This window comes from Spirillospora albida (genome assembly GCF_000718255.1).
In the GTDB taxonomy this organism is placed as follows: domain Bacteria; phylum Actinomycetota; class Actinomycetes; order Streptosporangiales; family Streptosporangiaceae; genus Spirillospora; species Spirillospora albida.
The window spans coordinates 1-56,765 of record NZ_JOFJ01000009.1 but is presented as its reverse complement, the minus strand read 5'-3'; the positions used below and the strand labels follow the sequence as shown (position 1 = coordinate 56,765).

Below are 56,765 nucleotides of genomic sequence, written 5' to 3'. Positions count from 1 at the left end.
TGCGCACCTACGTCGTCCCCGGCATAGCCGGACCGTGACACCGGCCGCGTCCGCGAGGCGGTAGCTTCGTGATCTGACGGGCGTGGTGGAAGGGGCCGGGCGATGGGGGCGGTGCACAAGAGCCGGAGGGCCGAGGTCCGGCCGAGCCCGGTGTTCCTCGCGTTCCTGGCCGTGGCCGTGCTGTGCGGCCTGATCGCCTGGCGCTACGGGACGATCCTCGACAAGCCGGCTCGGGCGGCGCTGTTCGGCTTCGTCCTCGCCGCGTGGATCGTGTCCCTGTCGGTGCACGAGTTCGGCCACGCGTACTTCGCCTACCGTTCGGGTGACCACAGTGTGGCGACGCGGGGATACCTCACGCTGAACCCGCTGAAGTACTCCGACGTCACGCTGAGCTTCCTGATCCCGGTGCTGTTCATCCTGCTGGGCGGCATCGGCCTGCCCGGCGGCGCCGTGTGGATCGACCGGCACGCGATCCGGGGGCGGCTGAAGCACAGCCTGATCTCCGCCGCCGGCCCGCTGGCCAACGCCGCATTCGCGATCATGCTGGCGGTCATCTTCGAGAACTTCGCCGACCGGGAGCACGCGCTGTTCTGGTCGGGCGTCGCGTTCCTGGCGTTCTTGCAGGTGACGGCCGCCGTGCTGAACCTGCTCCCGATCCCCGGCCTGGACGGCTTCGGCATCATCGAGCCGTACCTGCCGCGCCGGTGGGCCGACCGCGCGAACGCCTACGGCGGGTACGTGTTCCTCGTCCTGATCGCGCTGCTGTGGCTGCGTCCGGTCAACACCGCGTTCTTCGACGCCGTCTACAACATCACCGACGCGCTGGGTCTCGACGCGTTCACGTTCCCGACGGTCCTGAACACGGCGTACGAGCACGCTCCCATCCAGCTCGGGTTCGACCTGTTCCGCTTCTGGAACGACTGACGCGCGATCCTTCCGCGGCGAAAACGGCCGCGTTCGGGGAGGTGGAGCCGCGACACACCGGCATAAGGTGATTTACTAGCGCGTACCATCGTGCAAGTGATCACTTATCAGGCTTCTCCCGGGAGGTCCGCATGTCCGTTGCGACGGAGAGCACCGAGACGTTCGCATCCCTGAACCCGGCCACCGGCGAGGTCGTCGCCGAGCACGCCGTCCACGACGAGAAGGACGTGGCGGCGGCCGTCGAACGCGCCCGGGAGGCCGCCGCGTGGTGGCGGGCCCTCGGCTGGAAGGAGCGCCGCCTCCGCCTCCTCAACGTCAAGGGCTCGCTGACCCGCAACCTGAACCGGATGGCGGAGGTCATCCACCAGGAGACGGGCAAGCCGATCCAGGACGCCCAGCTCGAGACCATCATGGCGATCTCGCACCTCGACTGGGCCGCCAGGAACGCGCACAAGGTCCTCGGGCCGCGCAACGTGTACCCGGGCGTCATGGCGATCAACCAGAAGTGCGTGCTGGAGTACCAGGCGCTCGGCGTCGTCGGCGTCATCGGCCCCTGGAACTACCCGATCTTCACGCCGATGGGCTCGATCGGGTACGCGCTCGCCGCCGGCAACGCGGTCGTGTTCAAGCCGTCCGAGTTCACGCCCGGCGTCGGGGTACTGCTCGCCGAACTGTTCGCGGGCGTCATCCCCGAGCACCCCGTGCTGCAGACGATCACCGGGCTCGGCGCGACCGGCGCCGCGCTCGCGTCGTCGCCGCACATCGACAAGGTGGCGTTCACCGGGTCCGGGCGCACCGCCAAGCGCGTCATGGCGGCCTGCGCCGAGAACCTCACCCCGCTCGTCGCCGAGTGCGGCGGCAAGGACGCCTGCATCGTCGACGCCGGCGCGGACCTCGACGCCGCCGCCGACGCCGCGCTGTGGGGCGCGATGTCGAACGCGGGCCAGACCTGCATCGGCGTGGAGCGCATCTACGTCGTGGACGACGCGTACGACGCGTTCCTGTCCAAGCTCACGGAGAAGGCCAAGGACCTGCGTCCCGGCTTCGACCGCGAGGCCGCCTACGGCCCCATCACCATGCCGTCCCAGCTCGAGATCATCGAGCGGCACATCAAGGACGCCATCGACCGGGGCGGCAAGGCCGTCGTCGGCGGGCCGGAGTCGGTGCGCAAGCCGTACGTGGAGCCGGTCATCCTGACCGATGTGCCGGACGACTCGGCCGCCGTCTGCGAGGAGACGTTCGGCCCGACGATCACCGTCCACCGCGTCCGCGACCTGGACGAGGCGGTCGAGAAGACCAACCGGACGAACTACGGCCTCGCCGGGACGATCTTCTCCGGGTCCAAGTCGCGGGCCATGGACGCCGCGCGCCGGATGCGGTCCGGCATGACGTCCATCAACGCGTTCGCCGCGTTCGCGTCGGTCGCCGCGCTGCCGTTCGGCGGGGTCGGCGAGTCCGGGTTCGGGCGGATCCACGGCGCCGACGGCCTGCGGGAGTTCACCCGCCCGAAGGCCATCACGCGGCAGCGGTTCGCGACGATGAACCTCACCTCCTTCGCGCGGAGCGAGAAGGAGATGCAGCGCGTCCTCGGCATGATCAACATGATCCACGGCCGCCGCTACAAGCGCTGACCCGGTGGGGGCGGGGCCTTCGGGTCCCGTCCCCGGCGCGCGTCCCGCGCTGGAAGGTCGTGATGGACATCCCGGTCACGGGCCTCGCGCCCGTGCGCAGCCGGCTGGAGCTGAGGCTGCGCCCCGTTCCGCCGCCGCCCTCCGGCTACCGTCCCTTCGACCCCGGCGACGCGCCCGCACTGGGCGCGCTGATGTGGGACGCCTACCGCGGCACCCCCGACGAGCAGGACGCGCGCACGCCCGAGGAGGCCGCCCGCGAGATCCGGCGCACGCTGGACGGCGCGTACGGCGCGTTCCTCCCGGCGGCCTCCTACATCGCGGTGGAAGAAGAGCGCCCGGTGGCGGCCGCCCTGGTGACCCTCTACTGGAAGCTGCCGCTCCTGGCGTTCCTGTTCACGTCCCCCTCCCATATGGGGCGAGGGCATGGACGCGGGCTCATCGCGGCCGTCGGCCACGCCCTGCTGGTTCAGGGCCACGACACCCTCGCCCTGGCCGTGACCCGTAGGAACCGCCGCGCCCGGCACCTCTACCACCGCCTCGGATTCGTCGAGGTGAGCTGACGTAAGCGCGGCTTAGGCCGCCTAAGACGGCGCCTGGGCGAGAGATAGGGATTCGTCCCGATGCCGGGGGCGGGGCCTTAGGACGAACCTTGAGGATGTCGGGCCAGGGAGGCCCGGCGGACCTCGAGGAGGAACCATGATCAGGCCGGAGTTCTCGAAGGCGCTGGTGGAGGACCGGGTACAGAAGCTGCGGGCCGAGGCGAAGAACGCGCGCCGCGCGCGGATCGCCAAGGCGCTGAAGCGGTGAGCACGCGTCCGTCCCCACAGCAGGGAACGCCCCCGTCATGACGACGGGGGCGTTCCTCGTTCTCCAGGCTCAGTGCCTCAGGCGGGGACGTCCGCCGGCCGCTGCGGCGCGCGGCCCCGGATGAGGTCGGCGGCGCGTTCGGCGATGGCGATGGTCGGCGCGTTCGTGTTGCCCCTCGGCACGGACGGCATGACCGACGCGTCCACGACCCGGAGGCCCTCGACGCCCCGCACCCGCAGTTCGGGGTCGCAGACGGAGTCGTCGGACGCCCCCATCGCGCACGTGCTGGTCGGGTGGAACAGCGTCGCGCACTCGCGCCGGACGAACCGGGCGATGTCCTCGTCGCTCTCCGCCTGCTCGCCGGGGGCGAACTCGCCGCCGACCAGGGACGCGAGCGGGCCCGTCGCGGCGATCTCGCGGGCCTGCCGCACTCCGGCGACGAGGATGTCGAGATCCGCCTTGTCCGCGAGGTAGGCGGGGTCGATGAGGGGCTTGGCGTAGGGGCTCGCGGAGCGGAGGGTGAGCGCGCCCCTGCTGGCGATCGCGACCGCCGTGACCATGACGGACAGGAGCCGCTGCGACGGTTCCACCAGTCCCTGGTCGATGAACGGGGTCGCGAGGACGTGGTACTGGAGGTCGGGCGCGGGCAGCCCCTCGACCGTCCGGACGAATCCGCCCGCCTCCGCGACGTTCGAGGCGTAGGGTCCCCTCGCGAGGGCCTGGTACATCGCGAACGCGCCCGTGTTGGCCAGCTCCCACAGGCCCTTGGTGCGCGGTGTCGCGAACATGACGTTCACGAACGGGTGGTCCTGCAGGTTCCGCCCGACCGGGGAGTCGACGAGGACGTCGATCCCGTGCGAGCGGAGCTGGTCGGCCGGCCCGACGCCGGAGAGCATGAGCAGCTGCGGGGAGTTGACCGCGCCACCGGACAGGACGACCTCACCCTCCGCGCGCGCCTCGACGACCTCGCCGCGGACCTCGTAGCGGACGCCCACGGCCCGTCCGTTCTCGATGCGGACCTTGGCGGCGAGCGCGTCGGTGACGACGGTCAGGTTCGGGCGGTGCTCGGCCGGGTGCAGGTAGCCGACAGCCGTCGACCAGCGGCGCCCGCGCTTGTGGGTGACCTGGTAGAAGCCCACGCCGTCCTGGTCGGCGCCGTTGAAGTCGCCGTTGGCGGCGAGGCCGAACGCCTTGGCGGACTGCACCCACGCCTTGGTGAGCGGGTGCTTGTACCGCAGGTCCTCGACGCGGAGGGGGCCGCCGACGCCGTGGTACGGCGTCTCGCCGCGCTGCTGGTCCTCGGCGCGGCGGAAGTACGGCAGCAGGTCGGCGTAGCCCCAGCCGTCGCAGCCGTACGAGTCGCGCCAGGTGTCGTAGTCGTACCGGTGGCCCCGGATGTAGATCATCGCGTTCGTGGACGAGCTGCCGCCGAGGACGCGGCCCCGGGGCCAGTAGATGCTGCGCCCGGCGGCGTGGTCCTGGGGCGTGGTCGTGTAGTCCCAGTCGTACGGGCCCTTGATCAGGGACGCGACGGCGGCGGGGATGTGGATCTCGGGGGCGTCGTCCGGCGGGCCGGCCTCCAGCAGCAGCACCTTCGTGCCGGGGTCCTCGCTCAGCCTGGCGGCGAGAACGCAGCCGGCGCTCCCGGCACCCACGATGATGTAGTCGTACACGGCGGCCTCCGCAGTCGTCCGGGCCATACGAGGTAGGACGAACACTACCGAACGACTTTCGGAAAGCGGTCGCGTTAAGGTGGCCGACATGGCGAAGAACAGGGAGAACCCGGTCGTCCTCTCCCGGATCTACACCCGGACGGGCGACGACGGCACGACCGCGCTGGGCGACGCGTCCCGCACCCGCAAGACCGATCCGCGGCTCGCCGCCTACGCCGACGTCGAGGAGGCCAACGCCGCGATCGGCGCCGCCCTCGCGCTCGGCGCCCTGCCCGCCGACGTCGCGACGCTGCTGCTCCGCGTCCAGAACGACCTCTTCGACGTCGGCGCCGACCTGTGCGCGCCGGTCGTGCCCGACCCGCGGTACCCGCCGCTGCGCGTCGACGCGTCCTATGTCGACCGACTGGAGGCGGCCTGCGACGAGCACAACGCCGCGCTGCCGACCCTCCGCAGCTTCATCCTGCCCGGCGGCACGCCCGGCGCGGCGCTCCTGCACGTCGCGCGGACGGTCTCGCGGCGCGCCGAGCGGTCCGCGTGGGCGGCGGTCGAGGCGCACGGCGCGGCGGCCCCGGGCGATCCGGACGCGCCCGCGGGCGGCGTCAACCCGTTGACCGCCCGGTACCTGAACCGGCTCTCCGACCTGCTGTTCATCCTCTGCCGGGTCGCGAACGCCGAGCGGGGCGACGTCCTGTGGAAGCCCGGCGGTGAGCGCTGAGGGTGGGGTTAGCCCCACCCCGAAGACACTGGCCCTCCTCCTGGCGGCCCCCTGCGTCCCGGAGCAGGCTGATACCTGCACGGGTGCGAGGACGAGAGGCGAGACGTGAAGACGATCATGACGGGCTTGGCGGCGCTGTGCGCCGCGGCGCTGCTCGCCGGCTGCGGCAACGTGAGCGTCGGGGCGCACACCGAGAACCGGTCCTACGAGGCGCCGGGAACGACCGCGCTCAAGGTGCGCTCGCCCGGCGGCCGCGTCGAGATCGTCGCGTCCGACTCCGGCGTCGTCAGGGTCCGCGAGCGGCTGAGCTGGACGAACGACCGCAACAAGCCGAAGGCGCGGCACAGTATCGAGGGCGGGACGCTGTCGCTGTCGGCCACGTGCGCCCCGGCCATGTTCGGCACCGCCTGCGGCATCTCCTACCGGGTCGAGGTGCCGCGCTCCCTGGCGATCGCGGTCGACAACCGCGACGGCTCCATCCGGCTGTCCGGGCACTACAAGACGGTCTCCCTGACGTCCGGGAGCGGCTCCATCGACGCGTCGGACATGACCGCGACGTCCCTGGCCGTCTCCGCGCACGACGGCTCCATCCGCGTCTCCGGCCGCGTCGGGACCGCCGACCTCCGCACCGGCAGCGGCTCGGTCACCACGGACGGCCTCACCGCCGACCGGCTGAGCGTCCGCACCCACGACGGCGGCATCACCGTCGACGGCCGCGCGTCCACGGCGGAGCTGCGGACCGGCAGCGGCTCGATCACGGCGGAGACCTTCACCGCGTCCCGCCTCACCGCTCGCACCGGCGACGGCCACATCCATCTCGCGCTGACCGACCCGCCGAACGACGTGCGGGCCACCAGCGGCAGCGGCTCCGTGCGGCTCTCCGTTCCGGGCGGCGCGGGCTACGCCATCACCCTCAGCACCGACAGCGGCTCCAGGAACATCGACCCCGGCGTCCACCAGGATTCGCGGTCGAGCCGCCGCATCACGCTCACCAGCGGGGACGGCAGCGTCAGCGTCGACGCGTCCTGACCGGCGGCGCGGTGGCCACCGGACGGTGGTCACCGCGCAGTGGCGAGACGCTGCAGGACGGCCGCCATCGCGTCGGCGTTCGAGTCGAGCAGGGCGCGGTCGACGTTCTCCACACGGTCGCACGGCACGTGGTAGCAGGAGTCGAAGGGCTCGCCGGCCGTCCCGCCGAACGCCTTCGCCTCCGCCTTCGACTTGGAACCGTCCGTGCCTGTGGTGAGGCCGCCCACCGGAATGCCGGCCTCGATGAACGGCCCGTAGTCGGACCGCCCGTCGAAGGGCTGCTCGGCGGCCGGCAGGTGCCGTGATGCGAAATGCTCCCGGAACAGCCTCTCGATCGCGGCGGACCCCTCGGGCGCGGGCGTCCCGACCCCGAGCGAGCGGTCGCCGTCGTACACCCCGCGAACGCCGTTGGGCGAGCCCAGCATGTCGAAGTTCAGGCTCAGCGCGATCGTCCTGCGCGCCTGCGCACCGAGTTCCGCGACATGGTGCCGGGATCCCCGCAGCCCCACCTCCTCGGCGCCCCACCAGGCGAAACGCACCGTGCGGCGCAGCGGGCCGACCGCCGTGAGCCGCTGCGCGACCGCGAGCAGCGCCGCCGCGCCCGAAGCGTTGTCGTTGACGCCGGGGCTCCCCGGGGCGCTGTCCAGATGGGCGCCCGCGAGGATCACCGGACCGGACCCGCCCTGCCTCTCCGCAAGGACGTTGGCGCCCGACCGGGTCCCGCTGACGGCCTTCACCCGCACCCGGACCCGCACCGGGCTCCGCCGCGCCGCCTCGGCCAGCGCCACCCCCACCTCGCGCGCCGCGCCGATGACCGGGATGGGGAGCGGGCGGCCGACCGTCCCCCGCACCGGCCCCTCCCGGCCCGGCCCGTTGAACACGACGACGGCGGACGCGCCGGCCCGCCGCGCCCGCACCGCCTTGGCCCGGAACAGGCACCCGCCGCGTTGCAGCAGCGCGACCGCGCCCACGGCGAACCCCGTGAAGTCCCTCATCTGGCAGCCGCTGGAACCACCGCCCTCGGCGGGGACGTCCACCGCCTCCACCTCGGCGGTCACATCACCCGACCCCGAGTACCCGAGCGTGGCGTAGTCGGTGCCGCGCGCATAGCGGCGCTCGGGCTCCAGCCCCAGGAACGCGGACGCCTTCTCCCGCCAGTACGGGAACCGGAACCGCTCCACGCGCGGCGTGTATCCGGCGGCCAGCAGCCGCCGCTCGACATAGACCGCCGACACCTCGAAGCCCGGCGTCCCCGCCGCGCGGCTCCCACCATGCCGTTCGGCGATGTCCTGGAACGCGATGAGATGCCGCCGCACGTCGTCGGCCGTCACCAGCCCCGCGAGCTCCGGCCGGGGCGACCCCGCCGAGGCCGACCCCCCGAGCACGACCAGTGCGACTGCGGCGACGGCGACGAGTTTGCGCACGGGCACTCCAGCGGACGGAACGGAGCCGACCCGCCCATCCTCGTCCGCGCCGCCCGCGCCCCCAAGCGAAACCGGCGACGGCAGAACCTATGCATACCGCGCCCTTACCGCCCCGTGCACGACCCCGGGAACGGGGCGGTCACTCCGCCGAGGGAAGATCCACGGGGAAACCCGGCGGCGCCGCCTCCAGCCAGGCCAGGAACCCCGTCAGCGCCGCCGCGCCCATCGCCAGCTCCACGGTGAGGCCGCCGTCCCGCACCTCGATGATGGAGACGCCGGGAAGCAGGCCCTCCGCCTCGGCGGACTCGGGCGTCCGCCGGTTGGACACGACGAGGCCCCGGCGGTGGATCACCTGCCGGGGCCGTCTGCGAAGACCGAACACGCGGTGCCAGTGCAGCTGGTCGCCCTTGTAGCGTCCGATGCCGAGGCGCCAGGGACCGGGCGCCGCACCCTCCGGAAGCACCCGCAGGCTGCACTCGACCGTGCCGCCGCCGCGCGTGAACAGCCACCGGCGGACGGCCAGGGCCCCGCCGAGCAGCACCACCGCCGCAACGATCGCGGCCAGCACCCCGCCGGCATCGGTCGCCAGGTGCCCGCCCATTTCAGCGTCCCGGCCCGCTGTGCTCGCCCGGTCGCGCCGATTCGGAGCCGCCCCGCCGCGCTCGGCCGGCGGCCCGCTCCGTGACCGCTCCCGGGCGAACACGGCATCGCCTCGCGGTCACGCCGGCGCGGCTCGCCTCCGGCATCGCCGCGCCGGCGAGGTCACGCGTTCGCGCGATCACCGAGGCCACCTCGCAGCAGACCTCAGGCCTCTACGCCCGCGGCGCGGAGCCGTGCCCGCGCCCGGCGCTCCGCGGTCGCGTCGTCGCCGGCGGCGAGCGCGTTCTCCAGCGCCTGCCGGGCGTCCTCGACGGCGACCTCATGGCTCAGCTCGGCCTGCTCGGCCAGGATCGCCACCTCGTTCGCGGCGACGGAGAAGAATCCGCTGCCGACCATCGCGATGACCGCCTCGCCGCCGTCGGCCGGCTCGATCTTCACGACGCTGCCGTCCAGCAGGACGCCCAGCACCGGGGCGTGCCCCGGCAGGATGCCGAGCGAGCCCTCGATGGTCTGCGCGACCACCATCTTGGCCTCGCCCGACCAGATCTCACGCTCCGGCGAGACCAGGCCGACCTTCAAGGTTGCCACTGTCCATCCTCCGCACTCCGCCGGGAACACCGCCCTGGACGGCTCCCCGGCCCGGTCCACCTACTGGAGAGGTACCGGCGCGGCCGGGCCCCGCGGGGGCCCGGCCGCGCCGGCGGCCTACTTCTCCAGCTCCTTGGCCTTCCGCTCGACGTCCTCGATGCCACCGCACATGAAGAACGCCTGCTCGGGCAGGTGGTCGTACTTGCCCTCCGCGAGGGCCTTGAACGACGCGACCGTCTCGTCCTTGGGAACCGTCACACCGGGCTGGCCGGTGAACTGCTCGGCCACGTACATCGGGTGCGACAGGAAGCGCTCGATGCGCCGCGCCCGCTGGACGGTGACCTTGTCCTCTTCGGAGAGCTCGTCGATGCCGAGGATCGCGATGATGTCCTGCAGCTCCTTGTACTTCTGCAGGATCCGGATCACCTCCTGGGCGACCATGTAGTGCTCGTTCCCCAGGATCTGCGGGTCCATGATCCGCGAGGTGGAGTCGAGCGGGTCGACCGCCGGGAAGATGCCCTTCTCGGAGATGCCACGCGACAGGGTCGTGGTGGCGTCCAGGTGCGCGAACGTGGTGTGCGGCGCCGGGTCGGTGATGTCGTCGGCGGGCACGTAGATCGCCTGCATCGAGGTGATCGAGTGGCCGCGCGTCGACGTGATCCGCTCCTGGAGCACGCCCATCTCGTCCGCCAGGGTCGGCTGGTAGCCCACCGCGGACGGCATGCGCCCGAGCAGCGTGGAGACCTCCGAGCCGGCCTGGGTGAACCGGAAGATGTTGTCGATGAACAGCAGCACGTCCTGGTTCTGGACGTCGCGGAAGTACTCCGCCATCGTCAGCGCGGACAGCGCGACCCGCAGACGGGTGCCCGGGGGCTCGTCCATCTGGCCGAAGACGAGGGCGGTGTCCTTGAGGACGTTCGCCTCCTCCATCTCCACCCAGAGGTCGTTGCCCTCACGGGTGCGCTCGCCGACGCCGGCGAAGACCGAGGTGCCGCCGAAGTTGCGGGCGACACGGCGGATCATCTCCTGGATGAGGACCGTCTTGCCCACACCCGCGCCGCCGAACAGGCCGATCTTGCCGCCCTTGACGTACGGGCACAGCAGGTCGATGACCTTGATGCCGGTCTCCAGCATCTCCGTCCGCGACTCCAGCTGGTCGAACGCCGGAGCCTTGCGGTGGATGCCCCAGCGCTCGGTGACCTCCAGGGAGGCCGTCGGAGCGTCCAGCGCCTCACCGAGGGCGTTCCACACGTGCCCCTTGGTGACGTCGCCGACCGGCACCGAGATCGACTCGCCGGTGTCGGTCACCGGGGCGCCGCGGACGAGGCCGTCCGTCGGCTGCATGGAGATGCACCGGACCATGTTGTCGCCCAGGTGCTGGGCGACCTCGAAGGTCAGGGTCTTCTCCTCGCCGCCCAAGGCGACCTGCACCTTGAGGGCGTTGTAGATCTCCGGGATGGCGTCGGCGGGGAACTCCACGTCGACGACCGGGCCGATGACCCGGGCGACGCGTCCCGTCGCGGTCGCCGTCTCTACCTGAGCAGTCATTCTCACTCCCCGCCAGAATCGGCGAGCGCGTCAGCGCCACCGACGATCTCGCTGATTTCCTGGGTGATCGCGGCCTGCCGCGCCTGGTTCATCTGGCGCGTGTAGACCCCGAGCAGTTCGTTGGCATTGTCGGTCGCCGACTTCATGGCCCGCCGGACCGACGCCTGGAACGACGCGGCCGACTGCAGCAGCATGTGGAAGATGCGGCTCTCGACGTAGTTGGGCAGCAGGAGGTCCAGCGCGGCCTGGGCGGACGGCTCGAACTCGTACGCCGGCGGCACCGTCTCCGTGTGCCCGTCGTGCAGCTCCAGCGGCAGCAGCCGCCGGACCCGCACGGTCTGGGTCAGCATCGAGACGAACTCGGTGTAGACCACGTGGATCTCCCCGACCCCGCCCTCGGCGTCGGTCTTGAGGAAGTCCTCCGTGAGCCGCCGGCCGATCCGCTCCGCGTTCGGGAAGTCCGGCCGGTCGCTGAAACCGTGCCACGCCTCGGCGATCGCCCGGTTCCGGAAGCGGTACCAGGTGATGCCCTTGTTGCCGATGACGTACGGCACCGGCTCGCGGCCCTGCTCGCGCAGGGACCGGATCAGCGCCTCCGCCTCGCGGATCACGTTGGCGTTGTAGGCGCCGCAGAATCCGCGGTCGCTGGTGATGATCAGCACCGCGCTGCGGTTGTCGGCCGGCTGCTCGTGCAGCAGCGGATGGTCGATACCGACGTGGTGGCTCACCAGCGCCGTCAGGGCCTGGGTGATCTGGTCGGAGTACGGCTTGGACGCCGCCACCGCCTGCTGGGCCTTGACGATCCGCGACGTGGCGATCATCTCCTGGGCACGCGTGATCTTGGCGGTCGACTTGACCGTCTTGATCTGCTGCCGGAGTTGACGAAGCTGTGCGGCCATGACCCGTCAGTCCTTCTTGACGCGGGTGATCGTCTCCTGGCCGGCGCTCTCGTCCTCGATCGCCTCGGGCTCGTCCGCGCCGAGGAGCTCGCCCTCGCTCGTCTGGAAGCCCTTCTTGAACGCCGCGATGGCGTTCTTGAGGCCGGTGAGGCCGTCGTCGGACAGCTGGCCGGTCTCCCGGATCGAGGTGAGCAGGCCGCCCTCCTCGCGCTCGATGTAGTCGAGGAACTCCTGCTCGAAGCGGCGGATGTCCGCGACGGGCACCTCGTCCAGCTCGCCGGAGGTGCCGGCCCAGACGGACACGACCTCCTTCTCCACCGGGAACGGCGAGCCCTGCGGCTGCTTCAGCAGCTCGACCAGGCGGGCGCCGCGCTCCAGCTGCGCGCGGGACGCGGCGTCCAGGTCGGACGCGAAGGCGGCGAACGCCTCCAGGTCGCGGAACTGGGACAGCGCGAGGCGCAGCGTGCCGGCGACCTTGCGCATCGCCTTGACCTGGGCCGAGCCACCGACACGGGACACGGAGATACCGACGTTGATGGCGGGACGGACACCCTGGTTGAACAGGTCCGTCTCCAGGAAGCACTGCCCGTCGGTGATCGAGATGACGTTCGTCGGGATGTACGCCGACACGTCGTTGCCCTTGGTCTCGATGATCGGCAGACCCGTCATCGAGCCGCCGCCCAGCTCGTCCGACAGCTTCGCGCAGCGCTCCAGCAGACGCGAGTGCAGGTAGAAGACGTCACCGGGGTAGGCCTCGCGGCCCGGCGGGCGGCGCAGCAGCAGCGACACCGCGCGGTACGCCTCGGCCTGCTTCGACAGGTCGTCGAAGACGATCAGGACGTGCTTGCCCTGGTACATCCAGTGCTGGCCGATCGCGGACCCGGTGTAGGGGGCGATGTACTTGTAGCCGGCCGGCTCGGACGCGGGCGCCGCCACGATCGTCGTGTACTCCAGCGCGCCGGACTCCTCCAGGGCGCGGCGCACGTTCGCGATCGTGGAGCCCTTCTGGCCGACCGCGACGTAGACGCAGCGGACCTGCTTCTTCTCGTCGCCGGAGAGCCAGTTCTCCCGCTGGTTGATGATGGTGTCCACGGCGACGGTCGTCTTGCCCGTCTGCCGGTCACCGATGATCAGCTGCCGCTGGCCGCGGCCGATCGGCGTCATCGCGTCGATGGCCTTGATGCCGGTCTGCAGCGGCTCGCCGACCGACTGCCGCTGCACGACCGTGGGGGCCTGCAGCTCGAGCGCGCGGCGCTCGGTGCTCTCGATCGGGCCCTTGCCGTCCAGCGGGTTGCCCAGCGCGTCCACGACGCGGCCGAGGAAGCCGTCGCCGACGGGAACCGAGAGGACCTCGCCGGTCCGGCGGACCTTCTGGCCCTCCTCGATGCCGCTGAAGTCACCCAGGACAACGGCGCCGATCTCGCGCACGTCCAGGTTCAGAGCCAGGCCACGGGTACCGTCCTCGAACTCCAGGAGTTCGTTCGCCATCGCGGAGGGAAGCCCCTCGATGTGGGCGATACCGTCGCCGGAATCGACAACGGTGCCGACCTCTTCGCGCGCGGCGGCCTCAGGCTCGTACGACTGGACGAAGCGCTCCAGCGCGTTCCGGATCTCATCCGGACGGATCGTCAGCTCCGCCATGATTCCTCTCTTGCTCCCTTTGGGGTCAGCTCTGCCGGCGGTCAGCCGGCGCCGAGCCGCCGGCGGACGTCGTCCAGCCGTCCGGCGATCGTGCCGTCGATGATCTCGTCCCCGATCTGGACGGACAGGCCGCCGACCGTGGTGGGGTCGAGTTCGATGTTCAGGTGTACCTCGTGCCCGTACGCGGCGGCGAGCACCGCGGCGAGCCGCGTGCGCTGCGCCTCGGACAGCTCGACCGGCGTGCGCACGAGTGCGACCAGGCGCTGCCGGCGATGGGCGACGGTCTTGCCGAACTCGGCGAGCCCGCCTTCCAGGCTACGGCCTCGCGGACGCAGCACCAGCTCGGTGACCAGGGTCAGCGTGGCCGGCGTGACCTTGCCGTCCAGCAGCGCCTCGACCACGCCGAGCTTGCGCTCGTCCGGCAGCGCCGGACCGGTGAGGGCCGCGCGCAGGTCCGGTTCGCCCTCGATGACGCGGGAGAACCGGAACAGCTCGTCCTCCAGGTCGTCGATGCGCCCGTCGGCCTCGGCGCGGGCGGCCTCGGCGGTGACCGCGAGGATCTCCACCGCGTCCGACAGCTCCGAGGGGGACGACCAGCGCAGCCGGACGACGTCGGCGACCAGCCCGAGAGCGGCCGGCGTCACCTTGCCCTCCAGCAGGATCTGGACGAGCTGCGCCTTCTCGGCGCCGCTGCGCGCCGGGTCGGAGACCGCCCGCCGCAGGCCGTGCTCGCGGTCGATCAGGTGCAGCACCGCGAACAGGTCGGCGCCGAGCCGGGCCAGGTCGGCCGACGGGATGACCGCCTCGAGCCGCTCCCTCGCCTCGGCCAGCGACGCCCTGCTCACCGCTCCCGTGATGGTCATGATGTGATCTGCTCCTGCGTGCGAGCGCGCTCCTCGAGCTCCTCGAGGAACCGGTCGACGACCCGGCTCTGCCGCGCGCTGTCCTCGAGGGACTCGCCCACGACCCGCCCGGCCAGCTCGACCGACATCGCGCCGATCTCGGCCCGCAGCGACTGCAGCGCCTGCTGGCGCTCCGCCTCGATCTGGGCCTTGGCGGCCTCGACGATGCGGTTGGCCTCGGCCTGGGCCTGCTCCCTCGCCTCGGCGATGATCTGAGCGCCCTGCTCCTCGGCCTTCTTGCGCAGGTTGGACGCCTCGAGCGCGGCGTCCTTCTCGCGGGCCTTGTACTGCTCGAGCGTCTGCCGGGCCTGCTCCTGGACCTCTTCGGCCCGCTTGAGCCCGCCCTCGATCGCCTCGGTGCGCTCCTCGAGCGTCTTCTGGATACGCGGCGTGAGGATCTTGCCGACGACGATCACGACGACCAGGAACGAGAAGATCCCGATGACGAGCTCGTACGTGTGCGGGATGAGCGGATTGTTCTCTTCCGCGGCCAGAACGGAAGCTGCTGTGATCATATCTGCAGCCCTTCCTCAGGAATTACCCGTGATCAGATGCTCTGGAAGAGGAACGGCGCGACCAGACCGATCAGGGCGAGCGCCTCGGTGAGAACGAAGCCCAGCATCATGTTGGTGCGGATGACACCGGTCAGCTCCGGCTGGCGGGCGATGGCGTTCACACCCTGGCCGAAGATGATGCCGACGCCGATGCCCGGGCCGATGGCCGCGAGGCCGTAACCGATGGCGGTGACGTTGCCGCTGACCTCAGCGAGGACTCCCATGGTTCTTCCTTTTCTGTCGGCCGGCGGAAGGTCCGCCGGTCTGGGCCTATCGAGGTGGTCGAAGGGGTGCGCGCCGATGAGGCGTCGCGCCCCCCGGGGGCTAGTGCTCCGCTTCGAGACCGCTCTGGATGTACATCGCGGCGAGCATCGTGAAGAGGAACGCCTGCAGGAACTGGATGAACATCTCGAACGCGGTCATGAGGCAGGTCATGATGACGCCGATGATGCCGACGCCGAACCCGAGGGCCGTGGGCTTCTCGAAGATGAACCAGAAGCCGACGAGGCTGAAGAACGCCAGGATCATGTGCCCGGCGAACATGTTGGCGAAGAGCCGGACCGCGTGCGTGAAGGGCGCCAGGATGAAGGTCGAGAGGTACTCGATCGGCACCAGCAGCACGTAGATCGGCTTGGGCAGGCCCGCCGGGATGAGGTTGGTGAAGTACTTCACCGGGCCCTGGTTCTTGATGCCCAGGTACACCTTGATGAAGTACACGGCGATCGCGAGGACCGCGGGGAACGCGATGTGCGACGCGATCGGGAACTGGATGACCGGGATCACCGCGAAGATGTTCCACATCCAGATCAGGAAGAACAGGGACATCAGCACCGGCATCCACTGCTCGGTGTTCTTGCCGAGGAACGGACGGCCGATCTGGTCCCGGACGAAGATGTAGCCCATCTCGCCGATGTTCTGCATGCCGCGCGGCACCAGCTTCGGGTTGCCGAATGCGCTCCAGAAAACCGCGCAGACGACCAGCGCACCGAAGACCGCGAACACGGTCGGCTTCGTGAGCCAGGTCGGCGCGCCCTCGAAGAGGGGCGGGAAGTCGAAGAGCTCAGGCCCCGGGGCCTTGAACTCCTCTCCCCCGGTGGCGAGGACCGACTGCGCGTTCACGCGGCGTTCCCTTCGTCAAGGTGGTGATGGATCACGGCGTCTTCCTCGGCGGCGTGGCCGCTCAGACGGAGTCGCGGCCGTACTTCACGTAGATCAGGTAGATGGCGAGCACGATGCCGATGACCAGGCCGATCGGAGTGAACCCGATCCAGCCCGTCCACTTGGTCAGCAGCCAGCCGAGCCCGCCCCAAATCAACATCCCGGAGAGGAGGTAGCTGGGAGCGGACCAAGCGGCGTCGGCGAATTCCCGCTGGCCGTCCTCCGGCCGACGGTTCTGCTCGTTCATCGCGCTCCGGACGATAGCAGGCCATGCGTGGCGTGGTCATATTGGAGTAGCCCGAAGGTGCCAGAACCAGCCATGGGGCCTCCATCAGGGAGTCCGGTCCAGCGTGGGGCCGGGCTCGTCGATGTAGGGCCGGCGCTGCATCGCGACGCGGAACTCCGCGGCGATCCAGGTCAGGGCCAGTCCGACGACCGTCCAGCCGAAGACCTTGGTGTCCCAGACCGACACGCCGTCCATCGCGGTGACGAGCACCATCACGGCGAGGATCTTCACGACGTAGCTGGCGAGTGCGGCCAGCATCATCGTCTGGGACGAGACCTTGGCGGCCCAGGAGACCGCCAGCGCGCTGATCGAGAAGAACGCGATGACGACGGCGGTGGCGAGGGCCGCCGCGAGGGCGCCCTTCCCGCCGGAGACCAGCAGGCCGAGAGCCACGGCACCCACGCCGACCAGTCCGGTCGGGATCGCGGCGCCGCGAAGGATCGGGGCGTCGGAAGATTGCATGAGGGCTCCGGCTGATCACGGTCAGTGTTCGTCTCTTGCTCGTGAAAGCTATCACAAGCGTCCGGATTGTCCACAATTACCCCCGCGGTAAAGGCCGCTCGGTAACGGGCACACTCCGTGGTCATGCTCGCACCCCGGACTTTAACCCAGTTCGCGGTACCGATTCCGAGGAACGCGGGGGACGCGCCGTCACGCGAACGGTTCCCGGAAACGACCACGGGGCGTGACGCCATGGCATGCCCGTCCATACCGGCGCCATCCGCCCGGGAGACGTTGTTCTGCGAACCGTCACGTTGCGGTCATCGCACCGAGAGCATGTTACCCATCGGTAGACCTGTGTCGGCCCGGGTATCGCCGTCCGACCCGAAGCGAAGGGGAACCGGTCAGACCGGCATGCGCGGACGTTCCGCCGGATGCTCCATGCCGCCGGTCTCGGCTCCGCCGTCCCGGCGCGGCCGGCGGCGCAGCATGACCAGCATCCCCGCGACCGCCACGCCGACGGTGGTGCCGAGCGTGATCCAGGCGGCGTCGATGAGGGCGAGCCCGATCAGGCCGGACGCCAGCAGGCCGACCCAGAAGTACATGATCAGGACGGCCCGGCGGTGCGAATGGCCGAGTTCCAGCAGGCGGTGGTGCAGGTGCAGCTTGTCCGGCGCGAAGGGCGACATGCCCTGGTTCGTCCGGCGCCAGACCGCCAGCAGCATGTCCATGAACGGGACCGCCGCCACCGCCGGGACCAGCAGCAGCGGCACATAGAAGGGGAACAGCCCGTTGGCGAGGACGGCCGGGTCGAACTGCCCGGTCAGCGTGATCGTCGACGCGCTCAGCAGCAGCCCGATCAGCATCGAGCCGGTGTCCCCCATGAAGATCTTCGCCGGGTTGAAGTTGTGCGGCAGGAAGCCCGCGCACATCCCGACCAGCACCGCGGCCGTCAGCGTCGCGCTGCTCAGCGTCGTCATCCCGTTCGTCCGGGACAGCAGGTAGGCGTAGGAGAACAGGGCGAGCGCGGCGATCCCGACGACGCCGGCGGCCAGGCCGTCCAGCCCGTCGATGAAGTTGACCGCGTTGATCACCGCGACCACGACGAAGACCGTCAGCGGGACCCCGTAGGCGGGCGGCAGCGACAGCGACTCGCCGTTCGGCAGCGGGATCACGTAGATCTGGATGCCCTGCATGATGAAGATGCCGGCCGCCGCGACCTGCCCGGCCGCCTTCGTCAGCGGGTCGACGCCCCAGCGGTCGTCCGCGATGCCGATCAGCACGATCAGCCCGCCGGCCAGCAGCAGCGCCTTGCCGACGCTGACGTCGCCGTCCGAAAGCACCTTGCGCATCTCCGGCAGCCCCGTCGCGACGACCAGCGCCGCGACCATCCCGCCGAACATCGCGAGACCGCCCAGCCGGGGCGTCGGGATCACGTGCACGTCCCGGTCGCGGGGCGCGGCCTGCGCGCCGAACCACACCGCGAACATCCGGACGGCCGGGGTCAGAAGGTAGGACACGAGGGCGGCGACCAGGATGGTGAGCAGGTATTCGCGCATCCGCGCCTCCCCTCGCCGATCGGGCCGCCTGCCGTCACCGTATGTGGACGGCCGCCTGAGGCGATCGGTTCGCCTCACGGACCGATCAACTGTAGTCCTCCCGGCGGCCGGGCGCCGCTCGTTCCCCGATCCGGAAACGATGCGCGCCCTCCACCCCCGCACCCATGATCGCGAAGGCGAGGCCCGCGACGCATCCGTCGCCGAGCGAGAACGCCCAGGGCCCGCCGGTCAGGACGTCGTCGGCCGCGTCCGCGGCCACCAGCAGGGTACCCGCGGCCAGCAGCGCGATCCCCGTCCCGCGGCGGGGCGGAGGGCGCCGCACCGCGACGGCCGCCGCGGCGACCGCCAGCGCGAGGGCGGCCGTGCCCGGCCAGCTGCCCGCCCAGCGCGGCGGCGCGTACCGCGGCCTGGCCACCGCGATCGCCCGCTTCGGGAGCCGCACCCGCACCGTCATGCCCTCGTGCGGGCGCAGCCCGCGCTGGGTGAAGTCGAACGCGTACGGGCCGTCCCGGTCGCGACGGCACCGGGTCGTCGCCCCCGGGCCGCCCGCCCGGCACGACGCGCGCCGCAGCGGCACCGGCGCCTCGACCCGCACCGCCGCCTCGCCGATCGGCACGTCCCACCCCGTCCCGACCGCCTCCCACACCAGCTCGTCGTGATCGGGGTACGGCGTGAACACCCATGCCACCTCGTACTCGATCACGTACGCCTGCCGCCCCCGCACCGTCCGGCGCCGGTCCCCGACGCTGATCTGCACGTCGTGCAGGAGCTTGAGCGTCTTGGCGCGGGCGGGCGCCCCGGTGGACGAGCTCGCCCGCACGTGCCGGACGTCGTAGAGCCGGTCGGCGCGCCGGAACGGGACCCGCCGGACGATCCCGTGCTCGCCGTCGCGCGCGAAGTCGTAGGTGATCGTCTCCCGGACGTGCAGGATCCCGTCCGTGCGGAGGGTGAGGACGACGTCGTAGGTCGGGATGCTGTCGTCGACCCGCGCGCCCGCGGACGCCGGGGCGGCGAAGCCGAGCATGACGGCGAGCAGGAGCGGCACACTCGCCGCGACCACGGGCCTGCGGACACCGCCACGCACGTCGCCCATCGTCGCACCGCCGAGCCCGCCGTGTCGGCGTCACGGCGGGTTCACCGAGGGGAGTTTCCGGTGGCCTCTCCGTCGGGCGCGCGCCGGGACGGCTCGGATCGGTGCCGAACGGGCGTCCGCCGCTTAGGGTCGGGTCGTGCGCTGGCGGGGGCGAGGGGAACCGGGGGCGACCGCGCTCGGGGCGCCGGTCGGGGACGCGCCGTGGCCGCGCGTCGCGGACTTCGCCGTCCCGGCGCTGCTCGCGGCGATCCAGATCACCGGATCGTGGGCGATGGCCGCGGGCCTCGACATCGAGCTCTCCCGCTTGCGGTGGATGGGGCTGGTCGCCGGGGTCGTCCTCGGCTGCGCCGCGCTGATCTGGCGTCGGACGGCGCCGGTCCCCGTCCTCGGCGCGGTGGTCGCGTGCTCCGCGATCGCCCTGCTCGCCGCGGGCACCGCCGAGATGCCGGTCGCCGGGATGGCCGACGGCGTCGCGCTCTACTCCCTCGCGGTCCAGCGGAACCGGCGGACGGCGACGATCGGCGCCGTGGTCACCGGCGTCATGGCCGTCGCCGTCATCCTGCCGTTCCTGCACGGACCGGCCGAGATCGCGCTGAACGTCACGCTGGGCGTCCTCTACTACGTGCTGATCATCGCGCTCGGCCAGCTGCGGCGGCAGCACAACCGGCGCCGCCGCGCGCTCGCCGCGCAGCTCGCCGAGGCCGGGCGGGCCGCGGCCGGCGTCGAGCGCGAGCGGCTCGCCCGCGATCTGCACGACGTCGCCGGCCACCATCTGAGCGCGGTCGTCGTGCACAGCGGCGCCGTGTCCCGGCTCGCGGACCCGGCGCTGACCCGGGAGGCCCTCGCCGCCGCCGCCGACACCGGACGCGACGTCCGCGCCGCCCTCGGCCGCCTCGTCGACGACATGGGGGCGAACGAGGAGGCGGGCCTGGACGAGGTTCCCGCGCTCTGCGAAGGTCTCACGCGGCTCGGCATCCCGGTCTTCCCGTCGGTCGAGGGGCGGGCGCGGCGGCTGCGTCCCGGGGTCGGCGCGGCCGCGTACCGGATCGTCCAGGAGTCCCTGACGAACGCGATGCGGTACGCGGCGGGCTCGCCCGTCCGGGTCGAGATCCGGTACCGGTGCGAGGCGGTCGAGGTGGAGGTCGTCAACGAGGCGCCGTACGACCGTCCCGTCTCCGATCTCGGCACCGGGCGCGGCATCGCGGGCATGCGCGACCGCGCGACCGCGCTCGGCGGCACCCTCACCGCGGGCCCGGTGGACGGCGGCTGGTCCGTGCATGCCGTGCTGCCGACCGCGTCCCGCCGCCGTCGCATGGGATGGCCAGAGGTCCTGGACGCGACGGTCGTCGCGCTGTGCGGCGCGCTGCCCGCCCTGATCGCCTTCAGCCCGCCGGAGCCGATCCTCGGCGGATGGTCGCCCGGCCCGGCGGCACTGGTCGTCGCGCTGCTCCTGGCCCGCGCCGCCCCGCTGTGGTGGCGGCGGCGGAAACCGCTCCGGGTGCTGGCCGCCGTCGCCGCGACCGACACCGCGCTGGCGCTGCTCGCCGCCGCGCACTCCCCCGGACTGCTCGCGCTGCTCGCGATCGGCGGCCCGGTGGAGATGGTCGCCGTCTACGCCGTCGGCGGCCACGCCCCGCGCGGCGCCCGCACCTGGCCCGCTCCCCTCGTCGGCGCCGTCCCGTGGGCGCTCGCCTTCGCCCTCGCGGGCCTGCACGCGGCCGACGGCGACCCCGCCGCCGCCGTGATCGCGTTCAGCCTGCCCGTGGGGCTGCTGTCCGGCGTCCTCGTCCTACTGCCGTTCTGGGCCTGGGGCAGAGCCGTCACCGGCCGCGGCCTCCAGTGGGAGGCGACGGCGCTGGAGACGATGGCGGCGCGCCAGGGCGAGGCCGCGCGCGCCGAACGGCACCGCGTGGCGCTCGCCCTGCGCGGCACCGTCCTGGACCACACGGCCCGCCTCGTGCGCGCGGCCGAGGCCGGGCTCGCTGGGACCGACGACGAAGCGAAGGCAGCGCTCGACGCCGTCTCCGATCAGGCGCGGGCGGCGATGCTCGACATGCGCGCCCTGCTGGACGCCCTGCACCCCAAAATGTGATCTTCGTCATGCGGACATATCCCCCGCATCAGGCCCACACCCTCTAGCGTTCCATACCAGGCATTCCTGCATCGTCGACGCGCCCGGCGCGGACGCTTCCCGGGACCTTGGACGATCACGGAGCCGGATCGGTTCGCACCGTCGTCGATCTCGGCCGCCCCCGGTCACGATCTAAGCTACGAATAAAAACGATCTTGGCGACGCTGCTAGGTTTGCCGGTCATATCCCGAAAAACCCGAGCATGGAGGCATCTATGCGGCGTATCGCTGCAGTAGCCCTGGCCGCCGGCACCCTCATGGCGGGCATGACCGCCGTCAGCGCGCCCGCCAACGCGACCCCCGCTCAGGCCCCCGCGAAGGCGGCCGCCGCCAAGAAGTGGGCGCCGTACGACTCGTACAGCAACATCAGCGCCTGGGGCACCTACACCCGCGGCAGCAAGGTCTACGTGACCGGCTACCTCCGCGACGGCAAGAAGAACGGCTGGACCGCCTGCGTCCGCTTCCTCTTCAAGGAAGGCAGCAAGGGCTACTGGTCGCGCCACAAGATCATCGGCGTGCGGAACGGCGTCGAGTACAACTTCGACGGCGTCGCCACCGTCAAGATCTCCGCCAGCTCCTCGTACAACGACCACCTGTACGTCCAGGAGTGCGGCCGCAACAAGAAGACCGGCAAGTACGTCTACGGCAAGGGCAAGACCCTCTTCTGAGCCCGCCGCGCACGTCAGTAGGAAGCAGCAAGGGCCTCGCCGCACCCCGCGGCGAGGCCCTTCGCTTTGGCCACGCTAGAACGCCCCCCTCGATCAGAGCCGCCGACGAGGATCGCGAACGGGCATCAGCAGCAGGACCAACCCTGCGCCCAGGGACGACGCGGCCATGGCCAGGGCCGCCTCGTCCCCCGCCCCGGCCAGCGGCCACACCCAGGGGGGCACCCGGTCGGGCGGTGCGCCGGTCATGACGACGAACAGCAGGTAGGCGGTCGGCAGGGCGGTCGCCCCGTGCCGGCCGAGGAGGCGGCCTCCGCGATGACTCCGGGGCGTCTCTCCGGCGTCTCCGTCAAAGGTCATCCGGTAGAGGGATCCGATGAAGAACGTTGGAGGGGCGGCGCCGACCGGGTCTCGGGCACGGGGCGACGTCCACGGCCGCGGTTTGACAGGTAGATGACGAGCAGCCGCGTGAGGGCCACCGTTCCCGCCATGACCAGGACCGGTGTCGCCACCTCCAAGGCGAAGTACGTCGGGTCGTAGGCGTAGCCGACCCGCCGCGCGAGCAGCATGGTCGCCGCCGCTGCCGCCGCACCGGCCGGTGGCAGCGCGACGGCGAGCGCTAGCACCGTGGTGCGGCGAGCGGCGTCCGCGTGGTACCGCAGTACCGCAGATCCGCCTGCGAGGACCCCCGCCCACGCGAAGACCCCGCACAGCACGTACAGCCCCATGATCAGGGCAGTCGGAACGTCCCGCTCGCCGAGAACCTCCGCCATCGCATCGCTCGACAGCCCGAACGCCACGAACAGGCCCGCCAGCCCGCCCGGGACACCGCCGAGCACGGCGGCGGTCACCAGCCGTCCGATGCGAGGCCGGAGAGGGACCACACCGCGTTCTGAGGCCCAGGCTCGGGCGAACCCGGCTGGGTCACCGCCGACGTAGGACTGCGCGTCCCGGCCGTCAGCCTCGGCGGCCTCGAGGTCGGCGGTGAGTTCGGCCGCCATGTCGGCCGCGTCGTCGCGGGACACTCCGATCCGGCGCCATGCCCGCCGGCATCGCCGGACGATCTTCTCCGTCATCGGTCCGCGCCTCCATCTGCCACGATCGTCCTGCGCAGCACGGCCGACACGCCGTCGGTGAGCTGAGTCCATTCGCGCGACCACGCGTCGAGGGCGGCGTGGCCGTCCTCGGTCGGCCGGTAGTACTTGCGGGCCGGGCCGGTGCCGCCCTCCACGAGGTACGACTCCACGAGGCCCTCCCGCTGGAGCCGGCCCAGCGCGGGATAGATCGACCCCTCGGCGACCGCGTCGAGGCCGGCGGCGGCGAGCCGCTGGACCATCTCATAGCCGTAGGCGGGTTCGTCCGCGACCACGGCCAGCAGGCAGAGGTCGAGGACGCCGCGCAGCCACTGGCTGCGCCGCCGACCTTGATCAGGAACTCCCATGCGATGCATGATAGTCACCAGGTACCTTGTTCAGCAAGGTACCTGGTCGTGAAGGGCCGAGATGCGGACGCCAGGGCGGTTTATTCGTCCTTGGAGAGGGAGGGCCTGTTCGCGGCGTCGTCCTTGATGAGGGACTGCTTCTCGGCGTCCGGCTCCTTCGTCGGCGGGACGGGCTCGTCTTCCTCGTCCTCGTCGGTGAGGAGGATGCCGACGACGGAGCGGATCTTGTCCTCGGGGATCGCGCCGAGGCGCAGCAGGCGCGGGATGGGGCCCGTCAGGTCGACGATCGTGGACGGGTCGCTGTGGCCGGAGCGGCCGCCGTCCAAATAGACCGACACCGAGTCGCCCAGCATCTCCTCCGCCTCCTCGGCGGTGCGGGCGGCGGGCCGGCCGGTCAGGTTCGCGCTGCTGACGGCGAGCGGACCCGTCTCCTTCAGCAGCTCCACCGCGAGCTCGTGCATCGGCATCCGGACGGCGACGGTGCCCTTCGTCTCGCCGAGGTCCCACATGAGGTTCGGGTTGGCGCGGCACACCAGCGTCATCGCGCCCGGCCAGAACTCGTCGATGAGGTCCTGCCCGTAGGTGCCGAGGTCCTCCACGAGCGCGGTCGCGGCCCGCACCGAGCCGACCAGGACCGGCGGCGGCATCTCGCGGCCGCGGCCCTTCGCGTCCAGCAGCGCCTTCACGGCGGTCGGCGTGAACGCGTCGGCGCCCACCCCGTACACCGTGTCGGTCGGCAGGACGATCAGCTCGCCGCGCCGTGCGGCCGAGACCGCCTCGGCGATCCCCCGCGAACGCTCCATCGGCTGGGCACAGTCATAACGTCGGCTCACGCTCCCGATTTTCGCACGGCCCGGCACCGCGCGGACGGTCAGTCGGCGGTGAGGCGGGCGGTGACGAAGCGGTCGCGGTTCGTCAGGTCGCGGCGGTTGCGGACGTCGCGCCAGCCGTTCTCCTCCGCGAAGATCCAGTAGACGCCGTTGCCCTGCAGGTCGCTGTGCTCGACCGCCACGTGGCCGCCCGGACGCAGCAGGCGCCGGGCGGTGCGCTCGACGGCGCGGATCGCGTCCAGGCCGTCGTCGCCGCCGCCCCACAGGGCGTCGGCCGGGTCGTGGTCGCGGACGTCCGGCGGGACGTGCTCCCACTCGCTCATCGGGATGTACGGGGGGTTGCTGACGACGAGGTCGACGGTGCCGTTCAGCTCGGCGAGGGCCGTCGCGAAGTCGTCCAGGTGCAGGCGGACGCGCCCGCGCTCGTCCAGTTCCTCGATGTTGCGGGTGGCGTGCACGAAGGCGGCCGGGTCCTTCTCGACGGCGTGGACGCGGGCGCGCGGCGCCTCCAGGGCGATCGACAGCGCGATCGCGGCGGAACCCGTGCCGAGGTCGACGACGAGCGGGTCCCGGACGTCCATGTCGCGGAGCGTCTCCAGGACCCAGCCGACCATCACCTCGGTCTCGGGACGGGGGACGAACACGCCCGGCCCGACCTTGAGCTCGAGGTAGCGGAAGAAGGCGCGACCGGTGATGTGCTGCAGCGGCTCGCCGGCCTCGCGGCGGGCGACGTACTCCCAGAAGCGGGCGTCGAACGCGCCGTCGGGCACCTTGTGCAGCTCCGAGCGGCTCACGCCGTGCACGGCGGCGGCGAGCTCCTCGGCGTCCGCGCGGGGGGAGGCGGCGCCGGCCTCGGCGAGCCGCGCGGTCGCCCTGGCGATCTCGTCGAGCAGCAGGTTCATGATCCCTGGGCTTCGGCGAGCCGGCGTTCCATCTCGGCGTCGACCAGCGCCTGCGTCACGTTGTGGAGGTCGCCGTCGAGGACCTGGTCCAGGTTGTAGGCCTTGTAGCCGACCCGGTGGTCGGAGATCCGGTTCTCCGGGTAGTTGTACGTGCGGACGCGCTCGGAGCGGTCGACCGTGCGGACCTGGCTCTTGCGCTCGGCCGACGCCGCCGCGTCCGCCTCCTCCTGCGCGATGGCCAGGAGGCGGGACCGCAGGATACGGAGCGCCTGCTCCTTGTTCTGCAGCTGGCTCTTCTCGTTCTGGCACGACACCACGACACCCGTCGGGATGTGCGTGATCCGCACCGCGGAATCCGTCGTGTTGACGCTCTGCCCGCCCGGCCCGGACGACCGGTACACATCGATCCGGAGGTCGTTGGGATCGACCTGGACGTCGACGTCCTCGGCCTCGGGCGACACCAGGACACCGACGGCGGACGTGTGGATGCGTCCCTGGGATTCGGTGGCGGGCACCCGCTGCACCCGGTGGACGCCGCCCTCGAACTTGAGGCGCGTCCAGACGCCCTCTTCCTGCGCTCCCCTGGACTTCACCGCGACGGTGACGTCCTTGTACCCGCCCAGGTCGGACGGGTGGGAGTCGAGCACCTCGGTCTTCCAGCCGACGCGCTCGGCGTACCGCAGGTACATGCGCAGCAGGTCGCCGGCGAACAGGGCCGACTCCTCGCCGCCCTCACCGGCCTTCACCTCGAGGATGACGTCCTTGGTGTCGTTCGGGTCGCGCGGCACGAGCAGCTTGCGGAGCCGCTCCTCCAGCTCGTCCTTGCGCTTGGCGAGGTCGGTCGCCTCGGCGGCGAACGCCTCGTCCTCGGCGGCGAGCTCCCGCGCCGCCGCGAGGTCGTCACCGGTGGCGGTCAGCTCCCGGTACGTCTCGACGATGGGCCGCAGCTCGGCGTAGCGCTTGCCGAGCCGCCGAGCCAGGCTCTGGTCGGCGTGGACGGACGGGTCGGCGAGCCGCCCCTCGATGTCCGCGTATTCGCTGATGAACTCGTCGAGATTCACGGTGTGTCCTGGCCGTCCAGGCCCCGGCGCCCCGCAGGGCACCGGGCCCGATTTCGACCGGCCCGGGGACCTCGCGTCCCCGGGCCGGTCCTTGGTCGCTGCGCCGAGCCCGTCCTACTTGCCGGCCTTCTTGCCGAAGCGCTGCTCGAAGCGCGCCACCCGGCCGCCGGTGTCGAGGATCTTCTGCTTGCCCGTGTAGAAGGGGTGGCAGTTCGAGCACACGTCCGCGTGGATGACGCCGTTCTCGGCGGTGCTGCGGGTCTCGAAGGTGTTCCCGCACGTGCACGTCACGGTCGTGACGACGTAGGTCGGGTGGATGTCGGGCTTCATGGGTCTCTCCTCGCCTGGGGCGGCCGCCGGGCGTCCCTGCCGCACGGCCGTGGGCCGTGGGATACGGGGAACGTGAACCGGTACCGCAGCGGTTGCAGTCCAAGTGTGCCAGATACCCGAACGTGCCGAGGTCACCGCCCATTCCCGATCATGAACGGGGCTTCGATCGTGAGCGGGCACCGGTCAGGTGTCCGCGCGGCCCAGGTAGGCGAGGACGGCCATGACCCGGCGGTGGCCCTTCTGGGTCGGCTGAAGGCCCAGTTTGAGGAAGATGTTCGAGATGTGCTTCTCGACCGCCCCATCGCTGACGACCAGGTCCGCGGCGATCGCCCCGTTCGACCGCCCCTGCGCCATCAGCCCCAGGACCTCGTGCTCGCGCGGGGTGAGGGCCTCCAGCGGATCGTCGCCGCGCCGCCGCCCCAGCAGCTGGCCGATCACCTCCGGGTCGATGACCGTCCCCCCGGCGGCGATGCGGCGGACCGCGTCGATGAACTCCGCGACGTCCGCGATCCGCTCCTTCAGCAGGTAGCCGACGCCCTCGGTGCCGCCGCCGATGAGGTCGGTCGCGTACCGCTCCTCCACGTACTGGGACAGGACGAGGATCGGCGTGCCGGGGCGGCGCTCCCGGACGGCCAGCGCGGCCCGCAGCCCCTCGTCGGTGAACGTCGGAGGCATCCGGACGTCCACGATCACGAGGTCCGGCGCGTGCTCGGCGACCAGGCCGGGCAGGCTCTCGCCGTCCCCGGCCGTGGCGACCGTCTCGATCCGCGCGTCGGCCAGCAGCCGGACGAGCCCTTCCCGCAGCAGCACCGAGTCCTCGGCGATCACAACCCGCATCGATCCATTATCGGTGTCACCAGGTGCAGGGGAGGTCGGCGCGGACGATCGTGGGGCCGCCGGGCGGGCTGTCGACGATCAGCAGGCCGTCGATGGTTGCGGCGCGGTCGGCGAGACCGGCCAGGCCGCCGCCCGGGTGCGCCACGGCGCCGCCGACGCCGTTGTCGGTGACCTCGACGACGACCCAGGCGTCGTCGCGGGCCACCCGGACGGTGGCGCGGGTCGCGCGGGCGTACTTCGCGATGTTGGCGAGGGACTCCGCGACGATGAAGTAGGCGATGCTCTCCACCGCGGCCGGCGGACGCTCCGGCAGGTCCACCTCGACCTCGACGGGGACGGGGGCGCGCGCGGCCAGCCCGGACAGCGCCGGGTCGAGGCCCCGGTCGGTGAGAATCGCCGGGTAGATGCCGCGGGCCAGGTCGCGGAGCTCGGAGATCGCCTCCTTGGTCCCCGAGTGCGCCTGCTCGATCAGCGCCCGCGCCCCGTCCGGGTCGTCGTCGAGCTTGGCGCGGGCCCGGCCGATGTCCATCGCGACGGCCAGCAGCCGCTGCTGGGCGCCGTCGTGCAGGTCGCGCTCGATGCGGCGGCGCTCGAACTCGGCGGCGTCCACCCCGCGGGCGCGGCTGGCCTGCAGATGCTCCGTGCGCTTACGCAGCCGCAGGTTCTCGGCCTGCGACGCGCTCGGGCCGAGCAGGAACCGGGCGTAGAGCATGTGCCCGATGGCCATCACCCGGGTCACGTACATCGCCATGACGGCGAGGACGGCGCCGACGACCGTCATCGGCAGGGCCTCCAGCGGGTTGCCCGCCCAGTACGAGACGGGCCCGAACCGGACCTCGACCCCCTCCTGGAACGCGACGATGAACGGCAGGATCAGCAGGCCGCCCGACGACGCCCACACCGCGATCGAGACCACGAACTCGACGATCGAGATGGGGAACAGCAGCCCCAGGTAGAGGAGGTCCTTCCAGGTGGCGGGGTCGGTCGCCATCGACCTCAGCTTGCTGAACGGGTTGCGTCCCGGCGGCAGCGGCCGGTACGGCGACGGGATCTCCGCCCCGAACGCCAGCCGCGCGAGCGTCCGCTCCAGCATCGCGCCGAACCGCCACGCCACCATCAGCGTCGCCAGCATCGGCAGCCCCACCCAGATGATCAGCAGGGCGGTGGAGAGCGACAGGCCGACCACGAGGCCGATGAACCAGGCCAGGCCGAACCCGAACGTGACCGCGAGATACGCCGCCGATCGGTACGTCAGCGACGAGCGGATCATGGCCGGCGGGCTCCACCCGCCGTCCAGGACCGTCTTCATCGCGCGTCCCGCGCCCGCCGGGCCGGTCCGCCCGGCGGCCGCGCCACCGGAATGCGTGCTGAGCTCGTTCACGTCGTCCCTCCCGTTCACCGTACGCGTCCAGCGTGCCGTGGCGCGGGTCCGGGCCGCCATCGTGCCCGCCACCATCCCCGGGGTAGGGCTAACCCCACCCCCGGCCCCCCGGACACGGAACACCCCCGCCCGGAGGACCGGACGGGGGTGCCGCGAAGCCGTGCGTCAGCGGTCGTCGGAGACGGTCGTCTTCTGCACCTGGAGCAGGAACTCGGCGTTGGACCCCGTGTCCTTCATCTTCTCGATGAGGAGCTCCAGCGCCTGCTGCATGTCGAGCGCGTGCAGCACCCGGCGCAGCTGCCAGACGACCCGCAGCTCCTCCGGAGCCATGAGGATCTCCTCCTTGCGGGTGCTGGACGCGTCGACGTCCACCGCCGGGAAGATCCGCTTGTCGGCCAGGCCCCGGTTGAGCTTCAGCTCCATGTTGCCGGTGCCCTTGAACTCCTCGAAGATGACCTCGTCCATGCGGGACCCGGTCTCCACCAGCGCGGTCGCGAGGATCGTCAGCGAGCCGCCGTTCTCGATGTTGCGGGCCGCGCCGAAGAACCGCTTCGGCGGGTACAGCGCCGTCGAGTCGACACCACCGGACAGGATGCGCCCGGACGCCGGCGCCGCCAGGTTGTAGGCGCGGCCCAGGCGGGTGATGGAGTCGAGCAGGACGACCACGTCGTGGCCGAGCTCCACGAGCCGCTTGGCGCGCTCGATCGCGAGCTCCGCGACCATCGTGTGGTCCTCCGCCGGACGGTCGAAGGTCGAGTGGATGACCTCGCCCTTCACCGTCCGCTGCATGTCGGTGACCTCTTCCGGACGCTCGTCCACCAGGACGACCATCAGGTGGCACTCCGGGTTGTTCTTCGTGATCGCGTTCGCGATCGACTGGAGCACCATCGTCTTGCCGGCCTTCGGCGGCGACACGATCAGCCCGCGCTGCCCCTTGCCGATCGGCGACACCAGGTCGATGATCCGCGTCGTGAGGATGCCCGGGTCGGTCTCCAGGCGCAGCCGCTCCTGCGGGTACAGCGGCGTCAGCTTGCTGAAGTCGACGCGGCCCTTCGCCTGCTCCGGCTCCATCCCGTTGACGGTGTCGAGCCGGACGAGCGCGTTGAACTTCTCCCGGCGCTCGCCCTCGCGGGCCTGCCGGACGGCGCCGGTGATGACGTCGCCCTTGCGGAGGCCGTTCTTGCGGACCTGCGCCAGCGACACGTACACGTCGTTGGGGCCCGGCAGGTAGCCGGTCGTCCGGACGAACGCGTAGTTGTCGAGGATGTCGAGGATGCCCGCGACGGGGATGAGGACGTCGTCCTCGGTGACCACCGGCTCCTCGAAGCGATCGCGCCCGCCGCGGCCCCGGTTGCGCTCCCGGAACCGGCGCCCGCGCCGGCCCCTGCCGCCCTCGTCGTCGTCGTGCTGGCCGCCGCCGCCCTGGGTCTGGCCGCGCTGGCGTCCGCCGCCCTGCTCGCCGCCGCGCTCACCGCGCTCGCCGCGTTCACGGCCTTCGCCGCGCTCCCCGCGCTCGCCCCGGCCCTCACCGCGCTCGCCGCGCTCGCCGCGCTCACGGCCCTCGCCGCGCTCACGGCCCTCGCCGCGGTCGCGGCGGCTGCGCTGGCGTCCGCCCTCGCGGCCCTCACGGCCGCCCTCGCGCCCGCCGCCCTGCCCCTGGGTCTCGCCCTCGTCCGCGCCGCGCTCGGCCTTCTCGGCGCTCTTGCCGGCCTGCCGGCCGCCCTGCCGCTCGGCCCGCTCCGGCTTCTCGGCCGGCTGCTCCGCGGCGGGCTCCGCGATGGTGACCTGCTCGTCGGACGGCTCGCTCTTCGCCGCCGCGGTGCGCGTCCGGCGGGGACGCTCGGCCTTGACCGCCGCGGCTCCCGTCGCGGCGGTCGCGGCCGTGGCAGCGGCTCCCTGCTCGCCCCCCGCCGAGCCCTGCCCCGGGCCGCCCTGCTTCTCCTGGATGGCGGCGATGAGCTGGCTCTTGCGCATCCCGGTGGTGCCGGTGATGCCGAGGCTGGACGCGAGCGCCTTCAGTTCGGGCAGCACCATGGCCGAGAGGCCCGTGCCCTGCCGGCGGCGCCGGGGGGTGGCGGACTCCGCGCCGGTCTTGCCGGCCTCGGCCGCGGGCGCCGTGCTGGATGCGTCCGTAAGGAGTTCGCTGGATTCGCTCACTAAGGGTCCTTCCCAGGGAGCGGGCGTCGGCCGGCTTTCGGCCAGTCAACCCGGTGGTGCGGCCCGGCGGGGGCGCCGAGCCGGGCTCCGCCGATCACGATGGCACCGCGATCCGCGAGGTCTGGGTACAGCCAGATGATGGTCGGGACGGTCCGCTCGTACATGCCCCGGTACCGCCACGTCCGAAGTGTCGGGAAGTCGCCTGACAACGGGATGGCACGGCGCCGGGGAGCCGGGAACGCGGGACCGGGACGGCCGGAGGCCGAACCGCCGACGCGCGGCTGACGAGCACGCTGCCCGAACGGGGCATCTGGTGCGGCAATCAGCCTAACATCACCAGGGCACACTGCCATTCCCCAGAGGTCGATGTCTTCGCATTTTACCTAGCTGGACCATGCCGGAACGGGCACCGGCCGCAACGCCGCGCGGGTCCCGGCCCCAGCCCCGCCGTCAGGACCGGTGATCGGGGCCTCCGGCCAGGACATGGGCACCGCGGGTCGCGACGTCCAACGGGTGTTTGTGCCACCCATTACCCAGTTCCAGGCCCATCGAATCAACTTGTGATGCGCTTGTGAAGGTCAGGACAGTAGGACCTGCTCCGGAAATCACCGCCGGCGCACCGGCGTCCCGGAGCCGCGCGACCAGCTCCGCCGACTCCGGCATCGCGGGCGCGCGGTAGTCCTGGTGCAGGCGGTCCTCCGTCGCGTCCAGCAGGAGGCCCTCGCCGAGGTCTCCGGTGAGGACCGCGACGAGCAGCGCCGCCCGCCCCGCGTTGGCGGCGGCGTCCCGATGCGGGACGGTCTCCGGCAGGAGCCCCCGCGCGCGCTCCGTGGCCAGGCCCTGGTCGGGGACGAACGCCACGACCTGCCCGATCCGCGGGTCCAGCCGGACCAGGCGAGGGCCGGACGGGGTCGTCCAGGCGACCGTGAGCCCGCCCGCGAGGCAGGGCGCGACGTTGTCGGGATGGCCCTCGATCTCGTTGGCGAGGCGGAACGCGGCATCGTCGTCCAGGAGGCGGCCCTCGGGGTGGAGGGCGCGCGCCGCGACGATCCCGGCGACGATCGCGGCGGACGAGGAGCCCAGGCCCCGGCTGTGCGGAATGCGGTTGCGGCAGCGCAGCCGGAAACCCTTCGGCTGGCCGGGACCGGCCGCGCCCAGCGCGGACAGCTCGTCGAACGCCCGGCGCAGCACCTTCACGATCAAATGCCGCTCGCCGCGGTCGGCGACCTCCGCGCCCTCGCCCTCGACCTCGATCGACACCGCGTCGTCGCTGACCGCGACCTCGACGTCGTCGTACAGCGACAGCGCGAGGCCCAGCGAGTCGAACCCGGGCCCCAGGTTGGCGCTCGTCGCCGGCGTCCGCACCCGTACGGGCCCGCTCGGCCAGTTCATCGCCGCCCCTTCCGGAATCACGTGTGTGCGGGGCCGGGCGCGGAGCGGCACCGGCCGCCCCTCCACCCGTCCAGGAAAGGTTCTACGTCAGGCCCAGCGCGGACGCCGCGGCGTGGGCGTCGACCTTCACGGTCGTCGGCGCGGGCGCGCCCGCGATCGCCCAGTCGGGGTCCTTGAGGCCGTTGCCCGTCACCGTGCAGACGACCTTGGAGCCGGGCGCGACGACGCCCTGCTCGGCCGCCTGCAGAAGGCCGGCGACGCTCGCCGCCGAGGCGGGCTCGACGAAGACGCCCTCCTCGCGGGCCAGCAGCCGGTACGCGGCGAGGATCTGCCGGTCGGTGACCGAGTCGATCGCGCCGCCGGACTCGTCGCGGGCGGCGACGGCGAGGTCCCAGGAGGCCGGGTTGCCGATCCGGATCGCGGTCGCGATGGTCTGCGGCTTCAGGACGGGCGCGCCCCGCACGAACGGGGCGGCGCCGCTCGCCTGGAAACCGAGCATGCGCGGCGTCCGGGACGAGATCGCGTCGGCCGCGTACTCCTTGTAGCCCATCCAGTAGGCGGAGATGTTGCCCGCGTTGCCGACCGGGAGGCAGTGCACGTCGGGGGCGTCCCCGAGCGCGTCCACGATCTCGAACGCGGCCGTCTTCTGCCCCTGCAGCCGGTACTTGTTGACGGAGTTGACGAGGGCGACCGGGTAGTCGACAGACAGCTTCTGGGCCAGCTCCAGGCAGTCGTCGAAGTTGCCCTCCACCTGAAGGAGCCGCGCTCCGTGCACGAGGGCCTGCGCCAGCTTCCCCATGGCGATCTTGCCGTTGGGGACGAGGACCGCGCACGTCATCCCCGCACGCACCGCGTAGGCCGCGGCGGACGCGGAGGTGTTGCCGGTGGACGCGCAGATGACCGCCTTGGCTCCGTCCTCGGCCGCCTTGCTGATCGCCATCGTCATCCCGCGGTCCTTGAAGGACCCGGTCGGGTTGGCGCCCTCCACCTTGAGGTACACCTCGCAGCCGGTCAGCTGCGAGATCCGCTTCGCGGGGACCAGCGGCGTGCCGCCCTCCAGCAGGGTCACGACGGGCGTCGCGTCCGTCACCGGAAGCCGGTCGCGGTACTCCTCGATGAGGCCGCGCCAGGCGCGCGCGTTCGCGTTCACGTCGTTCTCCTTGGCCGCAGGTGGGCTGATTCTATCGGCGTCATTCCTCGCCCTCGACGCGCATCACGCTCACGACCTCCAGCACGATGTCGAGGTTGCGGAGGCCCTCGACCGTCGCCGTGAGCGCCGCGTCCGGGGCGCGGTGGGTCACCACCACGAGCTGGGCGTCCTCGCCCAGTCCCTCCTGCCGGACGGCCTGGATCGACACCCCGTGCCGGGCGAACTCCTCCGCGACCGTGGCGAGCACACCGGAGCGGTCCGCCACGTCGAGGTGGATGTAGTAGCGCGTGACCGTCTCGCCCATGGGCAGGACGGGCAGCTTCGCGTACGTCACCTCGACCGGACCCGGGGTTCCGCCCGCGACGTTGCGCGCGACCGCGACCAGGTCGCCGAGGATCGCGGAGGCCGTCGGGGCGCCCCCCGCACCGGCGCCGTAGAACATCAGCGAACCCGCCGACTCGGCCTCCACGAACACCGCGTTGTACGCCTCGCGGACGCTCGCCAGCGGATGCGACCGCGGGATCATCGCCGGGTACACGCGGACCGACACGCCGCGCCCGTTCCGTCCGTCCTCGGACGGGACCCGCTCGCAGATCGCGAGCAGCTTGACGACGCAGTCCATGCCCTTGGCGCCGGCCACGTCCGCGGCCGTCACCTCCGTGATGCCCTCCCGGTGGACGTCCGCCGCGGTGACCGGGGTGTGGAACGCGAGCTGCGCCAGGATCGCCGCCTTGGCCGCCGCGTCGAAGCCCTCCACGTCGGCCGTGGGATCCGCCTCGGCGTACCCGAGCGCCTGGGCCTCCTCCAGGGCGTCGTTGAACCCGGCGCCGTGGGCGTCCATCTGGTCGAGGATGTAGTTCGTGGTGCCGTTGACGATGCCCAGCACCCGGTGCACGTGGTCGCCGACCAGCGAGTCCCTGAGCGGACGCAGCAGCGGGATCGCGCCCGCCACGGACGCCTCGTAGTACAGGTCGGCCCCGTACTCGCGGGCGGCCGCGAAGAGGGTCGCCCCGTCCTCCGCCAAAAGGGCCTTGTTGGCGGTGATGACCGACTTGCCGGTCTTCATCGCCTCCAGCATCAGCGTCCTGGCCGGCTCGATGCCGCCGATCACCTCGATGACGATGTCGACGTCGTCCCGCGTCACGAGACCCTGCGCGTCCGTCGTCACCAGCTCCGGGTCGACGCCCGCCCGCACCTTGTCGGGCCGCCGGACGGCGATCCCGGCGAGCTCCAGGGGGACCCCCACCCGCGCGGCGAGATCATCGGCCTGCTCCCGCAGCAGCCGCACGACCTCGGTGCCGACGACGCCGCACCCGAGCAGCGCCACCCGCAGCGCGCCACGTTCGGAACTCACGCTTCGACCTCCGCATCGAGCCGCAGCAGGTCCTCGACGCCCTCACGGCGGACGATCACGCGCGACCTGCCGTCCCGCACCGCCACCACGGCGGGCTTCGGAACGTGGTTGTAGTTGCTGGCCATCGAACGACAGTACGCACCCGTCGCCGCCACGGCGACCAGGTCCCCCGCCGCAAGATCTTCGGGCAACCACACGTCCCGCACCACGATATCCCCGCTCTCGCAGTGCTTCCCGACAAGTCTGCCGAGCATCGGCGGCGCCTCCGACGTCCGGCTCGCCAGGACGCACGTGTACTCGGCGCCGTACAGGGCGGTGCGGAGGTTGTCGCTCATCCCGCCGTCCACGGACACGTACGTCCGCAGGCCCTCGACGTCCTTCACGGTCCCGACCTCGTACACGGTGACCCCGCCCGGCCCCACGATCGCCCGTCCCGGCTCGACCGTCAGCCTCGGCATCGCCAGCCCGTACGCCCTGCACTCACGCGCCACGATCGCCCTCAGGCCGTCCGCGATGGCCTTGGGATCGTGCGGCTCCTCACCCGGCACGTACGCGATCCCGTAGCCTCCGCCGAGGTCCAGCTCGGGCAGCTCGATGCCGTGCTCGTCCCGGATCGCGACCAGCAGCTCCGCCAGCCGGTGGGCCGCGACCTCGAACCCGTCCACCTCGAAGATCTGCGACCCGATATGGCTGTGCAGCCCCACGAGCTCGAGCTCGTCCAGCTTGAGGACGCGCCGCACCGCCTCCAGCGCGGCCCCCGACGTCCGGGAGAACCCGAACTTCTGGTCGTCGTGGGCCGTCGCGATGAACTCGTGGGTGTGCGCCTCCACCCCGGTGGTGACGCGCACCATCACCTTGGGACGGACACCGCGCTCCTTGGCGAGGTACCCCAGCCGGGCGATCTCCTCGAAGGAGTCCAGGACGATCCGCCCCACCCCCGCGTCCAGGGCCTGCTCCAGCTCCCACACCGCCTTGTTGTTGCCGTGCATCGTGATGCGCTCCGTGGGGAACCCCGCCGCGAGGGCGATCGCGAGCTCACCCCCGCTGCACACGTCCAGCCCCAGGCCCTCGTCCTTGAGCCACTTGGCCATCGCCACGCACAGGAACGCCTTGCCCGCGTAGTGGACGTCGCCGTCATGGAACGCCGCCGCGTACTCACGGGCACGGCTCCGCACGTCCTCCTCGTCATAGACGTACAGGGGCGTCCCGTACTCCTCGGCGAGGTCGCGGACATCGACCCCGCCGATGACGACGGCCCCCTCGTCCCTCCTGGCGCCACGCGGCCAGATCGACGCGTCCAGCGCGTTCAGGTCGTCCGCCGGCCCCGCCGGGTGGTCTTCGGGCAGGACGTCCGCGTGCCGGGGCCCGGCGGGATGTACACGGCTCATATTCGCTCTCTAGGGGTCTCACCGATCAACTTCAAACCATCGCCGATTGCGATGCGCACGGCCTCCGCCAACCCGGCGCGTCCCGCGTGCACCGCCCCGGGTCTCTCGTCACCCTTGGGCAGAGCGGGACACCGCTCGTGAACGTCGTGGTAAGCGGAGGCGACCCGCTCAAGACAGAACGCCAGCGGACGGGCATCTCTTTCCCGCCGCGCCTGCACGACGCGTCCGGGAAGATCCCCGAGGGCCCCCACCAGGGCGAGCTCCAGGGGCTCACCATTCACGAACGCCCCCGGCTCGACCCCCAGGTCCCGGGCCCAGCGCCCGACCCACGAGGCCCGCGCATAGGCGTACCGCACCGAGAACCCGGGGTTGTCGAACGTCCGGGGCCACTCGTCCCACCGGTAGGGCGGCAGGGCCGCGGACCCGAGGCCCCGCGCGACACCCTCGACGACGTCCCGGACCGGCACCTCGACCCGCACGAACCCGCGCCCGGTGACCGAACCGCCGACCCGGCGAGCGATCACTCCCGGATCGACCCGCAGCCGCAGCGCCACCGGGGACTCGAAGCCGCCGTCCACGCACAGCACGACCGCGCTCTCGGGCACGACGACATCGACTTCCCCCCGCGCCACGGCATCGCGCACCGCCGCCACAAGGGCGTCGCTCACGTCGGCTGGGGTCACCCCCGTGAGACTAGCCGACCACTATCTGGACACCGCCGCCAGCTTCCGCACCGTCTGGATCAGCTGATTCGGGTCGAACGGCTTGGTGACGTACGCGTCCACGCCGATCTCGTGCCCCCGCCGCACATCGTGCTCCTGCGCCCGCGCGGTGATCATCACGACCCGGATGTGCGCCGTGCCCGGATCCTCCCGCAGCCTGATCGCCGTGACCCACCCGTCCAGCCGGGGCATCATCACGTCCAACGTGATGACATCGGGCCGGACGTCGAGGACCTTCTCCAGACAGTCCTGCCCGTCCACGGCCGTCGCCACCTCGAACCCCTCGAGTTGCAGGTTCACGGCGATGAGCTGGCGGATCACCTCGTCATCATCGACAACGAGAACACGTCCCAATGCCTCGGTCACGGCCTCGAAGCTAGCCGACTCGACCCCGCGACGCACGGCGAACGCTCATGTGCGCGCCACCCCGCCAACCCTGCTACCCTTTGATCTCGCGCCCCACAGGGACGCACGCCCCCTTAGCTCAGGGGATAGAGCAACGGCCTCCGGAGCCGTGTGCGCAGGTTCGAATCCTGCAGGGGGCACCTTCCTGAGACCGGCGGAATCAACCCGCTGACCAGCACAGACATTACAAGATCGGGCAGGCTCCCGGTCATCGTTGCATTCTCGCCCGATCTCTTTATTGGTTTGATCGGTCGATCTCAATCAGGGTTCGGGGCGGGCTGCGCGGAAGTCGCGGCGCAGGATCGTCAGGGCGAGGATCGCCAGCCATGCGAAGTAGGCGTAGGCGTTGATCCGTTCGAGGGCACCTGCCCATGGGGTGTCGTTCTGCTCGAGGCCCCGTATCGCGAATGAGGACGCGATGCCGAAGCCGATGACCGTGACCGTCGTTGCGAGGGCGTAGAGCCTGAACCGGCCCGGGTAGGCGACGGCCGACAGGATCAGCATTGCGACCACGAGCATGCTGAACACGCCTGACAAGGCGATGTGCATGACGTCGTTGAACCCCGACTCCATGTCGCGCGAGCTCATTGCCCAGAACGTATGCGTCGGGATGCCCACGATGACGAAGTCCGCGATCTGAAGGATGCCGATCCAGCGGACGCTTCCGCGCTGCGCCACTCGGAGGACGCCGATTCCGAATGCGAGCAGGAGCACGTTGTGGATGAGGATGACCGTCACCATCAGCGGCCGGACGGGCGACCCGAAGGCGCTCAGTTCACTGATCGCCTGGTCGAGGTAGCTGTAGCCGTCGTACCGGAGGCTCGCTAGGACGTCTCCGATGACGTACACCACGACCGCCGCGACCGCGGCCAGGAGCAGTCCCCTTGTCGCGGTCCGGTCCCGCCGTCGATGGGAGATGGCGTCGTCCATTGTTCCCACCTCCTGGCTTCATCCTTCTCACCGGTGGTGGGCATGACCAGGGTCGAAGGTCACGACGCCGTTGCGCTCATCCGGCTTCCGCGTCTGGACGGGCCTCCGCCTCTCCCGAGCGGGGGCCCCGTTCCAGGGCAGCTCACCCCGGAGCAAAGCAAGATCACGGAACACCTTTTGACGGTATGCCAGATACGCGTCTTACGACCGGGGCCGCACTCGTGAGGGCCCGCAGAACCGGCCGGGAGCTGTTCGCTTTCGTGGTGCCGGCCCGGATAAGCCGTTCCCGTTCGTCCGTCCGGTTGGCAGGTCGCCGTGCTCACCGGCTTCGAGGAGTGATGGAGAGACGATCTAGCGGGGAATCTTTCGAATCTCTGTTTGATCGTCTTGATCAGTGGATTCATGCTAGTTTTCTGGTGTGGATGTCCTGTCGGACGTGATCAACTCGATCAGCGCCGGGCGGCCCCACTGCCGGCGGGTGACGCATCGGGTTCCGTTCGGGCAGTGGTTTCCCGCCGCGGCCGGGGCGGGCTTCCATCTGGTCCTGCGCGGATCCTGTGTGCTCGTCATGGCGGACGGGACGGTCTCTCCGCTGCACACGGGGGACATCGTGCTCCTGCCCGCGGGCACGGCGCACGGTCTGGCCGACAGCCCGGAGACGCCGATGAGCCGTAACGCTCCCAAGGGCGAGGACACGAGCACGGGCGACGGCGAGGTGACGGGACTCCTGTGCGGCGCCTATCTCTTCGATCAGCCGCGGCCGCACCCACTGCTGGACGACCTGCCGGACGTGATGCGCTTCCCGGCGCGGATAGGGCGGCATCCGTCCCTGAACGCCGCCGTGGGGCTGCTCGCGCAGGAGGCGGAGTCGCCGGCGCAGGGCAGCGGCGCCGCGGTCCCGGCGCTGCTCGACCTCGTCCTGCTGTACCTGCTCCGGGCCTGGTTCGACGAGCGGCACGAGGGCACCGCCCGGGGGTGGGCGGCGGCGCTGCACGACCCGGCGGTCACGGCGGCGCTGGACGCGCTGCACGGCGAACCCGCCCGGCCGTGGACGGTGGCCGATCTCGGGCGCCGGGCGGGCCTGTCCCGTGCGGCGTTCGCGCGGCGGTTCACGAGCACCGTGGGGCAGCCTCCGCTGACCTATCTCACGGGGTGGCGCATGATCCTGGCGGCGCGGCTGCTGCGCGAGCCGGGGGCGTCACTGCGCGGGGTCGCGGCGGACGTGGGCTACACCTCGGAGTTCACGTTCGCGCACGCGTTCAAGCGGGAGTACGGGGTCCCACCGGGCGAGTACCGGCGGGCGCACCGTGCGGGCGGCGGGGCGGCGGGATGATCGGGTGCGATCTGTCAGGCGGAGCCTGCCGACTCCAGGGGCGACAGCCCGGGGTTCAGCCGGGTGAGCAGCTCGGAGCGGCGGCCCACGTCGAGCTTGCGGTAGACGCGGGTGAGGTGCTGCTCCACCGTGCTGACCGTGATGAACAGCTTCGCCGCGATCTCCCGGTTGGTGTCGCCGTGCGCGGCGAGTACCGCGACACGCCGTTCGGCCTCGCTGAGCACCTCCATGGCGTTCCCAGGGGGGCCGGCGGGGCGGGTCGGCGCCGCGCCGTGCGCGACGAACCCGTATCGGCGGCCGAGGTCCTGGGCGCGGTTCTCCATGGCGCGGGCCCGCCCCTCGTCGCCGAGCCGGAGGTACGCGCGACGCAGTTCGGCGCAGGCTCGGGCCAGCCCGTACTGGTCGCCGCCGTCTTCCAGGTCCGCGACGGCCTCCTCCAGCAGCGCGCGGCGGCGTTCCGCGCACTCCTCCGTGGACGCGAGGACGCGCAGCAGGTCGCCGCGGGGGCCGCAGGTGCGTTCCAGTTCCGCCGCCGCCAGGCGGTGGGCACCGGCCCGGTCGCCGAGGGTGAGCAGCGCGTCGGCGGCGTCGGCGGCCCACGGGACGATGCTCCCGCCGAGCAGACCCCACTCGGCGACCGAGTCGCCGCAGGTCTGGAAGTCGTCCAGGGCGGCGTGGGGGCGGCCGGTGGCGAGATGGTGGCGGCCGCGGGCGTGCAGGAAGTGAAGCCCGCCGAGCGTCCGCAGCCCGGCTTCCGGGACGGACGTCCTGGCGAGCGCGCCGGCCTCCTCGTACCGGCCCATCGCGGTCTTGGCGATGATGGAGTTCGCGAGCGGCAGCATGACGGCGGCGCCCCAGCCGTCGGGGGTGATGAGGGCGAGCGCCTGGTCGGCGTGGCGTTCGGCGTCGGCCATCCGGCCGCGGCGCACGTCCGCGCTGGAGCGCAGGGTCAGCAGCATCGCCTGCCAGGTGGGGGTGCCGCGGTCGGCGAGCTCCGCCAGCAGCGAGTCGCACCAGTGCTCGGCGTCGTCGAGGCGGCCCTCGTAGATGAGCGCCGCCAGGGCCGCGCTGATCTCGAAGATCCCCTGGTCGTCCAGCTGGGCGCCCTGGAGGACCTGTTCGGCGAGGGTGAGGCTGGTCTCGCCGGTGTGGCCGCGCAGGACGGAGCTGAGCAGCAGCGCGGCGCGCTTCGGCGCGCTGCGCCGCGCCGTCGTGGTCTCGGCCGATCCGGCGGCGCCCGCCATGCCCCGGTTCAGGTCGGGGTAGAGGCAGCCGAGCCACAGTTCGACGGCGCGCGACGTGCCGTCGGCGGGGCCGGCCAGCGCGTCGGCGAGGGCGTGCGCCTGCTCCAGCCGGCCGAACCAGAGCAGGTAGACGAGCAGGGACGTGCTGTCGCTGCGCGTGAGCCGGCCGGCGAGCGCGTGGCCGACCGCGTCGTTGAGGCACCGGCCCGCGGACGCGGGGTTGGTGCGCCACAGGGCTCTCAGCAACGCCAGGGTGATCGTGGCCCGCTCGTCGTCGTGGACGCAGGCGTTCAGCGCGGCGCGCAGCATCGTGACGGCGGTGTCGTTGTCGTGGTGGAGCAGGGCGTGCTCCGCGCCGCGCAGCAGCACCGAAGGCGCCCACGGCTCACCGGTGGACCCGCCGCGGACGAGGTGCCCGGCGATCTGCGCGGGCGGGGCTCCCCAGTCGCGCAGCAGGCCCGCGAGGCGCCGGTGCGCCTCGGCTCGCCGGGCGGGCGCCCAGCTCGCCAGGACCGCCACCCGGACGGCGCGGTCCCGGTAGCGGCCGTCGGCGCGCAGCAGGCCGGTCGCGACGAGTTCCCGGAGGGCGCGGGCACCGGTGGCCCGGTCCACGGCGAGGAGTTCGGCGACGAGCTCCTCGGTGGCGGGGCGGTCGCCGAGGAGGGCGAGCATCCGGGCCGCGTTCTGCGAGTTGTACTCGCAGCGCAGGAGGCAGAGGGTGACGGCGTGGGAGAACTCGAGGCCGGGGGTGAAGCCGTCCGGGTCGTCGCCGCGGGCGAGGTGTTCTTCGGCGAGGGCGCGGAGCAGGAGCGGGTTGCCGCCGGTGAGGTCGTGGGCGCGCCGCACCTGCGCGGGGGCGGGGGCGGCGCCGGTGATCTGCTGGAGCATCAGGGCGGTGGCGTCGGTGGACAGCAGGGTCAGCCGGATGTGCCGGCTGCGGGGCTCGCGCAGGAGGTCGGCCTGGAAGCAGCGGTACTCGCTGGAGGCGTGCTCGCCGTCGCTGAGCAGCATCATGACGCGCGAGAAGCGGAGGCGGCGGGCGAGGTAGAGGAGGCAGACGAGGGACGGGACGTCGGCGTAGTTGACGTCGTCGACGCAGAGGGCGACCGGCTGCTTGCGCCCGAGTTCGGTCAGCATCCCTTCGAGCGCGTGCAGGAGGTCGATCTCCTTGCGCGACGTCATGTCGAAGCCGTCGGAGGTCCAGGGGAACGGGCGGTCGCCGAGGACGGCACGGGCGGCGGCGACGTCCGGGTCGGCGGTGTTCTCGGCGGCGGCGACGAGCTGGCCGATCACGCCGAGCGGTATTCCGGTCTCGGTCCGCGAAGCCGCGGCCTTCAGTACCAGCACACCGGCGTTTCGCATGTGCGCGCCGCACAGTTCGAGCAATTCGGTCTTTCCACTGGCGACTGGGCCGCTGATAACGACGACGGTGCCCGAGGCGGGCTTTATATCGGTCCAGAGTCGGCTGAGTAGGCGGATTTCTCGGTCACGCTCCACGAGGCTCATGCTTCCCCCTGATGTCGTGTACGACAACCGATCATGATTGTCACATGATGACCGATCCGGGCGTGACATGGCCGGGTAATAATGGCGGAGGCCATGGGTTCGACCCGCCGGACCTGCATCAATACAAATGTTAAGTTCTGGTTAACCTCGAATGAACCGGTGGCTGGAAAGAACACGCACTCTCCCCCGGCGGCGCGGGGAAGAGTGCGGGTGGGTGGTGGGCGGGGCGTCCGGGTCAGCCCTCGGGCGGGTAGTGCGACAGCACCTCGAAGTAGTCGGCCGACACCGGCCCGGCGAAGTGCGGTCCGACCTGGTCCATCCAGGTCTTGAACTGCGGGGACGTCCGGAATCCCGTCGCGGCCTCGCTGCTCGCCCAGGCGAGGATGAGCAGGTAGGAGCCGGCCTTGTCGAACTGGCGGAGCAGGTCCACGAACATGAAGCCCGCCGCCTCGGCGAGCACCGGCTCGCACTTCTTGAACGCTTCCTCGAAGGCGGTGGAGCGATCCGGGACGATGGACAGCAGAGCATGTTCGATGATCATTGGTCTCCCTTCCAGGGCATGACTCAAGACATAAGTCTCGGTCACACCACGTTTTCACGTTAATTCCGGGCCGGTGGAGCTGAAACCCCTATCCCCCCCTATCGGGTGGCCGGATCCGGGCATCGGGGTCGTGTTCCGCCCGCTTCAGCGGGGTCCGGGGCGAAGTCCGCCGTCCAGCCGGACCACCGTTCCGTTCAGCATGGGGTTGCGCAGAACACTTTCGACGAGGGCCGCGAACTCGGCCGGTTCGCCCATCCGCGCGGGGTGCTGGAATTGCGCGGCCAGCGAGGTCACGGCGGCCTCGGGGAGCCCGCCGACCATCGGGGTGTCGAACACGCCCGGCGCGAGGGTGACCACCCGGACGGCGCGGGCGGCCAGATCGCGCGCCACGGGCAGCGTCATGGCCGCGACGCCGCCCTTGGACGCGGCGTAGGCGGCCTGCCCGATCTGCCCGTCGAACGCCGCCACCGAGGCGGTGTTGACGATCACGCCGCGCTCCTCGCCGAGCGGGTCGAGCGTCTCCAGGTGCGCGGCGACGAGCCGCAGCACGTTGAAGGTGCCGACGAGGTTGACGTCGATGATCCGGCGGAAGTCCGCCAGGGGATGCGGCCCGCCGCGTCCGGTGGTGCGCCGGGCGAGGGCGATGCCCGCGCAGTTGACCGCCGCGCGCAGGTCCCCGAACTCCGCCGCCGCCGCGACGGCCTCGGCGACCGCCGCCTCGTCGGTGACGTCGGCGGGGACGAACCGCGCCCGCTCCCCCAGCCGCTTGGCGGCCAGTGCCCCCGACGAGTCGGGCAGGTCCACGATGACCACGCGGGCTCCCGCGCCGGCCAGCGCGGTCGCGGTGGCCGCGCCGAGCCCGGAGGCCCCGCCGGTGACGAGTACGACCCGATCGGTGATGTCCATCCTGTCTCTCCGTCCTGCCGTGCTCTCAGGCGTGGTCTCCGAGCTCGCGAGCGGCTCGGGTCAGCGGGCCGGCACCTCGTCGTGGGCGGTGGCGGCGGCCGGGGCGTCGGCGGGGGCGGTGCCGGCCGGCGGGACGCGGCGCAGCAGCGCGGCCGCGGCGAGCGCCAGCACGGCGGCGGTCCCGGCGATGACGGCGCCGACGCCGTTCAGACCGGTGGTGAACGCCTCCCGGGCGGGCACGAGGACCGCGCGGGCGGTGTCGGCGGGCAGCGTGCCCGCGACGGTGACGGCGCCGGCGAGGGAGTCGTGCGCCAGCTCCGAGGCGTCCGCCGGCAGCCCGGACGGCAGCTCGCCCTTCACCTCGTCCCGGTACAGCGCGGTGTTGACGCTGCCGAGGATCGCCACGCCGAGCGCGACGCCGAGCTGGGTGGCGGTCTCCGACATCGCCGACGCCGATCCGGCCTTCTCCGGCGGCGCGGCGCCGACGACGAGGTCGGTGGTGAGCGCGGCCATCGGGCCGATGCCGAAGTAGACGACGGCGAACCCGGTGATCAGCAGGGTCAGCCCGGCACCGGTCTCGACCCGCGTGAGCAGGACGCCGCCGATGACGGCGACCGCCAGGCCGGCGGCCATCACGTCACCGGGCCGGACCCGCTGGATCAGCCCGGGTGAGGCCATCGCGCTGAACATGAGCGCGACGGCGGCGGGCAGCAGCCACACGCCGGAGCGGATGGGCGACAGGCCCTCGACGAGCTGGAGGTACTGGCTGATGAACAGCGTGACGCCGCCCATGATCGCCGAACCGAACAGCATGATGCCGAGCGACGTCCCGAACGTCCGGTCGCGGAACAGCGCGAGGTCCATGAGCGGGTCGGCCAGTCGGCTCTGCCGCAGGATGAACAGCACGAGGAACACGACGCCGGCGGCGGTCGCCGCGACGGGCTCGGCGCCGATCCCGTCCTTGGCGAACTCCTTGATGCCGTAGACGATCGGCATGACGGCGGCAAGCGAGAGGGCGACGCTGAGGGGGTCGAGCCTGCCCGCGTCGGGGTTGCGGTACTCGGGCAGCAGGAACGGCCCGGCGGCGATGAGCAGGATCATCACCGGCACGCCGAGCAGGAAGACCGAGCCCCACCAGAAGTTGTCCAGGAGCAGGCCGCCGGCGAGCGGGCCGATCGCGATGCCGAGCATGAAGCAGCTCAGCCAGGCCGCGATGGCCACCGACCGCTGCTTGGGGTCCTGGAACATGTTGCTGATGAGGGCGAGCGTGGACGGCATCAGCGTCGCGCCGGCGATGCCCAGCAGCGCGCGGGTGACGATGAGCATCTCGGCGCTGGTGGAGTAGGCCGCCAGCACCGAGGCGATGCCGAACGTGGCCGCGCCGATGAGCAGCAGGCGGCGGCGGCCGATGCGGTCTCCGAGGGTGCCCATGGTGATGAGGAAGCCGGCGATCATCAGCGCGTAGATGTCGAGGATCCAGAGCTGCTGGGTGCTGCTCGGGTCGAGGTCGGCGCTGATGTGCGGGAGCGCGAGGAAGAGCACGCTCGTGTCCAGCGAGGTCAGCAGCGTGGGCAGGGCGAGGACCGCGAGCCCCGTCCACTCCCGCCGACCGGCTTGGGGCACGGCGCCGGTCGTTGTCGTGTCCATCAGATCCTCTCGTGGTGGTGGGAGCGGGGCACCGGCACAGACCATGGCCCCTGTAACTGATCGTGGCCTTGAGCCACTCCTTGCTCCAGAGGCAATGCTCTGTCACAGTCAGAGGGAACGGAAGGAGGAACTTTCGTGTCACAGAGGAACCAGCGTGTGTCCCCCGAGGATGTGCACCCGATCGCGTGCCCGATCCGGGAGATCTTCGACCGGGTCGCCGGCAAGTGGTCGGTGCAGATCATCCTGCTGGCGGTGTCGAAGGGCCCGATCCGGTTCACCGAGCTGGAGCGGGGCATCGAGGGCATCAGCCGCAGGATGCTGACGCTCACCCTGCGGCAGCTCGAACGCGACGGGCTGCTCGTCCGGACCGTGTACCCGACGGTGCCGCCGCGGGTGGAGTACACCGCCACCGAGATGGCCCGCGAGCTGCGGGGAGCGTTCGAGCAGCTCGCCGCGTGGGCCGTGCGGCACCAGGACGCCATCGCCGACGCGCAGCGGGCCTACGACGACCGGCAGGAGAAGGTCGCCGCCAACTGACGGCCGTCCGTCCGCCGGGCCGCCCTCTCCGCGGCGGCCCGGCGGACGGCTCCGGCGGGCCGCCGTCCGGCGGTGATCCCCGGACGGTGTCACCGGATCGGGCCGAGCCGCACCGGGAGTTCGGCGAGCGCCCGGATCACCAGGGCGCCGTTGAAGGCGGGCTCCTCGACGGCGAGTTCGATGTCCTGACGTGCCAGCGCGGCGAGCGCCACCTGCGTGGTCATGCGCGCCACGGGCGCGGCGACGCAGAAGTGGATGCCGTGGCCGTAACCGAGCACCCGGTGGGGCGTCCGGGACAGGTCGAGCCGGTCCGGGTCCTCGTAGACGGCCGGGTCGTGACTGGCCGCGCCCATGACGAGGAACACCTGCTCGTCCGGCGCCAGGTCGAGCCCGGCGACGCGGGCGGGCTCCAGCGCTGCACGGGTGAGCAGGAACAGCGGCCCGTCGAAGCGGAGCAGCTCCTCCGTCGCGCCGGCGATCCGGTCCGGGTGCTCGCGCAGCCAGGCGAGCTGGTCCGGATGGCGCAGCAGGGCCAGCGCCGAGTTGCCCATCTGCGCGGCCGTGGCTCCGAACCCGGCGGCCAGCAGGTTGACGCAGATGATGCCGAGCTCGACCTCGGTGAGGCCGGTGCCGTCCTCCTCCGCGGTGACCAGCTCGCTGATGAGGTCGTCGGCGGGCTCGGCGCGGCGGCGGTCGGCGAGTTCGCGGGTGAGGTCGGCGAACCACAGGCGGGCCTCGTCGCGGCGGCTCGCCTGCTCGGGGGTGAGGGTGAAATCGGGGTCCAGCCCGCGGGCGCTGTCCATGGAGTGGGCGAACGCCTGCTCGTGGTACTCCTCGGGGATGCCCATCATCTCGGTGAGGACGAGGCCGCCGAGGGGCCGCAGCACCTGGTTCATGAGGTCGATCTCGCCGTCGTCGGACGCGGCGCGGGCCGAGCGCAGCAGCCGGTCGGTGATCTGCTCGGCGACGGGCCGCAGCCGGGCGACGGTGCGCGGGGTGAACGCCTTCGACACGAGGCCGCGCAGCCGCGTGTGGTCGGGCGGGTCCTGCATCGCGAGGAAGCGGACGGGCGGCTCCCCGTAGATCGACAGTTTCTGGCTCTCCACCATCGGGCCGTCGCCCCAGCCGAACGCCGGGTCGGACAGGACCGAGGTGACGCCCGCGTGGCTCAGCACGATGGGGATGCCGGCGGGCGTGCGGAACGCCTCGCCGTGCTCTCGGCGGATCGCGGCGAACACCGGATAGGGGTCGGCGTGGAACGCCGGGTCGAACGGGTTGAACGGCAGCATCTGCGCGATCACGGCGGGATCGAAGGAAACGGCCTCGGTCATGGGTGCTGGCTCCTGTCGCGGACGCGTCTACGAGCGTGCCGGCCGCAGCTCGACCGGCATGTCGAGGACGATGGTGTGCTTGTTGCTCGGCTGGTAGGCGACGGGGCCCGCCGGACGCAGGTCCCCGACGCGGTCCAGCAGCACGTCGAGCAGGACCGCGAACTGGCGGCGGGCCACGCGGTCGCCCAGGCAGTAGTGGTTGCCGTGCCCGAACGTCATGTGGGGGTTCGGGGCGCGGTGGGGGTCGAAGACGCCGGGGTCGGTGAAGACGTCCTCGTCGCGGTTGGCGGACGGCCACCAGAGCGTGACCTTGTCCCCGGCGGAGATCCGGGCTTCGCCGATCTCGACGTCGCGGGTGGCGGTGCGGCGGTTGTAAGGATTGGGCGGTGCCCAGCGGAGCATCTCCTCGATCCCCGTGGGCAGCGCGGACCGGTCGGCGCGCAGCGCGTCCCAGTGCTCGGGGTGCTCCGCGAGCACGAGGACGCCGCTCGCGAGGGTGTTGCGGGGCTGCTCGCCGCCGGTGAGCAGCAGGAGCAGCAGGTTCTGCTCCCGTTCGGCGGCGGTCAGCGGGGGCTCGTCGCGGTGGGCGGCGATCTCCCCGGTGGCGAGGATCGTGGCGAGGTCGGGGCCGGGTTCGGCGCGCTTGCGCGCCAGCAGGTCCGCCACGTACTTCTGGGTGGCGGCGAACGTGGCGCGGGAGACGTCGTCGGCGACCCCGGTGCGGCGGCGGTGGAAGCCGGTGGACTCGTGCGCCCACCCGGCGACGCGCGGCCGGTCCTCGGGCGGGACGCCGAGCAGGATCGCGATGGCGAGGTAGGCGAACGGCTCGCAGATGTCGGTGGCGAGGTCGCAGCGCCCGGCGGCGACGGCCCGGTCGACGAGGGCGGCTGCGGCGGCGCGCAGCTCGTCCTCCAGCGCCGCCGCGGCGGCGTCCGTCACGGCGGGGCCGATCAGGTCCGCGAGCAGGTGGTGCCGCGGCTCGTCCATCATCGCCATGATCACGCCGGCGAGCATCCCGAACGGGAGGTCCTCCAGGTGGGAGCCGCCCGCGGCGCGGCCACCGCCGCCGCGCGCGGAGAAGGTGGCGGGGTCGGCGGCCGCCGTCGCGATGTCGGCGTGCCGGGTGAGCACCCAGAAGCCCTCGTCTCCGCCGGTGCGGCCGGGCGGGTGGTACAGGACGGGCGCCTCCCGGCGGAGCCGGGCGAAGACGTCGTAGGGGATGCCGCCGGGGCTGCGGGCGAACGCGTCGTGGTCGGTCAGGTCGAAGCCGTCGAGGGCGGCCGGCCAGGACGGGGCCGGTGAGGTGGCGGTCACGGACGGTCCCCTCCGGGGTCGGTGAACGGGTCGGCGGCGCCGTCGAGCCAGCGGCGGCTGACCTTGACGTGATCGGGCGCCGCGAGGTCGGGGGCGGTGTGGTCGTGGGCGGTGTGGTCGTGGGCCGCGCGGCCGGACGCGGCGTCGCCGGTGACGGTGTCCAGGCGCGTCCACAGCGCGGCGAGCCGGGCGCGGGCGGCGGCGCCGTACAGGGCCGCGAGCTCGCCGCCGGAGTGCTCGGCGGTGGCGCGGGCGCGGACGACGGCCGCGGTGAGCAGTTCGGCCGCGATGCGGCCGAGCGCCCCGAGCGTCCCCTGGCGTTCCATCAGGTCGGCGGGGTCGGGGTGGCGGGCGGCGAGGTCGGCGCAGGTCGCGGTGAAGCGCCGCACGTCGTCGGCGAGGGCGTCCCCGGCGGGGCCCGCCTCCACCGGGGCGGCGCCGTCGGTGAGGAAGCGGGACATGATGAGGCGGCCGGCGTTCACGTCCAGGATGAAGTCGACGTTGCCGGAGACCCGCATTCCGCGCGCGTCGCGGAGCAGCCGTTCGGCGGGCAGGACGGGCAGGGCGCCGCGCCGCGCCTGGGACGCGGCGGTCTCCAGGCCGCGCGCGCCGAGCAGCGACACGGTGTCGTCGGCGACGCGCCAGGCCGCGCGCGTGCAGACGTTCTTCGCGACGACGCGTTCCAGCGTGCGGGCGGACGCGCCGGGGCCGAGCAGGCACCAGCGCGTCAGGCTCTCCATGGCGTACACGTCGGCGAGCAGGTCGGCGGTGATCCGCTGGACGGCGTCGTAGTCCCCGAGGGGGCGGTCGTTCACGGTGCGGCCGGGAACGAACGCGTGGACGAGCCGCAGGCAGGCGCGGGCGAGGCCGAGGGCGGGCGCCGCGTTGAAGTACAGGGCGCTCAGCAGGGCGACGGGGATGACCGCGGCCGGGAACGACGACGCGCCGGGCTCCCCGGCGAGGACGTGGTCGCGGGGGACGCGGACGCCGTCCAGCCGCAGCCGGGCGTTGCCGAGGCCGCGCTGACCGAGGAACTCGTGCTGCGCCGTGACCTGGAGGCCGGGCGCGTCCGTGTCCACGAAGGCGACGCCGACCCGGCGGTCGCCGCCGGCTCCGGCGATCGTGACGGTCAGGGCGAGGAGGTCGGCGAAGGAGCCGCTCCCCGTGTAGAGCTTCGTGCCCGACAGGACGTAGTGCTCTCCGTCGGGGGTGGGGGTCGCCGTGGTCCGCGGCCAGGCGTTGTTGGCGCCGGCCTCCTCGGTTCCGGCGAACGCGGAGACCGTGCCGGCCCGGACGCGGGCGGCGACGTGGTCGTGCAGCGGGCCGGGCGGCAGCGCCGCGAGCAGGGCCGCGGCACCGACCGCGTTCTGAATGGCCAGGAACTGCCCGGTGGCCGGTGACCACGCGGACACCTCACTGATCGCGTGAAAGGCGGCGTAGTCGGAAAGGCCGTGCCCGGCGGGCGCGGGAAGACGCAGCCGGAAATAGCCGCGGTCGCGCATCGTGTCGAGGAGGCCGGGCGGGAAGGCACCGGTGCGGTCCAGCTCGTCGGGGTCGATCCGCTCGCGTGCGAGCGCCGTCATCTCGGCGGCCAGGTCCGGCTCGGCGGCCCGCCCGGGGCTCGGGAACGGCTGGAGTGATCCGGGGCCGAGCCGCCCCGACTCGAGGATGGAAAGAAACGTCTCTGCGCCTTGCGCCATAGAATTCAGCACTTTCTCGGAGTGGCATCCAGAAAAGCCGATTACCGTGGACGCTACGGACCTGACGCCCCTACCCACAACCCCAGACCGCCCCGAACCGACCCCTATCAAAAAATGGTCGGCGGCCATTTCGCGCCATTCGCCGGGGGCATCCGCCTCGTCAGGACCGCCATGACCCGGCGGGCAGGAACGGACCGCGCCGGTTCCGGTCCCAGCCCGCGCGGGTCATGGCGGGGCCGGCCGGACCGGCCGCCGCGCGCCGGGACACCGCGAGCAGCACGGCGACCACGGCGGCGTACTCGATGTCGTCGGCGCGGCCGCGGACGATCCGGAAGACCCTGTCACCGCACCGCGCCGCCTCACTCCCCACGGCGGCCTTCCCGGCCGTCACATCGGGGGGTTGCCGTGCTTGCGCGACGGCGGTTCGGCGTGCTTGGTCCGCAGCATCTCCAGCGCGGCGATGAGCGTGGACCGGGTCTCGCGCGGGTCGATGACGTCGTCCACGAGGCCGCGTTCGGCGGCGTGGAACGGGTGGACGAGCGCCGCCCGGTACTCCTTGATCTTCTGCGCCCGGACCTGCTCGGGGTCGTCCGCGGCCTCGATGTCGCGCCGGAAGATGACCTCGGCGGCGCCCTCCGCGCCCATCACCGCGATCTCGTTGCGGGGCCACGCGAACGAGAGGTCGGCGCCCACGGAACGGGAGTCCATGACGATGTAGGCGCCGCCGTACGCCTTCCGCAGGATGAGCTGGACGCGCGGGACCGTCGCGTCGCAGTACGCGTACAGCAGTTTGGCGCCGTGCCGGATGATTCCGCCGTGCTCCTGGTCGAGGCCGGGCAGGAATCCGGGCACGTCCACCAGCGTGACGATCGGGATGTTGAACGAGTCGCAGATCTGCACGAATCCGGCGGCCTTCTCGGCGGCGTGGATGTCGAGGCCGCCAGCCATCACGGCGGGCTGGTTGGCGACGATCCCGACGGAGTGCCCGTCCAGCCGGGCGAGGGCGCACACCACGTTCGGCGCCCAGTTCTCGTGCACCGGCAGGAACTCGGCGTCGTCGACGAGTTCGGCGATCACGTCGCAGACGTCGTAGGGGCGGGACGGGTCGGCCGGGACGAGGTCGAGCATCCGGTCCGTGCGCCGGCCGGGCGGGTCCCCGGAGGGGACGCGCGGCGGCGTCTCCCGGTTGTTGGCGGGCAGCAGGGACAGCAGGTGGCGCACGTCGGCGAGGCAGCTCTCCTCGTCGTCGTGGACGAACGCGGCGACGCCCGAGGCGGTGGCGTGGACGTCCGCGCCGCCGAGCGACTCGTGGGTGACCTCGGCGCCGGTGACGGCGCGGACGACGGACGGGCCGGTGACGAACATCTGCGCCACGCCGCGCACCATGAACACGAAGTCGGTGAGGGCGGGCGAGTAGGCGGCGCCGCCCGCGCAGGGGCCGAGCATGACGCTGATCTGCGGGATGACGCCGGAGTTGCGGGTGTTGCGGACGAAGATGCCGCCGTATCCGGCGAGCGCGCTGACGCCCTCCTGGATGCGGGCGCCGGCGCCGTCGTTGAGGCTGACCAGCGGGGCGCCGGCCGCCGCCGCGAGGTCCATCAGCTTGTGGATCTTGGCGGCGTGCGCCTCGCCGAGCGAGCCGCCGAACGACCGGAAGTCGTGCGCGTAGACGAAGACGCGGCGGCCGTGGACGGTGCCCCAGCCGGTGACGACGCCGTCGCCGTCCGGGCGCCGCGCCTCCATGCCGAACCCGGTGGCGCGGTGCCGCCGCAGCGGCTCGATCTCGTGGAAGCTGCCGGGGTCGCACAGCACCTCGATGCGCTCGTAGGCGGTCAGCTTCCCCTTGTCGTGCTGGCGGCGGGTGGCGTCCGGAGTGGCGCCCGCGCGCACGGCGCGCTTGCGGGCGGCCAGCTCGGTCACGCCGTCCATGATCGTCATTCAGTCTCCCTCCGGCGCGGGCGCCAGGCCCGCCGGCAGTGTCGCGGTGAGGTCGAGGTCCTGGACGGTGCGGCCGGAGCGGGCGACGAACCCGTCCGGCCGGACGAGCACGAACCCGCGCCCGCCGGGCCGGTGCTCGTGCGCGAGCCGGCCGGGGTGGCGGGCGGCGAGGGCGGCCCCCGCGCGTTCCAGTCCGGGGTCGCCGAGCGTCAGCAGCCGCAGCACGTCGCGCCGGGCCCCGGGCGGCGGGTTCCCGGGGAGCCGTTCCCCGGGTGCGGGGAGGCCGCGGACGGGACGGGCGGGCGCGCCGGGCAGTACGTCCGGGTAGGTGACGCGGCGGCCGGCGAGCAGCGGGACGAAGTGGCGGCGCAGGACCCCGGCCGCGTCCAGGCCGCGCCAGGCGGCGTTGCGGACGCGGGCGCGGCGCGGCCCGAGCGTGAACATCCGCGCGAACCGGTGGGTGTTCTGCACGGTCTGCCGCGCGGCCTGCCGGCGTTCCGGTTCATAGCTGTCGAGGAGCGTCTCGGCGAAGGCGCCGCGGATGACGCCGGCGAGCTTCCAGGTGAGGTTGTGGACGTCCTGGAGGCCGAGGTTGAGGCCCTGCCCGCCGATGGGCGAGTGGGTGTGCGCGGCGTCCCCGACGAGGAAGCACCGGCCCTGCCGCAGGGCGGCGGCGACGCGTTCCTGGCTGGCGAAGGTGGTGATGTCGTCGAGGCGGCGCAGGACCAGCCCGTCGCCGCCGCGCTCGGTGAGGACGCGCTGCACGGTGGCCTCCGTGAGCTCGGTGCCGTCGGGGACGGGCGCGCCCATGCGGACGGTGCCGCCGCGCAGCGGGGCGACGACCATGGGGCCTGCGGGCCGCAGGAAGTAGTGGACGGCACCGGCGGGGAGGTCGCCGTCGATGGCGCCCTCGACGGCGAGGTAGCGGGTCGGCAGGGACGTGCCGGGGAAGTCGATGCCGAGCAGGCGGCGGACGGTGCTGCCGACGCCGTCGGCGGCGATGAGCCAGTCGGCCTCGATCAGCTCGGTGCCGCCGGGCCGGTCGACCTTGACGGTCACCCCGTCCGCGCCGGGAGTGATGCCGCTGACGTGCGACGACCGCTCGACCCGGCCGCCGGCCGCGGTCAGTGCCTCCTCCAGGATCGCGTTGGTGGCGTGCTGGGCGAGGACGAGCGCCTCGTTCTCGGCGCCGACCGTGGTCCGCAGGGTGCGTCCGTCCGCGAGGTGGTAGTGCAGCGCGTCCAGCGGCAGGCCGCGCCGGCGGGCCTCGTGGATGACGTCGAGGCCGCGCAGCACGGCCAGGCCGAGCGGCCAGAGCAGGGTGGCGCGGGATCCGGTGCCGGGGGCGTCGTCGCGTTCGAGCAGCCGGACGTCGACGCCGGCGCGGCGCAGTTCGCAGGCGGCGGCGAGGCCGCAGGTCCCCGCGCCGACGATCACCACGGACGTTCGTTCGGTCATCGGCGGTCTCCTTCGGTGGTGCCGGTGCGCAGGAGCGCGGCGAGCGCCCGCGCGGTGGTGGCGGCGTCCTCGTCGATGACGCCGAAGTGGTCGCCGGGTGCCGAGACGCCGCCGCCGGGGGCGCCCCCCGCCCGGATCTCCAGCAGCGGGGCGGGGCCCGGATCGGCGGGGTGGCCGCTGAGGAGCCGCAGGTAGGCGCCCATGGCGGTGAGGCGGTCGTCGGTGAGCGGCAGGACGCCGTCCGCGCGGTCGGCCATGGCGGCGAGCAGGCCGGGGCCGGCGGTGTCGAGGAAGGCGTCGTCGTAGGGGGCGGTCTCGATGGTGGCGACCGCGGCGGGCGCCGCGCCCTCGGCCGCGAGCCGCGCGGCGGCGATGCGGGCGATGAGCCCGCCGGAGGAGTAGCCGCCGAGGACGTAGGGGCCGGTTCCGGCGGCGGCGCGGACACCGGCGGTCACGGCGGCGAGCAGCGCGTCGAGATCGGCGGGAAGGGGGTCGCCGGTGCCGTGACCGGGCAGCGCGACGGCGCCGACCGGACCGATCCCGTCCGCGCCCGGGGCGTCCGGGCCGCGCAGCGCGGCGGCGATCCGCGCGAACTGGTGCGGCCCGGAGGTCGCGAGGACGGACGGGACGAGGACGAGCGCCGGGCCGGGGCCGCCGGCCGCCAGCGGTTCGACGGCGGCGGGGACGGCCTCGGCCGCCGTGAACACGGGGCGGAACGCCGCGAGGTCGGCGAGCAGGCGGGTGAAGCCGGGCAGCCGCCCGGTCCGCGCGGCGTCGTGGAAGAGGGCGGCGAGCCCGTCCGCCGCGTCCTCGCCCGGGCCGCCGCCGAGCATGGCGTGGAGCGCGGCGGCGATGCGGTCGGGGGTGCCGCCGGAGACGACGAGGTCGGCGGGAACGCGGAGCCCGGTCGCGGCGCGGAGCCGGTTGCGCAGCTCGAGCATCGTCAGCGAGTCCATGCCGATCTCCAGCAGGCCGCGCGCCGGGTCGACGGCGTCGCCGGACGCGTGGCCGAGGACGGCGGCGATCTGGGTGCGGACGAGGGCGCGGAGTTCCGCGCGTCCGGGCCGCGCGGCGAGCCCCGCCGTGCGGGCGAGCGGGTCCGGCTCGGCCGGGCGGGCCTCGGCGATCTCCGCGAGCAGGGGGCTCGGCCGGACGGCGGTGAGGCGCGCGGCGAACCGCGGCCAGTCCACCTCGACGAGCGTCACGGACGTCTCGTCGTGGTCGAGGGCCTGGTGCAGCGCGATGAGGGCGAGGGCGGGGTCGAGGCCGGGCAGGCCGCGTTCGACGAGACGGCGGGCGCGGTCCCGCTCGAACGCGGCGGCGTCGCCGGCGGCGCGGGGATCGGCCCAGCCGCCCCAGGCGAGGCAGGTGGCGGGCAGGCCGCGGGCGCGGCGCGCGGCGGCGAGCGCGTCGAGGTCGGCCGCGGCGGCGGCGTAGGCGCCGACGCCGACGCCGCCACCGAACGTCGCGGTGAACGAGGAGAACAGGACGAACGCGGTGAGCCCGGCGTCCTCCGTGAGCTCGTCCAGATTGCGGGCCGCGTCGGCCTTGGCCCGCAGGACGGCGGCGACCGTCTCCTCCGGCAGCGTGGTGAGCGGCCCCTCCTCCAGCAGTTCGGCGGTGTGCACGACGGCGGTGAGCGGCGCGTCGGCGGGGACCGCGGCGAGCACGGCGGCGAGCGCGTCCCGGTCGGCGGCGTCGCAGGCGGTCACGGTGACGCGGGTGCCGTGCCCGGCGAGGTCGGCGGCGAGGTCGGCGGGCGGTTCGGTGGCGCCGTCCGCCGGGTCGGTGAGCAGGAGCAGATGGTCGGCGCCGTGCGCGGCGAGGTCGCGGGCGACCTCCGCGCCGGGGCCGCGCAGCCCGCCGGTGACGAGGACGGTCCCGGTGGGCCGCCAGGCGCGGCCGGGTTCACCGGCCGGGAGCGGGGCGCGGACGAGGCGGCGGGCCAGCGGTCCCGGCGGCCGGAGGGCGAGCTGGTCCTCGCCGGTTCCGGCGAGGACGGCGGGCAGCTGCGCGAGGACTTCGGGTCCGGCGTCGGCGGGCAGGTCGACGAGCCCGCCCCACCAGGCGTGCTCGAGCGCGGCGACCTGGCCGAGCCCCCAGTGCCGGGCCTGCCGGGGGTCGGGCGCCGGGTCACCGGGGCCCGTGCGGACCGCGCCGCGGGTGACCGACCACAGCGGCGTCTCGGTCCCGGCGCCGGCCACGGCGCGCAGCACCCGCAGGGTCGCGCCGAGCCCGGGGTCGGCGGGCGGCAGCACGGACACGATCCCGGCGAGGCCGGTTCCGGTGAGGATCTCCGAGTCGGGGCCGGCCCGGCGGACCTCGGCTCCGGCGGCGGCGAGGGCGGCGGCGACGTCGTCGCCGGGGTGCGCGGCGTCGGCGACGAGCGCCCAGACGCCGGTGAGGCGCGCGGTCGTTACGGGGACGGGCCGCCAGTCGATCCGGTACCGCCATGACGCGGGCCGGGCGGCGGCGGACGGTCGCGTCCGCACCCAGTACCGCTCATGCTGGAAGGGGTAGGTGGGCAGGGAGACGGTGGGGCCGTCGCCGAGGACGGCGGTCCAGTCGATCGCGACGCCCTGCGTCCAGAGTGTCGCGGCGGAGGTGAGGAGCCGGTCCAGGCCGCCCTCGTCACGGCGCAGCGACCCGGAGACCACCACCTCCGCGCCCGCCCGGTCGGCGATCTCCTCCACATTCATCACCAGCACCGGATGCGCGCTCGGCTCCACCAACACACCGAACCCATCACCCAGCAGACGCTCC

53 protein-coding genes and 1 tRNA gene (1 of these 54 running past the window's edge) are annotated in these 56,765 nt (G+C 72.6%); 11 read left to right on the top strand and 43 right to left on the bottom strand.

Annotated features, from left to right (window positions below; translation table 11 throughout):
* The 4 genes from IE99_RS0114005 to IE99_RS0113990 form a co-directional block, all read left to right on the top strand.
* On the top strand, window positions 1-38 hold the end of the coding sequence (locus IE99_RS0114005; RefSeq protein ID WP_030169477.1) for a TetR/AcrR family transcriptional regulator. It extends 544 nt beyond the left edge of the window; 38 of the gene's 582 nt are visible here — the last part of the coding sequence; its start codon lies beyond the left edge, outside the window; it ends in the stop codon at window positions 36-38.
* A gap of 64 nt (window positions 39-102) precedes the next feature.
* On the top strand, window positions 103-924 hold the full coding sequence (locus IE99_RS0114000) for a site-2 protease family protein (RefSeq protein ID WP_245623198.1): 822 nt from the start codon (window positions 103-105) through the stop codon (window positions 922-924).
* A gap of 131 nt (window positions 925-1,055) precedes the next feature.
* Complete coding sequence (locus tag IE99_RS0113995; protein WP_030169472.1) at window positions 1,056-2,555, top strand: aldehyde dehydrogenase family protein; 1,500 nt, start codon at window positions 1,056-1,058, stop codon at window positions 2,553-2,555.
* 62 nt (window positions 2,556-2,617) lie between these two features.
* Entirely contained in the window at window positions 2,618-3,115 is a 498-nt protein-coding gene (locus IE99_RS0113990) for a GNAT family N-acetyltransferase (protein WP_030169470.1), read from the top strand.
* A gap of 324 nt (window positions 3,116-3,439) precedes the next feature.
* Here the strand turns inward: IE99_RS0113990 and IE99_RS0113980 are convergent, their stop codons facing one another.
* Window positions 3,440-5,035 (bottom strand): GMC family oxidoreductase, encoded by a 1,596-nt coding sequence (locus tag IE99_RS0113980; RefSeq protein WP_157610302.1) that lies wholly within the window; start codon window positions 5,033-5,035, stop codon window positions 3,440-3,442.
* Window positions 5,036-5,123: 88 nt separating this feature from the next.
* Here IE99_RS0113980 and IE99_RS0113975 point away from each other — a divergent pair, with 88 nt between their 5' ends.
* Window positions 5,124-5,750, top strand: a complete 627-nt coding sequence (locus IE99_RS0113975) for a cob(I)yrinic acid a,c-diamide adenosyltransferase (RefSeq protein WP_030169467.1) — start codon at window positions 5,124-5,126, stop codon at window positions 5,748-5,750.
* 117 nt (window positions 5,751-5,867) lie between these two features.
* Entirely contained in the window at window positions 5,868-6,779 is a 912-nt protein-coding gene (locus IE99_RS0113970; RefSeq protein WP_157610287.1) for a DUF4097 family beta strand repeat-containing protein, read from the top strand.
* Window positions 6,780-6,808: 29 nt separating this feature from the next.
* Here IE99_RS0113970 and IE99_RS0113965 read toward each other — a convergent pair whose 3' ends face one another.
* From IE99_RS0113965 to IE99_RS0113900, 14 genes are all read right to left on the bottom strand, one after another.
* Window positions 6,809-8,203: a M20/M25/M40 family metallo-hydrolase gene (locus IE99_RS0113965; protein WP_157610284.1), complete on the bottom strand. Its 1,395-nt coding sequence runs from the start codon at window positions 8,201-8,203 to the stop codon at window positions 6,809-6,811.
* Window positions 8,204-8,342: 139 nt separating this feature from the next.
* On the bottom strand, window positions 8,343-8,804 hold the full coding sequence (locus IE99_RS0113960) for a DUF2550 domain-containing protein (RefSeq protein WP_030169461.1): 462 nt from the start codon (window positions 8,802-8,804) through the stop codon (window positions 8,343-8,345).
* 203 nt (window positions 8,805-9,007) lie between these two features.
* On the bottom strand, window positions 9,008-9,391 hold the full coding sequence (locus tag IE99_RS0113955) for a F0F1 ATP synthase subunit epsilon (protein WP_030169459.1): 384 nt from the start codon (window positions 9,389-9,391) through the stop codon (window positions 9,008-9,010).
* Between the two features lie 117 nt (window positions 9,392-9,508).
* The gene (atpD, locus tag IE99_RS0113950) at window positions 9,509-10,939 is read right to left on the bottom strand and encodes a F0F1 ATP synthase subunit beta (protein WP_030169457.1); all 1,431 of its coding nucleotides are present in this window, start codon (window positions 10,937-10,939) and stop codon (window positions 9,509-9,511) included.
* 2 nt (window positions 10,940-10,941) lie between these two features.
* Window positions 10,942-11,838: a F0F1 ATP synthase subunit gamma gene (locus tag IE99_RS0113945; protein ID WP_030169455.1), complete on the bottom strand. Its 897-nt coding sequence runs from the start codon at window positions 11,836-11,838 to the stop codon at window positions 10,942-10,944.
* Between the two features lie 6 nt (window positions 11,839-11,844).
* On the bottom strand, window positions 11,845-13,479 hold the full coding sequence (gene atpA / locus IE99_RS0113940) for a F0F1 ATP synthase subunit alpha (RefSeq protein WP_030169453.1): 1,635 nt from the start codon (window positions 13,477-13,479) through the stop codon (window positions 11,845-11,847).
* A gap of 41 nt (window positions 13,480-13,520) precedes the next feature.
* Complete coding sequence (locus IE99_RS0113935; RefSeq protein WP_030169452.1) at window positions 13,521-14,342, bottom strand: F0F1 ATP synthase subunit delta; 822 nt, start codon at window positions 14,340-14,342, stop codon at window positions 13,521-13,523.
* Window positions 14,339-14,896 (bottom strand): F0F1 ATP synthase subunit B, encoded by a 558-nt coding sequence (locus tag IE99_RS0113930; RefSeq protein WP_030169450.1) that lies wholly within the window; start codon window positions 14,894-14,896, stop codon window positions 14,339-14,341. The genes IE99_RS0113935 and IE99_RS0113930 overlap by 4 nt, the downstream gene beginning before the upstream one ends.
* Window positions 14,897-14,928: 32 nt before the next feature.
* Window positions 14,929-15,159: an ATP synthase F0 subunit C gene (gene atpE, locus IE99_RS0113925; RefSeq protein ID WP_030169448.1), complete on the bottom strand. Its 231-nt coding sequence runs from the start codon at window positions 15,157-15,159 to the stop codon at window positions 14,929-14,931.
* 100 nt (window positions 15,160-15,259) lie between these two features.
* The gene (atpB, locus tag IE99_RS0113920; protein WP_030169446.1) at window positions 15,260-16,054 is read right to left on the bottom strand and encodes a F0F1 ATP synthase subunit A; all 795 of its coding nucleotides are present in this window, start codon (window positions 16,052-16,054) and stop codon (window positions 15,260-15,262) included.
* A gap of 61 nt (window positions 16,055-16,115) precedes the next feature.
* A complete protein-coding gene (locus IE99_RS0113915; RefSeq protein WP_030169444.1) occupies window positions 16,116-16,340 on the bottom strand; it encodes a hypothetical protein in 225 nt (74 codons plus the stop codon).
* Window positions 16,341-16,424: 84 nt separating this feature from the next.
* A complete protein-coding gene (locus tag IE99_RS0113910; protein ID WP_030169442.1) occupies window positions 16,425-16,841 on the bottom strand; it encodes a Cg1360 family ATP-synthase-associated protein in 417 nt (138 codons plus the stop codon).
* A 383-nt stretch (window positions 16,842-17,224) separates the two neighbouring features.
* Window positions 17,225-18,379: an MraY family glycosyltransferase gene (locus IE99_RS0113905; protein WP_084219493.1), complete on the bottom strand. Its 1,155-nt coding sequence runs from the start codon at window positions 18,377-18,379 to the stop codon at window positions 17,225-17,227.
* Window positions 18,380-18,464: 85 nt separating this feature from the next.
* On the bottom strand, window positions 18,465-19,472 hold the full coding sequence (locus IE99_RS0113900) for a DUF2207 domain-containing protein (RefSeq protein ID WP_084219492.1): 1,008 nt from the start codon (window positions 19,470-19,472) through the stop codon (window positions 18,465-18,467).
* A gap of 136 nt (window positions 19,473-19,608) precedes the next feature.
* On the opposite strand from IE99_RS0113900, the gene IE99_RS0113895 reads away from it, so the two are divergent.
* Both IE99_RS0113895 and IE99_RS29155 read left to right on the top strand, forming a co-directional pair.
* Entirely contained in the window at window positions 19,609-21,564 is a 1,956-nt protein-coding gene (locus tag IE99_RS0113895) for a sensor histidine kinase (protein WP_030169437.1), read from the top strand.
* A 253-nt stretch (window positions 21,565-21,817) separates the two neighbouring features.
* Window positions 21,818-22,270, top strand: coding sequence for a hypothetical protein (locus IE99_RS29155; protein ID WP_157610282.1), 453 nt, complete (start codon window positions 21,818-21,820; stop codon window positions 22,268-22,270).
* A gap of 93 nt (window positions 22,271-22,363) precedes the next feature.
* Here IE99_RS29155 and IE99_RS0113885 read toward each other — a convergent pair whose 3' ends face one another.
* The 16 genes from IE99_RS0113885 to IE99_RS0113810 all read right to left on the bottom strand — a co-directional run bounded on the left by IE99_RS0113885 (window position 22,364) and on the right by IE99_RS0113810 (window position 37,578).
* Window positions 22,364-22,627, bottom strand: coding sequence for a hypothetical protein (locus IE99_RS0113885; RefSeq protein ID WP_030169431.1), 264 nt, complete (start codon window positions 22,625-22,627; stop codon window positions 22,364-22,366).
* Window positions 22,624-23,343, bottom strand: coding sequence for a hypothetical protein (locus IE99_RS0113880; protein WP_157610280.1), 720 nt, complete (start codon window positions 23,341-23,343; stop codon window positions 22,624-22,626). Before IE99_RS0113880 ends, IE99_RS0113885 begins: the two co-directional genes overlap by 4 nt.
* On the bottom strand, window positions 23,340-23,708 hold the full coding sequence (locus IE99_RS0113875; RefSeq protein ID WP_051712493.1) for a PadR family transcriptional regulator: 369 nt from the start codon (window positions 23,706-23,708) through the stop codon (window positions 23,340-23,342). The genes IE99_RS0113880 and IE99_RS0113875 overlap by 4 nt, the downstream gene beginning before the upstream one ends.
* Before the next feature lie 80 nt (window positions 23,709-23,788).
* On the bottom strand, window positions 23,789-24,541 hold the full coding sequence (locus tag IE99_RS0113870) for an L-threonylcarbamoyladenylate synthase (RefSeq protein ID WP_084219491.1): 753 nt from the start codon (window positions 24,539-24,541) through the stop codon (window positions 23,789-23,791).
* Window positions 24,542-24,579: 38 nt separating this feature from the next.
* Complete coding sequence (gene prmC, locus IE99_RS0113865; RefSeq protein WP_030169423.1) at window positions 24,580-25,440, bottom strand: peptide chain release factor N(5)-glutamine methyltransferase; 861 nt, start codon at window positions 25,438-25,440, stop codon at window positions 24,580-24,582.
* Window positions 25,437-26,501 (bottom strand): peptide chain release factor 1, encoded by a 1,065-nt coding sequence (gene prfA / locus IE99_RS0113860; protein WP_030169410.1) that lies wholly within the window; start codon window positions 26,499-26,501, stop codon window positions 25,437-25,439. Before prfA ends, prmC begins: the two co-directional genes overlap by 4 nt.
* Before the next feature lie 114 nt (window positions 26,502-26,615).
* Window positions 26,616-26,831, bottom strand: a complete 216-nt coding sequence (rpmE, locus tag IE99_RS0113855) for a 50S ribosomal protein L31 (protein WP_030169408.1) — start codon at window positions 26,829-26,831, stop codon at window positions 26,616-26,618.
* 183 nt (window positions 26,832-27,014) lie between these two features.
* Complete coding sequence (locus tag IE99_RS0113850) at window positions 27,015-27,668, bottom strand: response regulator transcription factor (protein WP_030169406.1); 654 nt, start codon at window positions 27,666-27,668, stop codon at window positions 27,015-27,017.
* A gap of 16 nt (window positions 27,669-27,684) precedes the next feature.
* A complete protein-coding gene (locus IE99_RS0113845; protein ID WP_245623197.1) occupies window positions 27,685-29,049 on the bottom strand; it encodes a sensor histidine kinase in 1,365 nt (454 codons plus the stop codon).
* 165 nt (window positions 29,050-29,214) lie between these two features.
* On the bottom strand, window positions 29,215-31,206 hold the full coding sequence (gene rho / locus IE99_RS0113840; protein ID WP_030169402.1) for a transcription termination factor Rho: 1,992 nt from the start codon (window positions 31,204-31,206) through the stop codon (window positions 29,215-29,217).
* Window positions 31,207-31,656: 450 nt separating this feature from the next.
* Window positions 31,657-32,598, bottom strand: a complete 942-nt coding sequence (gene thrB, locus IE99_RS0113835; protein ID WP_030169400.1) for a homoserine kinase — start codon at window positions 32,596-32,598, stop codon at window positions 31,657-31,659.
* Between the two features lie 82 nt (window positions 32,599-32,680).
* A complete protein-coding gene (thrC, locus tag IE99_RS0113830; protein WP_030169399.1) occupies window positions 32,681-33,748 on the bottom strand; it encodes a threonine synthase in 1,068 nt (355 codons plus the stop codon).
* A gap of 40 nt (window positions 33,749-33,788) precedes the next feature.
* On the bottom strand, window positions 33,789-35,102 hold the full coding sequence (locus IE99_RS0113825) for a homoserine dehydrogenase (protein ID WP_245623196.1): 1,314 nt from the start codon (window positions 35,100-35,102) through the stop codon (window positions 33,789-33,791).
* On the bottom strand, window positions 35,099-36,490 hold the full coding sequence (gene lysA, locus IE99_RS0113820) for a diaminopimelate decarboxylase (protein ID WP_030169394.1): 1,392 nt from the start codon (window positions 36,488-36,490) through the stop codon (window positions 35,099-35,101). Before lysA ends, IE99_RS0113825 begins: the two co-directional genes overlap by 4 nt.
* Window positions 36,487-37,173 carry a DALR anticodon-binding domain-containing protein gene (locus tag IE99_RS30300; protein ID WP_084219490.1) on the bottom strand — a complete coding sequence of 229 codons (687 nt, stop codon included), beginning with the start codon at window positions 37,171-37,173 and terminating at the stop codon, window positions 36,487-36,489. Before IE99_RS30300 ends, lysA begins: the two co-directional genes overlap by 4 nt.
* 21 nt (window positions 37,174-37,194) lie before the next feature.
* On the bottom strand, window positions 37,195-37,578 hold the full coding sequence (locus tag IE99_RS0113810; protein ID WP_245623195.1) for a response regulator transcription factor: 384 nt from the start codon (window positions 37,576-37,578) through the stop codon (window positions 37,195-37,197).
* Window positions 37,579-37,685: 107 nt separating this feature from the next.
* Here IE99_RS0113810 and IE99_RS0113805 point away from each other — a divergent pair.
* Window positions 37,686-37,757, top strand: a tRNA-Arg gene (locus tag IE99_RS0113805).
* Between the two features lie 121 nt (window positions 37,758-37,878).
* Here the strand turns inward: IE99_RS0113805 and IE99_RS0113800 are convergent.
* Window positions 37,879-38,547 (bottom strand): DUF998 domain-containing protein, encoded by a 669-nt coding sequence (locus IE99_RS0113800; protein ID WP_030169390.1) that lies wholly within the window; start codon window positions 38,545-38,547, stop codon window positions 37,879-37,881.
* A gap of 418 nt (window positions 38,548-38,965) precedes the next feature.
* Between IE99_RS0113800 and IE99_RS0113795 the strand changes: the two genes are divergently transcribed.
* On the top strand, window positions 38,966-39,880 hold the full coding sequence (locus IE99_RS0113795; protein ID WP_030169388.1) for an AraC family transcriptional regulator: 915 nt from the start codon (window positions 38,966-38,968) through the stop codon (window positions 39,878-39,880).
* 14 nt (window positions 39,881-39,894) lie between these two features.
* Here the strand turns inward: IE99_RS0113795 and IE99_RS0113790 are convergent, their stop codons facing one another.
* The 4 genes from IE99_RS0113790 to IE99_RS0113775 form a co-directional block, all read right to left on the bottom strand.
* Window positions 39,895-42,630 (bottom strand): AAA family ATPase, encoded by a 2,736-nt coding sequence (locus tag IE99_RS0113790; protein WP_169744426.1) that lies wholly within the window; start codon window positions 42,628-42,630, stop codon window positions 39,895-39,897.
* A 235-nt stretch (window positions 42,631-42,865) separates the two neighbouring features.
* Window positions 42,866-43,171: an antibiotic biosynthesis monooxygenase family protein gene (locus IE99_RS0113785; protein WP_030169385.1), complete on the bottom strand. Its 306-nt coding sequence runs from the start codon at window positions 43,169-43,171 to the stop codon at window positions 42,866-42,868.
* 144 nt (window positions 43,172-43,315) lie between these two features.
* Window positions 43,316-44,077, bottom strand: a complete 762-nt coding sequence (locus IE99_RS0113780; RefSeq protein ID WP_030169382.1) for an SDR family NAD(P)-dependent oxidoreductase — start codon at window positions 44,075-44,077, stop codon at window positions 43,316-43,318.
* Window positions 44,078-44,137: 60 nt separating this feature from the next.
* Window positions 44,138-45,724: an MFS transporter gene (locus tag IE99_RS0113775; protein ID WP_030169380.1), complete on the bottom strand. Its 1,587-nt coding sequence runs from the start codon at window positions 45,722-45,724 to the stop codon at window positions 44,138-44,140.
* Between the two features lie 156 nt (window positions 45,725-45,880).
* Between IE99_RS0113775 and IE99_RS0113770 the strand changes: the two genes are divergently transcribed.
* On the top strand, window positions 45,881-46,261 hold the full coding sequence (locus IE99_RS0113770) for a winged helix-turn-helix transcriptional regulator (RefSeq protein WP_245623194.1): 381 nt from the start codon (window positions 45,881-45,883) through the stop codon (window positions 46,259-46,261).
* A gap of 89 nt (window positions 46,262-46,350) precedes the next feature.
* Here the strand turns inward: IE99_RS0113770 and IE99_RS0113765 are convergent, their stop codons facing one another.
* The 7 genes from IE99_RS0113765 to IE99_RS0113735 all read right to left on the bottom strand — a co-directional run.
* On the bottom strand, window positions 46,351-47,592 hold the full coding sequence (locus IE99_RS0113765; protein ID WP_037559374.1) for a cytochrome P450: 1,242 nt from the start codon (window positions 47,590-47,592) through the stop codon (window positions 46,351-46,353).
* Window positions 47,593-47,619: 27 nt separating this feature from the next.
* Complete coding sequence (locus IE99_RS0113760; protein ID WP_030169374.1) at window positions 47,620-48,906, bottom strand: cytochrome P450; 1,287 nt, start codon at window positions 48,904-48,906, stop codon at window positions 47,620-47,622.
* Window positions 48,903-50,606, bottom strand: coding sequence for an acyl-CoA dehydrogenase family protein (locus IE99_RS0113755; protein ID WP_051712489.1), 1,704 nt, complete (start codon window positions 50,604-50,606; stop codon window positions 48,903-48,905). Before IE99_RS0113755 ends, IE99_RS0113760 begins: the two co-directional genes overlap by 4 nt.
* 160 nt (window positions 50,607-50,766) lie before the next feature.
* Window positions 50,767-50,976: an acyl-CoA carboxylase epsilon subunit gene (locus IE99_RS0113750; protein WP_169744425.1), complete on the bottom strand. Its 210-nt coding sequence runs from the start codon at window positions 50,974-50,976 to the stop codon at window positions 50,767-50,769.
* Between the two features lie 17 nt (window positions 50,977-50,993).
* On the bottom strand, window positions 50,994-52,544 hold the full coding sequence (locus IE99_RS0113745; RefSeq protein ID WP_030169365.1) for an acyl-CoA carboxylase subunit beta: 1,551 nt from the start codon (window positions 52,542-52,544) through the stop codon (window positions 50,994-50,996).
* A complete protein-coding gene (locus IE99_RS0113740; protein WP_051712488.1) occupies window positions 52,545-54,002 on the bottom strand; it encodes an FAD-dependent oxidoreductase in 1,458 nt (485 codons plus the stop codon).
* On the bottom strand, window positions 53,999-56,765 hold a 2,767-nt coding region (locus tag IE99_RS0113735; RefSeq protein WP_211258809.1), incomplete at its 5' end, for an SDR family NAD(P)-dependent oxidoreductase. The genes IE99_RS0113740 and IE99_RS0113735, both read right to left, overlap by 4 nt.

Bases quoted from the DNA above. Each gene is read 5' to 3' on its own strand.
- IE99_RS0114000 (WP_245623198.1), top strand. From the start codon at position 103: ATGGGGGCGGTGCACAAGAGCCGGAGGGCCGAGGTCCGGCCGAGCCCG.
- IE99_RS0113995 (WP_030169472.1), top strand. From the start codon at position 1,056: ATGTCCGTTGCGACGGAGAGCACCGAGACGTTCGCATCCCTGAACCCG.
- IE99_RS0113990 (WP_030169470.1), top strand. From the start codon at position 2,618: ATGGACATCCCGGTCACGGGCCTCGCGCCCGTGCGCAGCCGGCTGGAG.
- IE99_RS0113975 (WP_030169467.1), top strand. From the start codon at position 5,124: ATGGCGAAGAACAGGGAGAACCCGGTCGTCCTCTCCCGGATCTACACC.
- IE99_RS0113970 (WP_157610287.1), top strand. From the start codon at position 5,868: ATGACGGGCTTGGCGGCGCTGTGCGCCGCGGCGCTGCTCGCCGGCTGC.
- IE99_RS0113960 (WP_030169461.1), bottom strand. From the start codon at position 8,804: ATGGGCGGGCACCTGGCGACCGATGCCGGCGGGGTGCTGGCCGCGATC.
- atpD (WP_030169457.1), bottom strand. From the start codon at position 10,939: ATGACTGCTCAGGTAGAGACGGCGACCGCGACGGGACGCGTCGCCCGG.
- IE99_RS0113945 (WP_030169455.1), bottom strand. From the start codon at position 11,838: ATGGCCGCACAGCTTCGTCAACTCCGGCAGCAGATCAAGACGGTCAAG.
- atpA (WP_030169453.1), bottom strand. From the start codon at position 13,479: ATGGCGGAGCTGACGATCCGTCCGGATGAGATCCGGAACGCGCTGGAG.
- IE99_RS0113935 (WP_030169452.1), bottom strand. From the start codon at position 14,342: ATGACCATCACGGGAGCGGTGAGCAGGGCGTCGCTGGCCGAGGCGAGG.
- IE99_RS0113930 (WP_030169450.1), bottom strand. From the start codon at position 14,896: ATGATCACAGCAGCTTCCGTTCTGGCCGCGGAAGAGAACAATCCGCTC.
- atpE (WP_030169448.1), bottom strand. From the start codon at position 15,159: ATGGGAGTCCTCGCTGAGGTCAGCGGCAACGTCACCGCCATCGGTTAC.
- IE99_RS0113915 (WP_030169444.1), bottom strand. From the start codon at position 16,340: ATGAACGAGCAGAACCGTCGGCCGGAGGACGGCCAGCGGGAATTCGCC.
- IE99_RS0113910 (WP_030169442.1), bottom strand. From the start codon at position 16,841: ATGCAATCTTCCGACGCCCCGATCCTTCGCGGCGCCGCGATCCCGACC.
- IE99_RS0113905 (WP_084219493.1), bottom strand. From the start codon at position 18,379: ATGCGCGAATACCTGCTCACCATCCTGGTCGCCGCCCTCGTGTCCTAC.
- IE99_RS0113900 (WP_084219492.1), bottom strand. From the start codon at position 19,472: ATGGGCGACGTGCGTGGCGGTGTCCGCAGGCCCGTGGTCGCGGCGAGT.
- IE99_RS29155 (WP_157610282.1), top strand. From the start codon at position 21,818: ATGCGGCGTATCGCTGCAGTAGCCCTGGCCGCCGGCACCCTCATGGCG.
- IE99_RS0113885 (WP_030169431.1), bottom strand. From the start codon at position 22,627: ATGACCTTTGACGGAGACGCCGGAGAGACGCCCCGGAGTCATCGCGGA.
- IE99_RS0113880 (WP_157610280.1), bottom strand. From the start codon at position 23,343: ATGACGGAGAAGATCGTCCGGCGATGCCGGCGGGCATGGCGCCGGATC.
- IE99_RS0113875 (WP_051712493.1), bottom strand. From the start codon at position 23,708: ATGGGAGTTCCTGATCAAGGTCGGCGGCGCAGCCAGTGGCTGCGCGGC.
- prmC (WP_030169423.1), bottom strand. From the start codon at position 25,440: ATGAACCTGCTGCTCGACGAGATCGCCAGGGCGACCGCGCGGCTCGCC.
- rpmE (WP_030169408.1), bottom strand. From the start codon at position 26,831: ATGAAGCCCGACATCCACCCGACCTACGTCGTCACGACCGTGACGTGC.
- IE99_RS0113850 (WP_030169406.1), bottom strand. From the start codon at position 27,668: ATGCGGGTTGTGATCGCCGAGGACTCGGTGCTGCTGCGGGAAGGGCTC.
- thrB (WP_030169400.1), bottom strand. From the start codon at position 32,598: ATGAACTGGCCGAGCGGGCCCGTACGGGTGCGGACGCCGGCGACGAGC.
- lysA (WP_030169394.1), bottom strand. From the start codon at position 36,490: ATGAGCCGTGTACATCCCGCCGGGCCCCGGCACGCGGACGTCCTGCCC.
- IE99_RS0113800 (WP_030169390.1), bottom strand. From the start codon at position 38,547: ATGGACGACGCCATCTCCCATCGACGGCGGGACCGGACCGCGACAAGG.
- IE99_RS0113790 (WP_169744426.1), bottom strand. From the start codon at position 42,630: ATGAGCCTCGTGGAGCGTGACCGAGAAATCCGCCTACTCAGCCGACTC.
- IE99_RS0113785 (WP_030169385.1), bottom strand. From the start codon at position 43,171: ATGATCATCGAACATGCTCTGCTGTCCATCGTCCCGGATCGCTCCACC.
- IE99_RS0113780 (WP_030169382.1), bottom strand. From the start codon at position 44,077: ATGGACATCACCGATCGGGTCGTACTCGTCACCGGCGGGGCCTCCGGG.
- IE99_RS0113775 (WP_030169380.1), bottom strand. From the start codon at position 45,724: ATGGACACGACAACGACCGGCGCCGTGCCCCAAGCCGGTCGGCGGGAG.
- IE99_RS0113765 (WP_037559374.1), bottom strand. From the start codon at position 47,592: ATGACCGAGGCCGTTTCCTTCGATCCCGCCGTGATCGCGCAGATGCTG.
- IE99_RS0113755 (WP_051712489.1), bottom strand. From the start codon at position 50,606: ATGGCGCAAGGCGCAGAGACGTTTCTTTCCATCCTCGAGTCGGGGCGG.
- IE99_RS0113745 (WP_030169365.1), bottom strand. From the start codon at position 52,544: ATGACGATCATGGACGGCGTGACCGAGCTGGCCGCCCGCAAGCGCGCC.
- IE99_RS0113740 (WP_051712488.1), bottom strand. From the start codon at position 54,002: ATGACCGAACGAACGTCCGTGGTGATCGTCGGCGCGGGGACCTGCGGC.